The sequence below is a fragment of the Streptomyces adustus genome, from assembly GCF_009377175.1.
GTDB classification, from domain to species: Bacteria; Actinomycetota; Actinomycetes; order Streptomycetales; family Streptomycetaceae; genus Streptomyces; species Streptomyces adustus.
Window position 1 is genome coordinate 1 of the sequence record NZ_VJZD01000018.1, and the last position, 56801, is coordinate 56801.

At 72.5% G+C, this 56801-nt stretch carries 49 protein-coding genes (1 of these 49 running past the window's edge); 13 read left to right on the forward strand and 36 right to left on the reverse strand.

The features are described 5' to 3' along the window. Positions 1 to 67: 67 nt before the first annotated feature. From FNH09_RS06785 to FNH09_RS06795, 3 genes are all read right to left on the reverse strand, one after another. Positions 68 to 859, reverse strand: a complete 792-nt coding sequence (locus tag FNH09_RS06785) for an ABC transporter permease (protein WP_152885847.1) — start codon at positions 857 to 859, stop codon at positions 68 to 70. Next, positions 856 to 1827 carry an ATP-binding cassette domain-containing protein gene (locus FNH09_RS06790; RefSeq protein WP_152885848.1) on the reverse strand — a complete coding sequence of 324 codons (972 nt, stop codon included), beginning with the start codon at positions 1825 to 1827 and terminating at the stop codon, positions 856 to 858. Before FNH09_RS06790 ends, FNH09_RS06785 begins: the two co-directional genes overlap by 4 nt. An 84-nt stretch (positions 1828 to 1911) precedes the next feature. Further along, entirely contained in the window at positions 1912 to 2574 is a 663-nt protein-coding gene (locus FNH09_RS06795) for a DUF4097 family beta strand repeat-containing protein (protein ID WP_152885849.1), read from the reverse strand. A 225-nt stretch (positions 2575 to 2799) separates the two neighbouring features. Here FNH09_RS06795 and FNH09_RS06800 point away from each other — a divergent pair, with 225 nt between their 5' ends. Next, positions 2800 to 3582, forward strand: a complete 783-nt coding sequence (locus tag FNH09_RS06800; protein WP_152885850.1) for a helix-turn-helix domain-containing protein — start codon at positions 2800 to 2802, stop codon at positions 3580 to 3582. A gap of 12 nt (positions 3583 to 3594) precedes the next feature. Here FNH09_RS06800 and FNH09_RS06805 read toward each other — a convergent pair whose 3' ends face one another. The 3 genes from FNH09_RS06805 to FNH09_RS06815 all read right to left on the reverse strand — a co-directional run bounded on the left by FNH09_RS06805 (position 3595) and on the right by FNH09_RS06815 (position 7493). After that, a complete protein-coding gene (locus tag FNH09_RS06805; RefSeq protein ID WP_338017492.1) occupies positions 3595 to 4116 on the reverse strand; it encodes a hypothetical protein in 522 nt (173 codons plus the stop codon). Positions 4117 to 4389: 273 nt separating this feature from the next. After that, positions 4390 to 6804, reverse strand: a complete 2415-nt coding sequence (locus FNH09_RS06810; RefSeq protein WP_152885851.1) for an ABC transporter permease — start codon at positions 6802 to 6804, stop codon at positions 4390 to 4392. After that, positions 6801 to 7493, reverse strand: coding sequence for an ABC transporter ATP-binding protein (locus FNH09_RS06815; RefSeq protein ID WP_152885852.1), 693 nt, complete (start codon positions 7491 to 7493; stop codon positions 6801 to 6803). The genes FNH09_RS06810 and FNH09_RS06815 overlap by 4 nt, the downstream gene beginning before the upstream one ends. Before the next feature lie 221 nt (positions 7494 to 7714). Between FNH09_RS06815 and FNH09_RS06820 the strand changes: the two genes are divergently transcribed. Both FNH09_RS06820 and FNH09_RS06825 read left to right on the forward strand, forming a co-directional pair. Further along, positions 7715 to 9103: a sensor histidine kinase gene (locus tag FNH09_RS06820; RefSeq protein ID WP_152885853.1), complete on the forward strand. Its 1389-nt coding sequence runs from the start codon at positions 7715 to 7717 to the stop codon at positions 9101 to 9103. Beyond that, complete coding sequence (locus FNH09_RS06825) at positions 9100 to 9795, forward strand: response regulator (RefSeq protein WP_338017493.1); 696 nt, start codon at positions 9100 to 9102, stop codon at positions 9793 to 9795. Before FNH09_RS06820 ends, FNH09_RS06825 begins: the two co-directional genes overlap by 4 nt. 17 nt (positions 9796 to 9812) lie before the next feature. On the opposite strand, the gene FNH09_RS06830 is transcribed toward FNH09_RS06825, so the two are convergent. The 4 genes from FNH09_RS06830 to FNH09_RS06845 all read right to left on the reverse strand — a co-directional run bounded on the left by FNH09_RS06830 (position 9813) and on the right by FNH09_RS06845 (position 12168). After that, positions 9813 to 10547: a VOC family protein gene (locus FNH09_RS06830; protein ID WP_152885854.1), complete on the reverse strand. Its 735-nt coding sequence runs from the start codon at positions 10545 to 10547 to the stop codon at positions 9813 to 9815. 49 nt (positions 10548 to 10596) lie between these two features. Further along, positions 10597 to 10977 carry a VOC family protein gene (locus tag FNH09_RS06835; protein WP_152885890.1) on the reverse strand — a complete coding sequence of 127 codons (381 nt, stop codon included), beginning with the start codon at positions 10975 to 10977 and terminating at the stop codon, positions 10597 to 10599. Positions 10978 to 11320: 343 nt separating this feature from the next. After that, the gene (locus tag FNH09_RS06840) at positions 11321 to 11770 is read right to left on the reverse strand and encodes a hypothetical protein (protein ID WP_152885855.1); all 450 of its coding nucleotides are present in this window, start codon (positions 11768 to 11770) and stop codon (positions 11321 to 11323) included. 80 nt (positions 11771 to 11850) lie between these two features. After that, positions 11851 to 12168, reverse strand: a complete 318-nt coding sequence (locus FNH09_RS06845) for a hypothetical protein (protein WP_152885856.1) — start codon at positions 12166 to 12168, stop codon at positions 11851 to 11853. 337 nt (positions 12169 to 12505) lie between these two features. Between FNH09_RS06845 and FNH09_RS06850 the strand changes: the two genes are divergently transcribed. After that, a complete protein-coding gene (locus FNH09_RS06850; protein WP_152885857.1) occupies positions 12506 to 12949 on the forward strand; it encodes a hypothetical protein in 444 nt (147 codons plus the stop codon). A 112-nt stretch (positions 12950 to 13061) separates the two neighbouring features. After that, on the forward strand, positions 13062 to 13385 hold the full coding sequence (locus tag FNH09_RS06855) for a DUF6191 domain-containing protein (RefSeq protein ID WP_152885858.1): 324 nt from the start codon (positions 13062 to 13064) through the stop codon (positions 13383 to 13385). Between the two features lie 23 nt (positions 13386 to 13408). Here FNH09_RS06855 and FNH09_RS06860 read toward each other — a convergent pair whose 3' ends face one another. Next, the gene (locus FNH09_RS06860) at positions 13409 to 14302 is read right to left on the reverse strand and encodes an NAD-dependent protein deacetylase (RefSeq protein WP_152885859.1); all 894 of its coding nucleotides are present in this window, start codon (positions 14300 to 14302) and stop codon (positions 13409 to 13411) included. 165 nt (positions 14303 to 14467) lie between these two features. After that, positions 14468 to 15088 carry a TetR/AcrR family transcriptional regulator gene (locus FNH09_RS06865; protein ID WP_238426494.1) on the reverse strand — a complete coding sequence of 207 codons (621 nt, stop codon included), beginning with the start codon at positions 15086 to 15088 and terminating at the stop codon, positions 14468 to 14470. Between the two features lie 65 nt (positions 15089 to 15153). On the opposite strand from FNH09_RS06865, the gene FNH09_RS06870 reads away from it, so the two are divergent. After that, positions 15154 to 16761: an FAD-binding oxidoreductase gene (locus FNH09_RS06870; protein WP_152885860.1), complete on the forward strand. Its 1608-nt coding sequence runs from the start codon at positions 15154 to 15156 to the stop codon at positions 16759 to 16761. Positions 16762 to 16803: 42 nt separating this feature from the next. Here FNH09_RS06870 and FNH09_RS06875 read toward each other — a convergent pair whose 3' ends face one another. After that, a complete protein-coding gene (locus tag FNH09_RS06875) occupies positions 16804 to 18159 on the reverse strand; it encodes a beta-1,3-glucanase family protein (protein ID WP_152885861.1) in 1356 nt (451 codons plus the stop codon). Positions 18160 to 18607: 448 nt separating this feature from the next. Between FNH09_RS06875 and FNH09_RS06880 the strand changes: the two genes are divergently transcribed. Continuing rightward, positions 18608 to 19684 (forward strand): glycoside hydrolase family 19 protein, encoded by a 1077-nt coding sequence (locus FNH09_RS06880; RefSeq protein WP_162468208.1) that lies wholly within the window; start codon positions 18608 to 18610, stop codon positions 19682 to 19684. Positions 19685 to 19714: 30 nt separating this feature from the next. On the opposite strand, the gene FNH09_RS06885 is transcribed toward FNH09_RS06880, so the two are convergent. Continuing rightward, positions 19715 to 19960: a hypothetical protein gene (locus tag FNH09_RS06885; protein ID WP_152885862.1), complete on the reverse strand. Its 246-nt coding sequence runs from the start codon at positions 19958 to 19960 to the stop codon at positions 19715 to 19717. A 12-nt stretch (positions 19961 to 19972) separates the two neighbouring features. Between FNH09_RS06885 and FNH09_RS06890 the strand changes: the two genes are divergently transcribed. From FNH09_RS06890 to FNH09_RS06900, 3 genes are all read left to right on the forward strand, one after another. After that, positions 19973 to 20614, forward strand: coding sequence for a PadR family transcriptional regulator (locus tag FNH09_RS06890; RefSeq protein ID WP_152885863.1), 642 nt, complete (start codon positions 19973 to 19975; stop codon positions 20612 to 20614). Positions 20615 to 20692: 78 nt separating this feature from the next. Continuing rightward, positions 20693 to 21667 (forward strand): ATP-binding cassette domain-containing protein, encoded by a 975-nt coding sequence (locus FNH09_RS06895; RefSeq protein WP_162468209.1) that lies wholly within the window; start codon positions 20693 to 20695, stop codon positions 21665 to 21667. Next, on the forward strand, positions 21664 to 22425 hold the full coding sequence (locus FNH09_RS06900) for an ABC transporter permease (RefSeq protein ID WP_152885865.1): 762 nt from the start codon (positions 21664 to 21666) through the stop codon (positions 22423 to 22425). Before FNH09_RS06895 ends, FNH09_RS06900 begins: the two co-directional genes overlap by 4 nt. A 45-nt stretch (positions 22426 to 22470) precedes the next feature. On the opposite strand, the gene FNH09_RS46615 is transcribed toward FNH09_RS06900, so the two are convergent. From FNH09_RS46615 to FNH09_RS46620, 3 genes are read right to left on the reverse strand one after another with little or no spacing between them, the layout of a single operon-like run. Then, positions 22471 to 22644 (reverse strand): hypothetical protein, encoded by a 174-nt coding sequence (locus tag FNH09_RS46615; RefSeq protein ID WP_156110802.1) that lies wholly within the window; start codon positions 22642 to 22644, stop codon positions 22471 to 22473. After that, positions 22644 to 22952 carry a hypothetical protein gene (locus FNH09_RS06905; RefSeq protein ID WP_152885866.1) on the reverse strand — a complete coding sequence of 103 codons (309 nt, stop codon included), beginning with the start codon at positions 22950 to 22952 and terminating at the stop codon, positions 22644 to 22646. The genes FNH09_RS46615 and FNH09_RS06905 overlap by 1 nt, the downstream gene beginning before the upstream one ends. A gap of 6 nt (positions 22953 to 22958) precedes the next feature. Further along, the gene (locus FNH09_RS46620) at positions 22959 to 23099 is read right to left on the reverse strand and encodes a hypothetical protein (protein WP_156110803.1); all 141 of its coding nucleotides are present in this window, start codon (positions 23097 to 23099) and stop codon (positions 22959 to 22961) included. A gap of 270 nt (positions 23100 to 23369) precedes the next feature. Here FNH09_RS46620 and FNH09_RS49740 point away from each other — a divergent pair, with 270 nt between their 5' ends. Next, positions 23370 to 26432: an amidohydrolase family protein gene (locus FNH09_RS49740; RefSeq protein WP_202919606.1), complete on the forward strand. Its 3063-nt coding sequence runs from the start codon at positions 23370 to 23372 to the stop codon at positions 26430 to 26432. Positions 26433 to 26535: 103 nt separating this feature from the next. On the opposite strand, the gene FNH09_RS06915 is transcribed toward FNH09_RS49740, so the two are convergent. The 4 genes from FNH09_RS06915 to FNH09_RS06930 all read right to left on the reverse strand — a co-directional run bounded on the left by FNH09_RS06915 (position 26536) and on the right by FNH09_RS06930 (position 36882). Continuing rightward, complete coding sequence (locus FNH09_RS06915; protein ID WP_152885868.1) at positions 26536 to 28107, reverse strand: fatty acid--CoA ligase; 1572 nt, start codon at positions 28105 to 28107, stop codon at positions 26536 to 26538. A gap of 90 nt (positions 28108 to 28197) precedes the next feature. Beyond that, complete coding sequence (locus FNH09_RS06920) at positions 28198 to 30075, reverse strand: beta-ketoacyl synthase N-terminal-like domain-containing protein (RefSeq protein WP_152885869.1); 1878 nt, start codon at positions 30073 to 30075, stop codon at positions 28198 to 28200. Between the two features lie 16 nt (positions 30076 to 30091). Continuing rightward, entirely contained in the window at positions 30092 to 36559 is a 6468-nt protein-coding gene (locus tag FNH09_RS06925) for an SDR family NAD(P)-dependent oxidoreductase (protein WP_202919607.1), read from the reverse strand. Beyond that, entirely contained in the window at positions 36556 to 36882 is a 327-nt protein-coding gene (locus tag FNH09_RS06930; RefSeq protein WP_338017494.1) for an acyl carrier protein, read from the reverse strand. The genes FNH09_RS06925 and FNH09_RS06930 overlap by 4 nt, the downstream gene beginning before the upstream one ends. Before the next feature lie 116 nt (positions 36883 to 36998). Here FNH09_RS06930 and paaI point away from each other — a divergent pair, with 116 nt between their 5' ends. Then, positions 36999 to 37460 carry a hydroxyphenylacetyl-CoA thioesterase PaaI gene (paaI, locus tag FNH09_RS06935; RefSeq protein WP_202919608.1) on the forward strand — a complete coding sequence of 154 codons (462 nt, stop codon included), beginning with the start codon at positions 36999 to 37001 and terminating at the stop codon, positions 37458 to 37460. A gap of 5 nt (positions 37461 to 37465) precedes the next feature. Here the strand turns inward: paaI and FNH09_RS06940 are convergent, their stop codons facing one another. The 8 genes from FNH09_RS06940 to FNH09_RS06975 all read right to left on the reverse strand — a co-directional run bounded on the left by FNH09_RS06940 (position 37466) and on the right by FNH09_RS06975 (position 48108). Next, a complete protein-coding gene (locus FNH09_RS06940) occupies positions 37466 to 38071 on the reverse strand; it encodes a TIGR03086 family metal-binding protein (protein ID WP_152885872.1) in 606 nt (201 codons plus the stop codon). 2 nt (positions 38072 to 38073) lie between these two features. Next, positions 38074 to 39474, reverse strand: a complete 1401-nt coding sequence (locus FNH09_RS06945) for a KamA family radical SAM protein (RefSeq protein WP_152885873.1) — start codon at positions 39472 to 39474, stop codon at positions 38074 to 38076. Between the two features lies 1 nt (position 39475). Then, positions 39476 to 40915, reverse strand: a complete 1440-nt coding sequence (locus tag FNH09_RS06950; protein WP_152885874.1) for a class-II fumarase/aspartase family protein — start codon at positions 40913 to 40915, stop codon at positions 39476 to 39478. A 2-nt stretch (positions 40916 to 40917) separates the two neighbouring features. Continuing rightward, positions 40918 to 42924 (reverse strand): FAD/NAD(P)-binding protein, encoded by a 2007-nt coding sequence (locus FNH09_RS06955; RefSeq protein ID WP_152885875.1) that lies wholly within the window; start codon positions 42922 to 42924, stop codon positions 40918 to 40920. A 74-nt stretch (positions 42925 to 42998) separates the two neighbouring features. Continuing rightward, positions 42999 to 44729, reverse strand: coding sequence for an AMP-binding protein (locus FNH09_RS06960; RefSeq protein ID WP_152885876.1), 1731 nt, complete (start codon positions 44727 to 44729; stop codon positions 42999 to 43001). Then, positions 44726 to 46081 (reverse strand): FAD-dependent oxidoreductase, encoded by a 1356-nt coding sequence (locus FNH09_RS06965; protein WP_162468210.1) that lies wholly within the window; start codon positions 46079 to 46081, stop codon positions 44726 to 44728. The genes FNH09_RS06960 and FNH09_RS06965 overlap by 4 nt, the downstream gene beginning before the upstream one ends. After that, positions 46078 to 46299: an acyl carrier protein gene (locus FNH09_RS06970; RefSeq protein WP_152885877.1), complete on the reverse strand. Its 222-nt coding sequence runs from the start codon at positions 46297 to 46299 to the stop codon at positions 46078 to 46080. The genes FNH09_RS06965 and FNH09_RS06970 overlap by 4 nt, the downstream gene beginning before the upstream one ends. Positions 46300 to 46521: 222 nt before the next feature. Beyond that, the gene (locus FNH09_RS06975; RefSeq protein ID WP_162468211.1) at positions 46522 to 48108 is read right to left on the reverse strand and encodes an amino acid adenylation domain-containing protein; all 1587 of its coding nucleotides are present in this window, start codon (positions 48106 to 48108) and stop codon (positions 46522 to 46524) included. Positions 48109 to 48443: 335 nt separating this feature from the next. Here FNH09_RS06975 and FNH09_RS06980 point away from each other — a divergent pair, with 335 nt between their 5' ends. Beyond that, positions 48444 to 48866, forward strand: coding sequence for an acyl-CoA thioesterase (locus tag FNH09_RS06980; RefSeq protein ID WP_152885879.1), 423 nt, complete (start codon positions 48444 to 48446; stop codon positions 48864 to 48866). A 105-nt stretch (positions 48867 to 48971) separates the two neighbouring features. Here the strand turns inward: FNH09_RS06980 and FNH09_RS06985 are convergent, their stop codons facing one another. The 7 genes in view from FNH09_RS06985 to FNH09_RS07015 are tightly spaced (at most 59 nt apart) and all read right to left on the reverse strand, a layout consistent with a single transcriptional unit that may run on beyond the window. Continuing rightward, on the reverse strand, positions 48972 to 49283 hold the full coding sequence (locus tag FNH09_RS06985) for a chorismate mutase family protein (protein WP_152885880.1): 312 nt from the start codon (positions 49281 to 49283) through the stop codon (positions 48972 to 48974). A gap of 59 nt (positions 49284 to 49342) precedes the next feature. Beyond that, positions 49343 to 50608 carry an ATP-grasp domain-containing protein gene (locus FNH09_RS06990; protein ID WP_152885881.1) on the reverse strand — a complete coding sequence of 422 codons (1266 nt, stop codon included), beginning with the start codon at positions 50606 to 50608 and terminating at the stop codon, positions 49343 to 49345. Between the two features lie 13 nt (positions 50609 to 50621). Then, a complete protein-coding gene (locus tag FNH09_RS06995) occupies positions 50622 to 51935 on the reverse strand; it encodes an MFS transporter (protein WP_152885882.1) in 1314 nt (437 codons plus the stop codon). Positions 51936 to 51993: 58 nt separating this feature from the next. Then, positions 51994 to 53241, reverse strand: a complete 1248-nt coding sequence (locus tag FNH09_RS07000) for an aminotransferase class I/II-fold pyridoxal phosphate-dependent enzyme (RefSeq protein ID WP_338017495.1) — start codon at positions 53239 to 53241, stop codon at positions 51994 to 51996. Further along, complete coding sequence (locus tag FNH09_RS48235; protein ID WP_152885883.1) at positions 53238 to 54182, reverse strand: prephenate dehydrogenase/arogenate dehydrogenase family protein; 945 nt, start codon at positions 54180 to 54182, stop codon at positions 53238 to 53240. The genes FNH09_RS07000 and FNH09_RS48235 overlap by 4 nt, the downstream gene beginning before the upstream one ends. Then, complete coding sequence (pabB, locus tag FNH09_RS07010; RefSeq protein WP_152885884.1) at positions 54179 to 56251, reverse strand: aminodeoxychorismate synthase component I; 2073 nt, start codon at positions 56249 to 56251, stop codon at positions 54179 to 54181. Before pabB ends, FNH09_RS48235 begins: the two co-directional genes overlap by 4 nt. Beyond that, positions 56248 to 56801, reverse strand: the final stretch of a protein-coding gene (locus FNH09_RS07015; RefSeq protein WP_152885885.1) for a HemK family protein methyltransferase. The gene runs 703 nt beyond the window's last position; only the last 554 of its 1257 coding nucleotides appear in the window; its start codon lies beyond the right edge, outside the window; the stop codon is at positions 56248 to 56250. Before FNH09_RS07015 ends, pabB begins: the two co-directional genes overlap by 4 nt.

Consider the following 56801-nt stretch of genomic DNA (forward strand, 5'->3'; position numbering starts at 1 on the left):
GCGCCACCCGAGCCCGGACGGCTCGGGTGGCGCGGTCCGTCGCGGGCGGTGCGGGTGGCGCGGACGGTTACTTCGGGTCGCGTCTGAAGGAGGCGGTCGACCAGCGGTAGCCGAGTGCCGCGAGCACCAGGCACCAGGCGACGGCGAGCCATCCGTTGTGGCCGATCTCGGTGCCGAGCAGCAGGCCGCGGAGGGTTTCGATGGCAGGGGTGAAGGGCTGGTACTCGGCGATGGGCTGGAACCAGCCGGGCATCGCGTCGATCGGGGTGAAGGCGCTGGAGATGAGCGGCAGCAGGATCAGCGGCATGGCGCTGTTGCTGGCGGCCTCGGCGTTGGGGCTGGCCATGCCCATGCCGACGGCGATCCAGGTAAGTGCCAGGGCGAACAGTGTGAGCAGTCCGAACGCCGCCAGCCACTCCAGGGCGGTGGCGTCGGTGGAGCGGAAACCTATGGCCACGGCGACGGCGCCGACGAGGACGACGCTGGCCACCGATTGCAGGACACTGCCGACGACGTGCCCGATGAGGACGGAGCCGCGGTGGATGGCCATGGTGCGGAAGCGGGCGATGATCCCCTCGGACATGTCGGTGGCGACGGACACGGCGGCGCCGATGACCGTGCTGCCGATGGTCATCAGCAGGATGCCCGGGACGATGTAGGCGATGTAGGCGGAGCGGCCCGAACCGCCGCCGGCCAGCCCCGCGCTCATCGTGTTGCCGAAGATGTAGACGAACAGCAGGAGCAGCATCACCGGGGTGAGCAGGAGGTTCAGGGTGAGCGAGGGATAGCGCCGGGCGTGCAGGAGGTTGCGGCGCAGCATGGTGGCGGAGTCGCGCACGGCGAGGGATACGGCGCTCATCGGGCAGTCTCCTTGGACTTGTCGGTCTGGGTGGGCACGCCGGGCTTGCCGGTGAGGGCGAAGAAGACGTCGTCGAGGTCGGGGGTGTGCACGGTCAGTTCGTCCGCCTCGATGCCGGCGTCGTCCAACCGGTCGAGGATCGCGCGCAGTTCGCGCTGGCTGCCGTCGCTGGGGAGCTGAAGCGCCAGGGCCTCGTCGGCGCGGGTGACGTCCCGCAGGGCGGTGGCGGCCGCCTGGTAGACGGCCGGGTCGGTGAAGCGGAGCCGGACGTGCCCGCCGGGGACGATCCGCTTCAGCTCGTCGGCGCTCCCCTCGGCGGCGATCCTGCCGTTGCTCAGGACGGCTATGCGGTCGGCGAGTTCGTCGGCCTCCTCCAGGTACTGGGTGGTGAGGAGGACGGTGATGCCGTCGGTGACCAGCTCGCGGATGATCTGCCACATGTTGTGGCGGGCCCGCGGGTCCAGGCCGGTGGTCGGCTCGTCGAGGAAGATGATCCGCGGGCTGCCGACCAGGGTCATGGCGATGTCGAGGCGGCGCCTCATGCCGCCGGAGTAGGTGGAGGCGGGCTTTCCGGCCGCCTCCACCAGGTCGAAGCGTTCGAGGAGTTCGGCCGTGACGCGGCGTCCGTCGCGCCGGGACAGGTGGTGCAGGTCGGCCATGAGGAGCATGTTCTCCTCGCCGGTGATCAGTCCGTCGACGGCGGAGAACTGTCCGGTGACGCCGATCGCGGCACGTACGGCCTGCGGATCGGCGGCCAGGTCGTGGCCGCCGACCCGGATCTCCCCGGAGCCGGGGCCGGGGGAGATGAGGGTGGAGAGGATGTTGACGGTGGTGGTCTTGCCGGCGCCGTTCGGGCCGAGCAGGGAGAAGACCGTTCCTTCGGGGACGCTCAGGTCGATGCCGTCGAGGACGGTCTTGTCTCCGTAAGCCTTGCGCAGCCCGTGCGCCGCGATGGCCAAGCCGGTCATGAGTGGGTGCTCCTTCTGGGGCTGCGAATCGGTGGTCGAGAGGCAGCGGCTGCGGGTCGGCCGCTGCGGGTCGGCGGTCGAGGGTCAGAGGCTGCGGGCGGTGATGTCGCCCTGGGAGGTGGTCGCGTGGATGTGGAGCTCGGTGGTGCCGTCGTTCTTGAGGTCGTTGCTGACGCGGCCCTGCGAGGTGCCGGCGTCCAGGGCGGCCGAGACCCCCGAGGCGGCGCCGACCGAGATGTCGCCCTGCTGGGTGCGGAGTTCGACCTTGCCGCGGACGGCCTCGGTGATCCGGATGTCGCCCCGCATGGTGGTGATCCGGGCGGGGCCGCCCAGCCGGCCGACCTCGACGTCGCCGTCGGTCGCGGTGAGGTCGAGGCTCGCGGCCTCGTCGATCTTGATCTGCTGGTAGGCGCCGTCGAAGACGATCTCGCCGAGGCGTCCCACCACCCGGAACTCGGTGGCGGCCGCCTTGGCCTCCACGTGGGAGCCGGCGGGCACTTGGACGGTCGCCTCGATGGCACCGGAAGAGCCGAGGAGCTGGTTCCCCGTCGGGACCTCGATCCGCAGGACTCCGTCGGCGTAGCCGACCGTGGTCTGCTCCGCCGCCTTCACGTCGCGGCTCTTCGAGGCGTTCGCGGGCCGGATCTCGACCGTGGTGTCGGTCCGGTCGGCGGCGATGACCTGGATGCGGCCCGCGGGGATGTCGAACACGGCGGAGATCGGGGCGGGGGTGTCGAAGTTCTGCATTGTTCTCTCCTTGCGAGTCCTTGTTTCTGACATTGGAAAAGCTACGTTGCGTTCATGGGTCTGGCAACAGTGACGTTGCATCAAATCGCTGTTATAGCCGGTAGATGGAGCGATTTTGTTGCAACGGCCCTGAACGTAATGCAACAGCGCTCTCTCATGGTTGTTGCAATGGGTTGAGCGTGAACGCTATGCTGGCGGCATCACGGGAACATGAAGGAGATGGCGATGCCGGGAGGCAGACTCACCCAGAAGGACCGTCAGCAGATCGCGCTGGGGCTGGCCGACAACCTTCCCTACGCGGAGATCGCCCGCCGTCTGGAGCGTCCGACCTCGACGATCACGCGCGAGGTGATGCGCAACGGCGGCCCCACCGGCTACCGCGCGGACCTGGCCCACCGTGCCACCGAACGCCGAACCGCCCGGCGCAGGCCCGCCGCCGCCCAGGGGTCGCGGCAGGCGGCCCTGCCGCACGGACGCGACCCCGTGGCCGTGGCCGAGTACGAGGAGCAGTTCACCACCGTCATGATGCAGTCGGGCCTGACCAAGATGATGGCGCGGGTGATGGTCAGCCTCCTGACCGCCGACACCGGCAGCCTGACCGCGGCCGAACTGGTCCAACGCCTCCAGGTCAGCCCGGCGTCCGTCTCCAAGTCGATCGCCTTCCTGGAGGGTCAGGCCCTCGTCCGCAGGGAGCGCGACGAACGCCGTCGCGAGCGTTACGTCGTCGACGAGGACCTCTGGTACCAGTCGATGATCGCCAGCGTCCGCTCCCTCACCCAGCAGGTCGAGCTCGCGCGGCAGGGCGTGGGCGTCCTCGGCCCTGGCACCCCGGCCGCCGTCCGGCTGGAGAACGTCGCCCGCTTCCTCGACTTCGTCGCCGAGAGTCTCGCCCGCGCCGCGGAACAGGCCCGCGACATCCTCTCCACGAAGGCCGAAGCGACCGCGGACGAGCCGACCGCGGACGAGCCGACCGAGGACGAGCCGACCGAGGACGACACCGGTTCCTGACGCGGCTCGGCGTCACATGTCCTGGCAGGCCCTGGCCTTGAACTCCGCCGTGGGCACGGTCACGGTGGATTCCTCGCCGCTGTCCGAGACGGCTTCGTAGCGGACCTCTCCTGGGGTGAGCCGGTCCCGGTCGGCCAGGGTGAAGGTGACGCTCCTCGACGACGACGTGTTGTCCTCGGTCCAGCCGTAGAGGGTGTACGAGGTCCCGGCGACGAGCGGGGTCAGGGGCTCCGTCGCGGTCCAGCCCGGGGCGGGAGCGTCGAGGGACCAGGTGGTCAGACCGGCGGTGAGGCGGCGGTCGGCGGTCCATTCGCCCACCGTCACCTCTTTGTCGGTGTCGGCGCTGTCCACGTAGAGGGTGGCGCCGTCGAGGTGATACCCGCAGACCATCAGCACGCCGAGGAGACGGCCGTCGGCCGTGACGGAGACACCGGCGACGGCATCGACGGGGAGCCCGCATCCCGATGTCGCGGCGAGGGCCAGACCGACCGTGACGGCACCGGCGAGGCGCCGGAACACCGGCCGTGAGAACACCGACCACATGCTGAACCCCCCTGCTCAGGGGCGCGCAGGGCCCCTGTCCCTGGAGGGTAGGGGCGAGCGGTGTCGGTCGGCGGCCCTGCCGCCCACCCGTTGCGCGCTCGTTGTCGCCTTGTGGCCGCGTGGCCGCCCGGCCGGGTCGGTCCGGCAAGTGCCCGGGCCGGGCAGGCGCCTTCTGCCGACAAGGCCCCGCCACCGGCGCCGTGCGGCTGAGCCCGCCGTGTTCTCGCGGGCAGCGCACGACGCCGGTGGCGGTCGGTCGGTGGGTCACTCCGTGCGCAACGCCGTGGCCGTACGGACCCTGGCCGCCCAGCCCGCCGGAGCCGAGGCGCCCACCAGGGCGACGACCACCCCGGCCAGGCCCAGCAGCACCAGTTGCGGGGTGTCGTACACGTCGAGGACCGAAGGCGGCAGGCGGGTGCCCGCGGACTCTCCCATGACCGGCAGCACATAGCCGTGCAGCGCGAACCCGGCCGGCACGCCGATCAGTCCGCCGACCACACCGATCCCGGCCACCGAGGCGAGCACGAGACCCACGGTCTGCCGCGGGGACATGCCGAGCGCCTTGCACACCCCCAGGTCGTGGACGCGCTCGCGGGTGTCGAGGACGACGGAGTTGAGCACTCCGAGGCCCGCCACGGAGACCAGCATCAAGGTGAGCAGCGCGGCCATCGCCTCCAGCAGGACGATCATGTTCTCGCCCTCCGGGGCGGATTCGGCGAAGGCGTCGCCGCCCAGCGGCTTGACCACCCCGGCGAGCTTCTGCGCGTAATCGGCCGGAGAGACACCCGACTTGACCTCGATATGGAAGGCCTCCGGCTTCGCCTTGGTGAAGCTGTCGAGATCCGCGTGGACCCGCATGCCGTCGTTCGCGGTGTCGAAGGCCTCGCCGACGATCCGCAGGCTCACCGTCTCCTTCTCGAAGGTCACCCGGACGGTGTCGCCGATCCGGTCGCCCGTCCGCTCCAGGAAACCGGTGGGCACCACGACCTGGCCCCGCCCGGAGAGCCAGTGCCCGGCGATCATCTCGTAACTTCCGGAGCGGGAATCACCCTGGTAGAGGGTGGCCCGGACGGTGCCGGGGACCCCGGACACCGTGGCGTCGCCCGTCGCCGTGCCGAAGTACGCGGCGGTGCCGGGCTGCTTCGCGATCGCGGCCCGCACCGCGGCCGGATCGGCCGACGGCTGCTGCTCGTTCGACCCCGAAGCGGCGGGCCCGCGCTCGGCACCGGCCGCGGGCGCCTTCTGCACCCGGCCGGTGCCGGGGCCCGGCCCGGCTGCCCCGGTGACGGCGGTGACATCGGCGCGGTCCTCGGGATCCTGGGCGCTCGCCACCGCGTCGAGGGACTGTGTCAGTCCCACCGCGAACGTCGCGGCCACGGTCCCGAAGGTCACCGCCAGCACCATGGCGATCGCACGCACGGGATGTGCGAAGGGACTCGCGAGGCCGTACGTCACCGGGCGCGGCAGCGGGAGCCGTCCCGCGGCCCGATGCGCCCACTGTCCGCGCGTGGTGCGTGGCGCCCTGCCGACGGCGATGGCCTCGACCGTACGCAGCCTGCCCGCCCGCAGCGCGGGCACCAGCGCCGCGACCGCCACCACGAGCAACGCGCCGGCCGGCACCACGACGTCCACCCACCAGGCCACGGAGAGCGACACGGTGCCGTACACGGACTCGGTGTCGCTCAGCAGCGGCACGGCCAGCAGGTTGCCGAGGACGACCCCGAGCGCGATGCCGGCCGCTGCGGGGATCAACGCCTGGGCCACATAAGCCTGTACGACCTCACGCGGGGTGAATCCGACGGCCTTGAGGATGCCGATCCTGCGCAGACTCGTGCCGACGGCGCCGCTGATCACGCTGCCGACGATGATCACCGACATGACGATGCCGAGCACGCCGAAGGCGAACAGGAAGGGGATCGTCGCCGCCGCGCCCCGATCGGTGGCGTGCTTGGTGTCCAGCCACGACTGGGTGCCGACCAGCGCCCCCGAGGGCAGGGCGGCCGCGAGCTTCTTCCGGTCGGCGGTGATCTGTGCCTTCGTGGCCGCGGAGTCGAAGCGGTAGAGCATCTGGTCCGTGAGGACGCTCTCCCCGGTGGCGAGGGACCTGACCTGAGCGGGGGTCGCCCACATCTCGGCGCTCCCACTTGCCGACAGCGCGAAGCCGACGACGGTCAGCGTCTGCGCGTCCGCGGAGTCGGAACTCTTCAGAGTCTCACCGAGCGGGAGGAACTGGCCGGCGAACGAGGCGGACAGGACGATCTCGCCGGACTTCCGTGCCCACCGGCCCGACTTCAGGTCCAGCGCGTCCACGTCCTTCCCCGGCCCCGACCGTCCCACCAGCGTCAGCGCGGGCAGGTGTCCGCCGTCCGGGCCCACGGGATTGATCGTCGTGGTCGGGAACGGTCCCGCGCTCGCCGTGACCCCCTTCAGGCTTCTGGTGCCGGCCAGTTGGGCCGCGCTCACCCGACGCGGGTCGAACTCCGCGGTGAGGTGGGCCCCGTGCTGCCTCGCGAAGGCATGGTCGAAGGGAGCGTTCGTGGCGACCATCAGGGACCCGGCGACCACGGCCGAGGCCACCGCCATCATCGTGGCCACGGCGATCACCAGTGTCTGGACGCGTCGTCTGCCGACCCCGGAGCGCACGACCCGCCCGAGGGCACCGCTGCCGAACCGGATCATCGGACGGCCTCCGCGTGCGTGTCGACGGCGACGTGACCGTCGACCAGATGGATCGTGCGGGTCGCACACGCCCGGGCCAGCTCCAGATCGTGCGTGACCAGGACGACGGTCTGCCCGCCGCGGTGCAGATCCACGAGCAGTTCCCGTACGTCCTGCCCCGACGCGGTGTCCAGCGCGCCGGTCGGCTCGTCGGCGAGCAGCAGGGCGGGCTTGTTCACCAAGGCCCTTGCCACGGCGACCCGTTGGCGCTCGCCACCGGACAGCCGCCCCGGGTAGGCGCGCGCGTGCTTCTGGATCCCCAGCACCTCCATCAGCTCTCCGGCACGGGACGCCGCCGCCCGCCGGGCGGTCCCGGTCAGCTGGGCGGGAAGCCGGATGTTGTCGGCCACGGTGAGGTCGTCGAGCAGATTGAAGAACTGGAAGACCATGCCGATCCGCTCGCGGCGGAACCGGGCCAGCGCGTGCTCGCTCAGCCGGTCGATGCGCTGTCCGGCCACGGTCACCGTGCCCTCGCTCGGCCGGTCGAGACCGGCGATGAGATTGAGCAGCGTGGACTTGCCGCTGCCGGACGGGCCCGTCACGGCCAGGGCCTCGCCCTGGGCCACGCCGAGATCGACCGGTCCGAGCGCCGGGGCGTCGGCGCCGTCGTACCGCTTCGCCACGCCCTCCAGTTCGATCACGTGAGTCATGGGTGTGTCCGTCCTTCGTGGTCGGGGAGCCGATGCCCTGTGCGGGCCCGGTGAACGTACGGGCGGGCGCCGCGGCGGCGCGTCGGCCGTGGCACCGACATACGGCCCTCCCCGCGGAGGATCCGGCAGCGGGGTCATCCTCGAGGAGTACGCCTGGCGGACAGATGGGCTGGTCACGCAGGTGGACGTCGACCCGTGCCGCGGGACCGCACAATGTGCGGATGGAGAAGGAGGACCCGTACGGGCGGCCGCGCGACACGTCGTGGGCGGGCACATGGCGAGAGAGGGCCGGCGACGTACTGCGGCCGGCGACGTGGTGGGCGCATGTCCGCGACGCGATGCGGCCGGAGGGCGAGCCCGCCCCGCTGTCCCGGCGGGCGGTGCTCCTGGACGTGGCGCTGGCCCTCGTGCTGACCGTCGTCGCGCTGGTCGTGGCGACGCGCTATCCCGGCGACGGGCCGGTACGGATCAGCTCCAGGGCCGTCGTCGAGGGCCGGGCGGTGCTTCCGTCCCCACCGGCCGTGCCCGGGCCCGGCTACCGGCCCGAGGCCGGGTACGTGTCGGAGCCCACGGCGCCGCCCTGGGGCCTGGTCGTGCTCTCGGCGCTGCCGCTCGTTGCCAGGCGCAGGTTTCCGCTGCTCGCGTTCGGTGTGATCGCCGCCGCCGCGCTGGCCCTGGGTGACGCCGTCTCCTGGATCAACGTGCTGACGTGCAGCATCGCGGCGTACGGAGCCGTCGCGCACAGCCGGTACCGAACCCGGGCCCTGGCCGCGCTGATCGCCGCCGCCGTGCTGGCGGGTGTCGCGTTCCGGGACACGGACCCCATCCTCCCCGGCTGGTCCAGCCCCGCCGTCGTACTCCTGGTCGTCGGCGTGCTGGCCAGTCTCGTGCGCCTCGGACGGCTGCGGCTGGAGGCCAGCCGGAAACGCTTCACCGACCTCCAGCAGGCCCAGGAGAAGGCCACGCGCAGGGCCGTCGAGGAGGAACGCGCCCGAATAGCCGCCGAACTCCACGACGTCGTCACCCACAATGTGAGCGTGATGGTCATTCAGGCGGGCGCGGCGCGCAAGGTGATGGACGCGGCCCCCGAGCGGTCCAAGCAGGCACTGCTGGCGGTGGAGGCCGGCGGCCGCGCCGCCATGGCCGAACTCCGCCATGTGATGGGCCTGCTCGCGGGACCGGCCGCGGGCGCCGACACCCCCGCCGACGGCCTGGAGCCGCAGCCCGGCCTCGGCCAGCTCGACGCCCTCGCCGACCGGGTGCGGGCCGCCGGGACACCGGTGGACCTGACGGTGTCGTTGCCACCCGGGCCGCTGCCGCCGGGAGTGGAGCTCACGGCGTACCGCGTCGTCCAGGAGGCGCTCACCAACACGATCAAGCACGCGGCGGGCGCCGACGCGACGGTGACGATCGGCTTCGCCGGTTCCTGGCTGGAGATCGAGGTCACCGACACGGGAGCGGTACGGGACTCGCCGCCGGTGGACGGCAACGGCCGGGGCCTGATCGGGCTGCGCGAGCGACTCGCGCTCTACGGCGGCGAGCTCAGCGCCGGACCGACGCCCGGCGGCGGATACCGGGTCGCGGCCCGCATCCCGTGGGAGGCGTCGTGAGCGGGCCCGCCCTGCGCGCGGTCATCGCGGACGACCAGGCCCTGGTGCGCACCGGCTTCGGGATGATCCTCGCCGCCGACGGCATCGAGGTGACGGCCGAGGCGGCGGACGGGGCCGAGGCGGTCGAGGCCGTCCGGCGCACCCGGCCCGACGTCGTCCTCATGGACATCCGGATGCCGCGGATGGACGGCATCGAGGCCACCCGGCGCATCCTCGGCGACGGCTCCGACGGCACCGACGGCACCCGGGTCATCATCCTCACGACGTACGACCTCGACCACTACGTGTACGCGGCGCTCACCGCCGGGGCGAGCGGCTTCCTGCTCAAGGACGTCACCCCCGAACACCTCGTGGCGGCCGTGCGCCTGGTGCGCTCCGGTGACGCGCTGCTCGCGCCCACGATCACCCGCAGGCTGATCGAGCGGTTCGCGCACCAGGAGGAGTCCCCGCGGACCGCCCTGCACCGCGACCTGTCCGGGCTCACCCCGCGCGAACTGGAGGTGCTCCGCCTGCTGGCGACCGGCCTCAGCAACGCCGAACTCGCGGACCGCCTCTTCCTCAGCCCGACCACGGTCAAGACGCATGTCGGCCGCATCCTGTCGAAGCTCGACCTGCGGGACCGCGTCCAGGCCGTCGTACTCGCCTACGAGAGCGGCCTGATCTCCCCGCAGGGCCCGTCCGGCACGGGGTGACCCGGACCCCGGGGCCCCTACCGGCGCGTCAGGACGGTGAACTCGTTGCCGTCGGGATCGAGCAGCAGGACGCGGCCGGTGTGGTCGCCGCCGTGGTCCTCGCCGGCGGGTGTACGCGTCGCGCCGAGCGAGACCAGGCGGTCGAGCTCGGCCTCCGGGTCGGCGTCGGCGGGCAGCGCCAGTTCGAGGTACAGCCTGTTCGTGCCCGTCTTCGGGGCCACCGGGGGACCGCCCCAGGTGATCTTCGTACCGCCGCTCGGTGACTGGATCGCGGTCTCCTCGTCCTGGTCCCAGACCAGCGGCCAGCCCAGCGCCGCGCTCCAGAAGTAACCGACCTCCCGCGTACCGTCGCAGGCGAGCGCTCCGATGAAGCCGGTGTCGGCGAGGAACTTGTTGCCCGCCCCGATGACGCAGAACTCGTTGCCGTCCGGATCGGCGAGCACCACGTGGTCCTCTTCCGGGAGCTGGCCCACGTCGGTGTGCTCGCCGCCGAGTTCCAGGACCCTGGCCACCGTCTGCCGCTGCTCCTCCGGAGTGGCGCTCGTGAGGTCGAAGTGCGCCCGGTTCCGGCCGGTCCTGGGTTCCTGGCTCGGCAGGAAACGTATGCGGAATCCGGTGGTGTCGGGCGGCAGGATCGCGACGTCGCCGTCCGGACCGTCGGCGGGCTTCCAGCCCAGGACTCCGGACCAGAACCGGGCCAGGTCCGATGGATGGGTCGCGTTGAAACAGATCGCGAACAGTTGACTCGTCATACCTGGTACATCTCCGATCCGCTGACGGTGGCTCCGGCGCCGATAGCCGTCAGAGCGGGTTGAGGCGGGCTTTGAGCAGGCAGAACTCATTGCCTTCGGGGTCGGTCAGGACATGCCACGACTCCTGCCCCGTCTGGCCGATGTCGGCCGGGCGCGCACCGAGCTTCAGCAGACGTGCCAGCTCGGCGTCCTGATCGCGGTCGGTGGCGTTGACGTCGATGTGCAGCCGGGACTTCCCCGGCTCCGGCTCGTCCCTGCGGCTGAGGATGATCGTCGGCTGCGGACCACCGAACCCTTCGCGCGGCCCGATCTCCAGCGTGCCGTCGTCCTCGCGGCCGAGCACGACGAAGTCCAGGACCTCGCACCAGAACCGCGCCAGCACCTCGGGTTCGCGGCAACCGAGCACGAGCTCACTGATCCGACACGCCATGGAAGAAACCCACTCTCGGCCCGAGTTCTGCCGGAGGTCGTACGTGAACCTCGCCGGCACCAGCAGCGCTGGCAGCCCCGCGAGCCTAGCGAAGGGGTCGAGCACGGGCGAAGTGATTTTCGGCGGCTGCCACCCTTTCCGGGCAGCGGGGACAGACCAGTTGGTCAGGGTTCATCGCCGCAGGCCCGAGGGGCACTCACGTCCTGCGGTGGTGCCGTAGGGCACCGGTACCGGGAACTCCGTGGTGCTCGGCAGGGCTGCCACGACGTGCGGCCGTGAGCCAGTATCCGAACGTGCGTGGAGTCTCCCGCGGGGAGCGGGGGCTCTTCCGGTCCGGTCGGGCTCACCTCCGGATTCTCATGCCCTCGGGTGAGACGAGACCCTTGTCGGGGTGGACGCGGAAGGCCGCCGTCCAGGCGGTCGGCGGACACGAGACGCCGTTGGGGTTCCACCGCGTCAGTCTGGCCCGGGTGCTGTCCTCGACGACCGTGTCACCGCTCATCGCGGAGGTCACGGTGAGCCGCACCGGCAGGGCGGACGCGCCGACATCGTCGGGGAGCCGCACGAACAGCGAGGCGAACGGGTCGTCGGGACCGCCCGAGGTCCGCTCCTTGCACGTGCTGTTCACGCACAGCCTGATCCGCGCCGCGTCCTGGCCGCCGAAGTCGGCGGGCACCCACACCGCGGAGACCCCCGACTCCGCGCCCACGAGGGTGCACGATGTGTTCCGGCCGAGGAACGAGCAGCCGGTCAGGGCCACGGCCAGCAGCGGTATGACGAGGGTTCGGCGCATGGCGGCAGACACTACCTCGCCCCTCGATTCCCGGCCGCAGGTCAGCGCCTTGTGACGTGCTCCGTCCGCCTCCCCGAGGACTACGCGGACCGGGCGAGCGCCCGGAACGCCGCCCACTGGACGCGGGGGCGCGGCAGATCGCGCGGCGCCAGATACCGGGCAGTGGCCCGCTTCGTACCGCGGATCACCCGCGGCGCGTCCCCGGGGCGCCCGGAGCCCATCGGCTCCACCACCGACGTGGGCACCAGCAGCCGGCCGTCGTCGGTCTCCCGCGGTCGGCCGCGGACCAGGGCGTTGCGCATGTGCCGGGCGATGTGATTCGCCTCCCGCCGCCAGGCCGGCAGCCGGTCGCTCACGACGGCGGGGCCGCGGTCGATGTCCTGATGCTGCTGCTCCATGCGGCCGACCAGTTCGGCGTCCGGGGCGCGTTCGCGCAGCAGCGGCCAGATCAGTTCGTCCTCGCCGGCTCGGCGACGGCTTGGCGCCGCCCGGCCCGGTGCTGCGCCCGCGGTGCGCCACCCGCCGGCGCTTCCGCGTATGTGTGGCAGCTTGACTCTGCGGTGAATGATCTTGGCCTGTTCATGACTCGAACTTGAGTTCTCTTTGTGAGGACCTGTCACCCTGCTTTGTCCTGGCTTGGAACAATCCTCGGACGGATGACGGGGAGTCGGGGTCTCCACTGACCGCTCCCGACGTCCTCACCCACACCCGCCCCGTCATCAGGAGCTTCCTCTCATGGCCATGAACGCCCGTCGCACCGGACAACTGCTGGAGACCTCGGCCCCCTTGCTGTTCCCGGGCGAGCAGGTCGAACTCACCAGCCTGGCCTCCGTCGGCACGGTCTCGGTGCGCAAGCAGGCACTCACCGCGATCGTGGTCGGGGTGCTCACCCTGGGCATGGTGATGGCCACCGTCCGCCCGCGTGCGGTCTATGTCGTCCTGACGGACCAGCGGATCCTGTTCTTCGACGCCAACCGGGGCGGCAGACCGGGCAAACTGCTGATGAACATGGCCCGCGCGTACGTCACCGCGACCGCGGCGGAGACCACCTTCCTCGGTCTGAAGGTGGCCACCCGGCTGACCGTCCATGGCCAGGAGGGCGCGCTCAAGGTCGAATTCCCGGTCCAGACCCGCGCCGACGGCCACCTGTTCGCCGGGGCCCTGCCGGTCACGCACTGAACCCCGCTTCGAGGTCACTGCCGCAACCGTTCCGCGGCCGCTGTCGCAGGGGCCGCTCGGCTCGCCCCCGGCCCGACGGAGACACCGCCGCCTCCCGTGGGGATACTGGGGCATGGGATTCCTCGTCTTCATGACCCTGCCGGGGCTGGTCATGCTGCTGACCGCGCTGGCCTTCGTCGATCAGCTGCTGCTGCGCGCGGGCCGGGCCGGGCTGCTGCCCTGGCGCAATGGAGGACGACAGGGCCAGATCTCGGCGACCGGGTTCGAGCAGCTGCACGCGAGTCTCTCGCCGGGCAAGCAGACCGAGCTCAAGGAGCGGCAGTCGGCGCTGCTGCTGCGCGACGACGAAGAGGACGGGGCACCGCCGAACCGGACGACGGTGGATCTGGACGGGGGAACCGCGATCGTCCGGATGCCGCAGGGCCGCCTGACCTGACCTGACCCGACCCGGGCGGGAGATCAGGAACAGGCCTGGGCCACGAGGGCGGGGAGCGCCTGGCCCAGCGGGAGATCGACGCGCTGGGCGGCCCATCGGTCCCCGCGGGTCGGGCCCTGGTTGACGATGAGGACGGGGATCCCGGACCGGTCGGCCTGACGTACGAAGCGCAGCCCGGACATGACGGTCAGGGAGGAGCCGAGCACCAGGAGGGTCGCGGCCCGCGCGACAAGACGCCCGCACGCCTCGACCCGCTCGGGCGGCACGTTCTCGCCGAAGAAGACGACATCGGGTTTGAGCACCCCGGTGCCGCAGGCCGCACACGCCACCACCCGGAACGCGCGGACCGCCTCCTCCGGCAGTTCCACGTCGCCGTCCGGATTGACGCGCGCGGCACGATGGTCCTCGGCGGCCTCCTCGAACCCCGGATTCGCCTCCCGCAGCCGGTGGTCCAGCTCCGTGCGAGCGCTGAGGTGACCGCAGTCCAGACAGACCACGCGGCTCAGGCTTCCGTGCAGCTCGACGATGTCGGCCGCCCCGGCCGACCGGTGCAGTCCGTCGACATTCTGTGTGATCACACCGGTGACCAGACCTGCCTCGCCCAGCGCGGTGACGGCCCGATGGCCGGCGTTCGGGCGGGCTCTCGTCATGGCCCGCCAGCCCAGCTGACCGCGCGCCCAGTAGCGGCGGCGCGCGGGTTCACCGCCGACGAATTCCTGGTACGTCATCGGAGTGTGCCGACGCAGTGAGCCGTGCTCCCCGCGGTAGTCGGGGATGCCGGAGTCGGTGGACAGCCCCGCCCCGCTCAGCACCGTGATCCCGCCCGCGCGTACGGCCTCGACGACACCGCTGAGGTCGGTCGAGGCCGGAGGCAGGCCGCCGGTGGGCTCCCAGGCCAGAGTGGGTCGCGTCCGCATGACTGCCAGGATACGTATCCGCTGCCGGGCGTCTCGGTCTCGTCGCCACACGGCTCTGCCCGCAGGACGGGCCCGCACGGCACAGGCGGCCCGACGTTTCGGCCGCCCCCGCACACCGGCTGGGACGGCCGCGACGGGCGATGCTCCGGCCGTGCCGGGCATCGCTCACAGGTCCGGGCCGAGCGCCGCGACGATGCGCCGGAATCGTGCGGTCATCTCGTCGGCCGTCTGCTCGGGGTGATGCCGCCACCAGGCGACGGCGGCGCTCACCGTCCCGTACCAGAGGTGCGTGACGAGGTCGGCGTCGAGGGGTTCGGTGGCCGGGGAGGCGCGCAGGAACTCCGCCACTCCCACCGCTCCCATCCGGTTGAGTTCTCTCCGGTACGCGGCCGCGGCCGTGTGCAGCGGGCCGTCCACCGGGAGGGTCCCGTCGTAGACGAGTTCCCAGTCGTGCAGGCACGACGCGAGGGCGTGGAAGACCGCCTCCAGGGTGCGCACGGCGCGCGTGAGGTCGGACGGTCCTTCCTGGGCGGACGAGACGGCCGCGACGAGGCGGGTGCCCGCCTGTTCGAGGCAGGCCAGATAGAGGCCGTCCTTGGACCCGAAGTACTCGTAGATCATGGGCTTGGTGATCCCGGCCCGAGCCGCCATGCGCGCGGTCGACCCGAGCGCGTAGCCCCTCGTGCCGAACTCCTCGGCGGCCGCGTCCAAGATCAGCCGCTCCCGGTCCCTGCGGGGCATCCCCTTGGTGCCCACGCCGCGCGTGGCCTTCTCCTGCTTGCTCATGTCCCCACCCTATGCCAAAGTGACCGTCCGGTAATTTACCCGGCGTTCAGATACCTGGAGGGGCGATGAGCGGCAAGACTCGATCATGGTGGGGCTGGGGCAACGTCGAGGACGCGGTGACCGGCCCGGAGCGGGCGGTACTCACCCGGCGCACCGCCGAACTGCTGCCGGACGCGGACCTGACCGTCCACGAGGCTCCGCCGGTCGAGTCGTTCGGCGTGGCCCCGAGTCGGGTGACGGCTCCGCCCGCGCTGGCCCGGCTCGCGTCGTACGACCCGCGCGACCGGCTGGCGCACAGCCATGGCCAGGCGTTCCGTGACGTCGTGCGCGCACTGCTCGGGAATCTGCCCCACGTGCCGGATGCCGTCCTGCGTCCCACGTCGGAGGCCGAGGTGGTGCACACGCTGGAGTGGTGCGACGGCGCGGGCATCGCGGTCGTCCCGTTCGGCGGCGGCACCTCCGTCGTGGGCGGCGTCGAGGTCCGTACGGGTGCGGAGTACGCCGGAGTGGTGAGTCTGGATCTCGGCTCGATGGACCGGGTCCTGGAGGTCGACACCACCAGCAGGGCCGCGCTCGTCCAGGCCGGAGTGCTCGGCCCTCGGCTGGAGGAGCAGCTCCGGCCGCACGGCTGCACCCTGCGCTTCTTCCCCCAGTCCTTCGAGTTCTCCACTCTCGGCGGGTGGCTGGCCACTCGGGCGGGCGGTCACTTCGCGACCCGCCTCACGCACATCGACGACCTCACCGAGTCCCTGCGCGTGGTCACCCCCGCCGGTGTGGTCGAGAGCCGCCGCCTGCCGGGTTCGGGTGCCGGACCCTCGCCCGACCGGCTGTTCCTCGGTTCCGAGGGAACGCTCGGTGTCATCACCCAGGCGTGGGTACGCCTTCAGGACCGGCCGCGTTGGCGGGCGGGAGCCTCGGTGGCGTTCCAGGACTACGAGGCGGGCGTCCGGGCCGTACGAGCGCTGGCCCAGTCCGGACTCGACCCGGCCAACTGCCGGCTGCTGGACCCGATGGAGGCACTGATCAACGCGGGCAGCCCGACGGCCGTGCTCGTGCTCGGCTTCGAGTCCGCCGACCACCCCGTCACCGCTCCCCTGGAGCGGGCCCTGGAGCTCTGCCGCGACCATGGCGGCAGCCTGCCGGAGACCCCGCGTTCCACCGATTCCGCGGCCGCGGCCGCGCGTACGGCGGCCGCCGACACCTGGCGTTCCGCCTTCCTGCGGATGCCGTACCAGCGGGACGCCCTCGCCGCTCAGGGCATGATCGTGGAGACGTTCGAGACCGCCTGCACCTGGGACCGCTTCGCGGGGCTGCGCGCGGCCGTCGACACGGCGGCCCGGGACGCCCTGCGTCAGGTGGGCGCCACGGGCGTGCTGACCTGCCGGTTCACCCATGTCTACCCCGACGGCCCCGCCCCGTACTTCGGGATCTACGCGGCCGGCGCGTGGGGCAGGACCGTGGAGCAGTGGGACGAGATCAAGCAGGCGGTCTCCGAGGCGCTGGTGGCGCAGGGCGCCACCATCACCCATCACCACGCGGTGGGCCGGGATCACCGGCCGTGGTACGACCGGCAGCGCCCCGACCTCTTCGCCGCCGCCCTGCGGGCGGGCAAGGCCGTGCTGGACCCGTCCGCGATCCTCAATCCCGGCGTCGTGATCGACCCTCTGCGCTGACACGACGATGACGGGCGGGCACGGCCCCGGTGGCGGCCTCGGCTACCAGCCGACGGCGACCAGCAGCCACTGCGGACTGCCGTGGGAGATGAACGAGGACTGGCCCGCCACGTCGTCATAGGGGAAGCCGTAGGCGAGGTGGTTGATGGCGTTGTCGTGCCAGAACCTGGCGTAGTAGTTCGCGGGCGCCGCCTTGTAGTACTGGGCCGGGTCGCCCTGCTGGGCGGCCGGCAGGGTCGCCACATGCCGGTTGAGGGCGGCGCACATGGTGGGGTTGTTCGCCAGCGCCGCCGCGCAGCCGAAGATGTCGGAGGTGGCGGCGTTCACGCCCACGGACTGGGCGTAGGCGGTGAAGTAGTTCGCGTTGGCGCCACCCGCCCGGAAGCTCGGGTCGCTGCCAGGCGCGATGATCCGATACGGCGCCTGGCTCTGCGCCAGCACCTTGAACTGGTCGGGCACGGCGGCCGTGAACCGCTGGAAGGTGGTGGCGCGGTCCTCGGCGAAGGTCTGCCGGTTCTCGCCGACCTCGACGTCGTAGCCGTCCTTGGTGTGCAGGCGCATGGCCAGTTTGAGACCGAAGGCGTCGACCCGGGTGGTGTTGCCGTTGAAGACGTTGTCGCCGACGGTGAACTCGATGAAGTCGTAGTACGGACCGTTCGGCGAGCCGAGGTAGAAGTACATGCGGCCCGCTGAGTTGGCCGGCATGTCGAGGTAGGGCTGCTCGGCGATGGAGTGGACCTGTCCGTTGAAGCTCCAGTACACCTGGCTGTCGGGGTACTTGCCGTTGGTGCGGTTGAGGATCTTCACCTCGACGGCGTTGTGCGCGGCCGGTATGTCGCTGGTGGTGCCCCAGAAGGCGTCGGGCGGGGTGGTGCTGCCGGGCCCGTACACCTGGAACTCCCACAGGGAGTATCCGTAGGGGGTGGCTCGTGCGGTACCGAGGACGCGCACGTATCTGGCACTGCCTGTGACGTCGATGTTCTGGGTGCCACCGGTGCCGGTCGTCGTGGAGTACGCGGTGGCCCAGGTGCTCGCGTCGGTGGAGGTCTGGATCTGGAAGGCCGTGGCGTAGGCGGCCTCCCAGTTCAGGGTGACGCGGGTGAGCTGCTGGACGGATCCGAGATCGACCCGCAGCCACTGCGGGTCGGAGAAGGCCGAGGACCACCGGGTGCCGGTGTCGCCGTCGACCGCGGCCCCGGCCGGGAAGGAGCCGTTCTCGACCGAGGACGCCGTGGCGGGCCGCCCCTGGGAGAGCAGCTGGTCGGCGGCGTGCGCGGGTGACGGGGTCAGGACGGCGACGCAGGCGGCGAGCAGGACGACCACCAGAGCGAGAGCGGTACGGGCCCGTGCGGCCAGGTCCGGCGGTCTGTGCGGGAGGGCGCTGGTCAGGAACTGCATGCGAATTCTCCTCATGCCGGGTCGGCGTGTGTGGGGGCGGAGCAACAGCAGACGGAGAGCGCTCTCTCGGGTTGTATCCCCGCATGTTCCGGGCGTCAACAACTGAAGCCAAAGTAAGGGAAGTTCGGCTGTCGGGTGCGGCGGAGGGCCGAATGTCGCCGCCTGCGCCGGGTCCGGCGCGTGGCGCCTTCGGGCCCCGACGACTTCAACTTCCCTTGTGGGGGCGTGCGTTCAAGACTTGTCGCCGTCCCGCCCGCGGCGGTTTCCCGCCACCTCGGGAACCCTGACTGGTCTACACCCTTGACTGGTACAGACCAAAGCGGTTGAGTGTGGCCCCACACCCCCCACCACAGCCGCCCGGACTCTGCGACGTCGGCCTTCCCTCGGCGTACGCGCACGGCTCAGCCCTGCCTCCGGTGCGGCCTCGGCTCCGCAAAGGACTGATCCTGTGTCACACCGCCGCGCCGCGTCCCTCCTGGCCGCGATCCTGATCGGCGCCTCGGCGCCGACGCTGCTGCCGGCCACGAGCGCTTCCGCCGCATCCTGTTCGAGCTACCCGGACTGGGTGGCGGGCAGGTCGTACGTCACCGGCAACATCGTCCGGTACACCGACGGCAAGGCCTACATCGCCGAGCACGACAACCCGGGTTACGACCCCGTCATCAGCACCTGGTACTGGGAGCCCTACGGCTGCGACAGCGGCTCGGGCAACCCCTCCGGCGGATCCTGTTCGAGCTACCCGGACTGGGTGGCGGGCAGGTCGTACGTCACCGGCAACATCGTCCGGTACACCGACGGCAAGGCCTACATCGCCGAGCACGACAACCCGGGCTACGACCCCACGATCAGCACCTGGTTCTGGGACCCCTACACCTGCGACGGCGGCGGCTCGACCAACCCCTCCGACGGATTCGTCGTGAGCGAGGCGCAGTTCAACCAGATGTTCCCGAGCCGGAACTCCTTCTACACCTACAACGGCCTCAAGGCCGCCCTGAGTTCGTTCCCCGCCTTCGCCAACACCGGCAGCGACACCGTCCGGAAGCAGGAGGCCGCCGCGTTCCTCGCCAACGTCAACCACGAGACCGGCGGCCTGGTCTACGTGGTGGAGCAGAACACCGCGAACTACTCGCACTACTGCGACTGGAGCCAGCCCTACGGCTGCCCGGCCGGCCAGTCGGCCTACTACGGGCGCGGCCCGATCCAGCTCAGCTGGAACTTCAACTACAAGGCCGCGGGTGACGCGCTCGGCATCGACCTGCTCGGCAACCCGAACCTCGTCCAGACCGACTCGGCGGTGGCCTGGAAGACCGGCCTCTGGTACTGGAACACCCAGTCGGGCCCCGGCACCATGACCCCGCACAACGCGATGGTCAACAGCGCGGGCTTCGGGCAGACCATCCGCAGCATCAACGGCTCGCTGGAGTGCGACGGCCGCAACCCCGCGCAGGTGCAGAGCCGGGTGGACGCCTACCAGCGCTTCACCTCGATCCTGGGTGTCACGCCCGGAGCCAACCTCTCCTGCTGACCGGCCCGGTGCCGCTCCCGGACAGGCCTGTCACGGCCTCGCCCGGGAGCGGCGCCGCCCCGGCCACTCCTCGCGCGCGGCGCACAGGGCGTGGTCCACGAGGTCGGTGACCTCGCGAATCGGCAGCTCGCCGTCCGACAGCCCCTCGAAGAACGTGTTGGTGTCGTCCGCCGCAGTCTCTCCCCGGGGCGGACCGGGCCGCCCGACGCCGCGTCGGCGCGGGAATCGCGGGGCGGTTCCGCGTACCGCGGCGGAACCCGGCGAAGCGCTGCCCATAGGCTGAACCCCATGTCAGTGATCCGACTCCTGGTGCTCGGCGCGGTCCGTCAACACGGGCGGGCGCACGGGTACCAGGTGCGCAACGACCTGGAGTACTGGGGCGCGCACGAATGGTCCAACGCCCAGCCCGGGTCGATCTACCACGCGCTGAAGCAGATGGCGAAGCAAGGCCTTCTGCACGCGCACGAGGTCGCGCCGTCCACCGCGGGCGGCCCGCCGCGCACCGAGTACGAGATCACCGACAAGGGCGCCGAGGAGTACTTCCGCCTGCTCCGCGAATCCCTCACCGCCTACGACCAGAAACCCGACGTCCTGTCCGCCGGACTCGGCTTCATGGTCGACCTGAGCCGTGCGGAGGTGCTTGCGCTCCTTCGGGAGCGGGTCACGGCCATCGAGACCTGGCGTGAGACCGTCACGACCTCCTACACGCCCGGCGGCGACCCCGGACAGTTCGGCCACATCGGCGAGCTCATGAACCTGTGGGTGCACAGCGCCGACTCCGGCGCCGAGTGGACCCGCGGGCTCATCGACCGCATCCAGGGCGGCGCCTACGTCTTCGCCGGTGAGGGTGAGCCGTTCGTCGGCGTCCTCGGCGAGGGCGAGGAGAACCCGTACGCGACCGGGGTCCGGCACCCCCGGGACGATCACTAATCAAGTTTGACTAGAGATGCGATCCGAGTTACCTTCGGCCGCCTTCGAGTAGTCAAGTTTGATTAGTGGGGAGCCCTGGTGGCCGAAACGGCGATCGTCATCGAAGGACTGCGCAAGCGATACGGCGGTCGCCGAACCGGCGCCGCGAAGAACGCCCTCGACGGACTCGACCTGACGGTTGCGCGCGCCTCGGTGCACGCGCTGCTGGGTCCGAACGGGGCGGGCAAGACCACCCTGGTGCGCATCCTGTCCACCCTGCTGCGCCCCGACGCGGGCCGGGTCGAAGTGGCCGGTCACGACGTCGTCACCGAGCCCGGTGCCGTTCGGCGCGACATCGGCCTGCTCGGCCAGCACGCGGCCCTCGACGAGGACCTCGGCGGCCGGCAGAACCTGGAGATGTTCGGCCGGCTGCATCACCTCGGCGCGCGCCGGGCCAGGGCGCGCGCCGACGAACTCCTGGCGCGCTTCGAACTCGCCCAGGCGGGCCACAAGCCGGTCAAGGCTTACAGCGGCGGTATGCGTCGCCGCCTGGACCTCGCCGCGTCCCTGATCACCGAGCCGGAAGTGCTCTTCCTGGACGAGCCCACCACCGGCCTCGACCCCCGCGGTCGCGCCGAGGTGTGGGGCGCCGTCCGGTGCCTGGTCGGCGGCGGTACCACGGTCCTGCTGACCACCCAGTACCTGGAGGAGGCCGATCAGCTCGCCGACCGCGTCTCGGTCGTCGACGCCGGCCGGGTCGTCGCCGACGGCACCGCCGACGAGCTGAAGGCGGCGACCGGCGGCGACCGCATCGACGTGGTGCTCCGCGACGCGAGCCGACTGGACGCCGCCGTCGCCCGGCTGCCCCTGTCCGGAGTGAGCGTCGACCCCCACCGGCGGCTGCTCAGCGCTCCGGTCACCGACCGGATGGCGGCTCTCTCCGCCGTCGTGGCGGCCCTTGGGGAAGCGGGCATCGAGGCGGAGGACATCACCGTGCGCCGACCCACGCTCGACGAGGTGTTCCTCCACCTCACCGACACCGCGCAGCACCTGAAGGAAGAGGCCACGGCATGACCGCCTACGTACTCGGCGACTCCTGGACGATGACCCGCCGCGAGCTGGCCCGCTGGGCCCGGCAGCCGGCCACCGTCGTCGTCGACGTGGCCTTCCCCGTGATGCTGCTGCTGATGTTCGGCTACCTCGTCGGCGGTGGGCGGGGCGTGGAAGGCGCGTACGTCGACTACCTGGTCCCCGGAATGCTCGCGCTCACCATGGCCTTCGGCCTGGAAGGCACGATGATCGCCGTCACCCAGGACCTGAACAAGGGCGTCATCGACCGCTTCCGGTCGTTGCCGATGGCCGACGGAGCGGTCCTGGTCGGCCGTTCGGCCGCCGACATGCTCCAGTCGGCACTCAGCCTGATGTTGCTGGGCGGCGTCGGCTACGCCCTCGGCTGGCGGCCCCACGGCGGCCCGCAAGGCCTCCTCGCCGCGGCCGCCCTGCTGCTCCTGTTCCGGTTCGCGATGCTCTGGATCGGCATCCACCTGGCCCTGGTGGCCGGCAAGCCCGAGATGGTGCAGGCGGTGCAGATCCTCGTCTGGCCGGTCGGTTTCCTGTCCAACGCCTTCGCCGGCCCGGACTCCATGCCCGACTGGCTCGGCATCTTCGTCCAGTGGAACCCGCTGTCCCAGACCACGACGGCGGTGCGCGACCTGTCCGGCGGACCGGGCGGCGAGTCCGGACACGTATGGGCGGCCGTCCTGTGGCCGCTGGCGCTGCTCGCGGTGTTCCTCCCCCTGGCCGTGACCCGCTTCGCCCGCCCGCGCGACTGACGCGGCTCCAGAACGCGTCCGGGGTGTCCATGTTCTCCCGACGGCTCAGCCCCGTCTCCGCTCCTCCTCGTGGCAGACGCTCCTGCGCAGCCGGTCGCGCCGACCGGCGTCGAGCACCGCCGGTGCGGGAGGCCGCGGCAGCCGGGCGCAGTGTTCACGGAAGGGGTCGCGGCGGCCGGGCCGGAATCTGAGCACGAACCAGGCCGTGGGTATGCACATCACTCCAGGCGGTCCTTGCGGCGGCTGGACCGGCCGGGCACCTCGGCGTCCCGGCCGCGCAGACAGGCCGTCCGGACCCGGCTCAGGTCGGGGTCGTCGACAAGTCTGCGCAGGGGCGCGCTGCCGCCGTACCGGTCGAGGGCGTCCAGGAGAGCGGCGGGGAGCGAGTGCTCCGGCCGGGGGCGGTCCTCGATCGGAGCACCGGTGACGGTGACGAACCCGTCGCGGTCGACGTGTGCCGTGCCGGACGTGTTCAGCGCGGCGGCCGCGGCCTCGTCGACGTCCTCCGGGCGGCCCGCCGTGGCCACGGCGGGCTACGGGTCGATGCCCAGCGAGGCGAGACGTGCCGCCGTCCTGCGGTCGCCGAAGGCACGCAGGGACCACGCGATGCCCAGCGCCACGTGGACGACCACGGCGATCGCCGACGCCGGTCCCGCCAAGGTGAGTCGGGTCATGAAGCCGATCGTGGCACCGGGATCCGGCAGTGGCCGGTCCTTCACCCCGCCATTCGATTTCCGGTCATGCCGAGAACGCCGGACCGTTCATGGGTTCGAGATATTCCCCCCTCGGTCGCAGTTCCCCGGGATAAAGTTCTGGCGCCGAATCACGACAGGGGGAACTCCGTGACATCGAACGACTCGAAGCCGAATTCCTCGCACCAGGAGACAACCGGACGGATTTCACGGCGTGCGGTGCTGAGAACCGGAGGTGCAGCGGGTCTCGGGGTGTTCATACCGGTCGCCGGAAAAGCAGATCCGGCCGCAGCGGCCGACGCCGAAGAGGCGTCCGTCCCGCACGTCGTCGCCCGCGAGAGCGCCAATCTCGCCGTCTCCCTCGCGCCCGACGGCCGCACCATCGCCCTCGACGCGCTCAACGCGATCTGGCTGCTGCCGGCGACCGGCGGGACGGCCCGCCGGCTCACCGAGGACGGCCAGGACGCCACCCAGCCGCACTGGGCGCCCGACGGGCAGAGCCTGGTGTTCCAGTCGTTCCGCGAGGGGGCGTACGACCTGTGGCGGATCGGTGCCGACGGCTCGGGGCTGCGCCGGCTGACCGACGGGCCGGGGTACGACCAGGAGCCGAAGTTCTCCCCGGACGGGCGACTGGTGGCCTTCGCCTCCGACCGCGGCAACGCGGGGCGCATCTGGGTGCTGGACACGCGCACCGGCGAGACGCGCCCGCTGACCCGGGGCGACCGCAACGTCGCCATGCCCACCTGGTCACCCGACGGAAGCCGGGTGGCCTACATCGCCGACGGCGCGGCGGTCGAGGCCGTCGGCGTCGACTCGGGGACGGTGGAGACCTTACTGACCGGGCCCGCGGACGCGGCCCTGTACGCGCCCTCGTTCGGCCCCGACGGCCGCCGCCTGGCCCATGTGCAGGTCACCGGCGCGCGCGCCCGGCTCATGCTGGACGACCGGGCACTGACCGACGGGGAGGACGTCTTCCCGCTGGCGCCCTGCTGGATCGGCGCCGACGAACTCCTCTACACCGCCGACGGACACATCCGCCGCCGCACGCTCGACGGCGCGCGGACGGACATCCCGTTCAGCGCCGGAGTGAGCCTCGCGCGACCGGCCCCCTACCGCCGCCGCGGCCCCGACCTCACCTCGGCCCGCCCGCAGGACGTCCTCGGCATCGCCGACCCCGCGCTGTCGCCCGACGGACACACCGTCGCCTTCCGGGCGCTCAACGCGCTGTGGCTGCTGCGCGAAGGCGAACGGCCCCGGCGGATCGTCGGCGACGGCTACTGGAACGCCTGCCCCGACTTCTCGCCCGACGGGTGTTCCCTGGTCTACGCGAGCGACCGCGCCGGCACCGCGAACCTCTGGCGCCACGACCTCGCCACCGGTGCCCGAGAGCGGCTCACCGACCTGCCGAACGCCCAGCTCTCGCCGCGCTGGTCGCCCGACGGTACCCGGATCGCGTACCAGGACGAGGGCGGCGCCACCTGGGTGCTGACCCTCGCCGACGGCTCGGTGACCAAGGTCGTGGGCGAGCTCTACCAGCCCGGTCCCCCCGCCTGGTCGCCGGACGGCAGACTGATCGCGCTGGCCGCGGTCGCCCCGTACTCCCGCCGCAGCAGCAACGGACACAACCAGATCCTCACCGTCGACCTGGACACCCACGAGGTGCGCTACCAGGCCCCGGCGCCGGGGCGCTCCCTGTCCACCCGCAGCGGCGACGGCCCGCTGTGGACGCCGGACGGCAGGCATCTGATCGTCGGCATGGAGAGCCTCGCCTGGCGGGTCCCGGTGGACGCCGACGGGCGGATCACCGGCGGACCCGAGCAGCTCACCGACGAGACCACCGACTCCCTGTCCCTCGACGCCCGCGGCACCACCCTGCTCTACCTGTCCGACGGGCGGCTGCGCGCCCTCGGCCTCGACGGCTCCGGCACCCGCACCGTCCCCACGCGGCTGACCTGGACCCGCCGCCCCGCACCCGCCGGGCGGACCGTCGTACGGGCCGGGGCCCTGTGGGACGGCACCGGCGCCGAGCTGCGCCACGACGTGGACGTCGTCGTCGAGGACGGCCGCGTCGCCGAGGTCGTGCGGCGCGGTGCCGCCCGGGGCGGGCGGACCGTCGACGCGACCGGGCTGACGGTCCTGCCCGGACTGATCGACACACACAACCACTGGCACTGGCACGGCCCCCAGTGGGGCGACCGGCAGGGGCGGGCCTGGCTGGCGTACGGCGTGACCACCAGCCGGACCCCGGGCGACCCCGCGTACCAGATGGTGGAGAACCGGGAGGCACTGGCGGCGGGCACCCGGGTGGGGCCGCGCTACTTCGGCTCCGGAGAGGGGTTCGAGGGGACCCGCGGCCGGCACCGCGTGATGCGTCCGGTCTTCACCCGCGCCCAGCTCGACCGCGACCTGCGGCGGGCCCTCGCGCTCCGCTACGACCTGCTGAAGTCGTACATCCGGCTGCCGCTCGACCTCGAACGCGAGGTGGTGGAGCGCGGCCACGCGGCCGGAGTGCCGGTCACCTCGCACTACCTCTACCCGGCGGCCGCCACCGGCCTCGACGGGATGGAGCACACCGGCGGCGGCAACCGGCTCGGCTACTCGCGCACGCTCAGCTTCGCCGCCGGCCGCACCTTCCAGGACTCCGTGGACCTGCTCGCCGCGAGCGGAATGTGGATCTCCACCACCACCCTGTTCGCGACGGAACTGTTCGCCGACGACCGGTCGCTGGTCGACGACGAACGCACCCGGACCCTGTTCCCGGACTGGGAGTACGAGCGGCTGCGGCAGAAGGCCGACAGCGCCGCGTCGGGCCCGGACGCCGAGCTCGACCACGCCTGGACGGTCGGCGACTGTGACATGCTGCTGCGGGTGCACCGCGCCGGCGGGCTGGTCGTGGCGGGCACGGACGCGGCGCTGGACGACATCGGCATCAGCATCCACCAGAACCTGCGGGCCCTGGTCAAGTACGGGTTCGCGCCCTGGGAGGCGCTCACCACCGCGACCGGGAACGCTGCCCGCTGCCTGGGACTGGCCGACCGCCTCGGCGCCGTCGCCCCCGGTCACCTCGCCGACCTGGCGTTCGTCGAGGGCGATCCGCTGCACGACATCGCCGCCGCGGCAGCCGTACGGCAGGTCATGTCCGGAGGCCGGCTGCACACCGTACCGGAGCTGCTGGAGCCGTTCCGCGGGCCCGCGGCGGCCGCCGAGCGCACCGCGCACCCCCATCGCGTACGGACCGCGGCACCCTCCGCCCGCCACGACACCGACCACTACTGGCACGAGGCCGAGTGGCGCCACCAAGGGTGCTGCCGTTAGCGGCGGGCATACCTCGCCGGCGTAGGGCAGGCAAAAGCGTCCGGGCGGGTTCTTCCCGCCCGGACGGACAAAGACGGCCTGTTGTCCTCCGGCCCGGGCCGGATCAGTTGACCTGACGTTCCCGGCCCGCCCAGAAACGCTCGCGCAATTCCCTGCGGAGGATTTTCCCGCTCGGATTACGGGGAATCCGCTCGATGAATTCGTAGCCGCTCGGGGACTTGAAATCGGCTATGCGATCCTGGAGGAAGAGTTTCAGTTCCCGCGGTTTCACCGTTGTTCCGGGGCGCAGGACGATGAAAGCGCGCACGGCCTCGCCCCAGCGTTCGTCCGGTACCCCGATCACCGCCGCCTCGGCCACCGCCGGATGGCCGCACAGGGCGTTCTCCACCTCGGCCGGGTAGACGTTCTCGCCGGCCACGATGACGGTGTCCTTGATGCGGTCACGGATGTGGACGTAGCCGTCCTCGTCGAGGTAGCCGGCGTCGCCGGTGCGCAGCCAGCCGTCCACGAGGGTCTCGGCGGTCGCCTCCTTCAGCCCCCAGTACTCCAGCATCACCGCAGGCGTGCGCAGCCGGATCTCCCCGACCTCGCCCGCCGCCAGGACCCGGCCGTCGTCGCCGGTCACCGCGACCTCCACACCCGGGTAGGGCCGACCCGCCGCGCGCAGCCTGGGGTTGCCCGGCACATGGTCCGCGGGCGGCAGGCACAGGGCGGTGTTGCCGCTCTCGGTGAGCCCGTACAGCTGCGCCAGATCGCAGCGCAGGGTCTCGATGCACTGGAGCAGCAGCGTCTCGGAGATGGGGGAGCCGCCGTAGGTGACCTTGCGCAGGGAGGCGAAGTCCGCCGGGCCGACGCCGGGTTCGCTCAGCATCATCTGGAGCATCGCGGGTACGGCCAGGGTCGTGGTGACACCGAGCTCGCGGATCAGCCGTACCGCGTCGTGCGCCGAGAACATCCGCAGGGACACGCTCTTCACACCGGCGTTGAAGCCCTGCATGGCCCACCAGATACCGGCGACGTGGAAGCCGGGGATGCTGATGAGGCTGACGTCCTGCGGGTGCCAGTCGATCCAGTCGAGGCCGTGCTCGGCCAGCAGGTCACGGATGGCGAAGAAGCTGCGGTGGGGGAGGACGACCCCCTTCGGCAGCCCGGTGGTGCCGCTGGTGTAGAGCTGCACCACCGGGTCCTCGGGGGCCGCGTCGACCGCGAGGTCGTCCGGAGGGAACTCCGCCCGCCACTCCCGGAAGCCGACGCCGCCGCCCCGGCAGCCGTCCATGCCCACCACCTCGGGCCGGGACGGCAGCCGGTCCCGGGACCGCTCGGCCACCTCGGTGAACTCGCGCTCCGCGAAGATCAGTTCGGCCTCGGAGTCGCCCAGGATGTGGTCGACCTCGCCCGGTGTGAGCCGCCAGTTGACCGGGACGAGGACGGCGCCGGTCTTGGCGCAGGCGAAGAAGATCTCGTAGTAGTGCTCGGACTCCTTGCCGAGGTAAGCGACGCGCGAGCCCCGGCCGATCCCGGCGGCGGCGAGGGCACGGGCCGTGCGGTTGCTGTCGTGGTGCAGCCGCTCGTAGGTGACCTCCCGGCCCTCGCACACCAGGGCCACCTGCCGCGGCTGCCGCGCCGCGTGGAACGCCACGGTGTCCACGGCGGTCCGGAGATTCGGATAGTGCATAGGGGCGTCCAATCCGTGGACGGTCAGGTCCGGTTGTGGTGGTCGGCCGGTCCGGCCGGGTGTGGTGGTCGCGTGCGAACTGTCGTCCGGTCAGGTCCAGTTGTGGTGGTCGGGCCAGAAGCGGCGGCCGGTCAGTGCGGGTCCGGGCAGCCGCAGCAGCGGCGGCCGCGGGCCGTCCTCGGGCCACAGCGCGGTGAGGTCGGGCGGGTCCCCGGCGAGGTGACGCCGGGCGAGCCGGGACAGCAGCAGGGTGCGCTCCGACCCGTCCGCGGGTGCCGGGGCGCCGGCCGGGGCGCCGTCCGCGGCCCGGGCCAGTTCCGCCAGCAGACCGGCCCGGTCGTGCACCACCGACGCGTACCGCACCGCCAGATGGTCCCGTGCCTCGGCGAGGGTGCGGCAGACCGCGGCCGGACTCCAGTCCGTGCTCTCGCGCAGCCGCTCGTGCAGCCGCCGGGCCGTGCCCGCGAGGGTCGGCGCGTTGTGCCCGGAGAGCAGCAGCAGCCACGGCCCGGGCAGGTCCGGTTCCCCGGCGGCGCGCTCGGGAGCACTCTCCAGGACGACGTGGGCGTTGGTGCCGCAGAAGCCGAAGCCGCTCACCCCGGCCCGCCGGACGCCCGGCGCGGGCCAGGCCAGGGGCTTGGCGGCGACCCGCAGCCCGGTGCGCCGCCAGGGGATGTCCGGGTCGAGGTCGTCCTCGCCCGGCTGGGGCGGCAGTTCGGCGTGCGCGAGGGCGAGCGCGGTCTTCATCAGCCCGGGGCCGCCCGAGGCGGTCTCCAGGTAGCCGATGTTCGCCTTGACCGACCCGATGTGCAGCGGCGGCGCGTCGGGGGAGAGCCGCCCGTACGCCTCGGCTATCGACTCGGCCTCGATCTGGCCGCCCAGCCGGGAGCCGTTCGCCTGCGCCTCGACGTACTGCACGTCGGCGGGTGCCACCCCGGCGTCGCGCAGCGCGCGTTCGATCACCGCCCGCTGGCCGCGGGCCGAGGCGACGGACATGCTCGGCCGGTCGCCCTGCGCGTGCACCGCGCTGCCCCGCACCAGCGCGTACGGCAGGCGGCCCGCGGCGACGGCGTCGGCGTGCCGTTCGAGGACGACGACACTGCATCCCTCGCCGCGCGCGTGCCCGTCGGCCCGGCGGGTGAAGGGCCGGCTGCGGCCGCTCGGCGACAGCATCCCGGCCCGGTCGAGGATGCCGGTGCTGAACGGCGACAGCAGCAGGTTGGCGGTGCCCACCAGCGCGATGTCGCACTCCCGCCGCCGCAGCGCCTGCGCGGCCAGGTGCACCGCGGTCAGCATGGACGAGGAGGCCGTGTCCACGGTGATCGCCGGACCGGCCACCCCCAGCGCCAGGGCGATCCGGCCGGAGAAGGCGCTGGGGGAACTGCCGGTGCTCATGTGCGGGGACAGCCCGCCGTCCGGGAGCCCGCCGCGCAGCCAGGCGTACGGGTACTCCACCGGTCCGGCGCCCGCGAAGACGCCGACGACCGAGCGGCGCAGCCGCTCCCGGGACAGGCCCGCGTCCGCGAGGGCCTGCACGGTGACCTCCAGCAGCAGCCGCTGCTGCGGGTCCATGTGCAGCGCCTCCTGCTCGGGGATGCCGAAGTACGCGGCGTCGAACAGGTCCACGTCGTCCAGGTACGCGCCCTGGCGCAGCCGGCCGGCCAGCGGCGCCAGGTCGGGTGCGCCGAGGTGCCAGCGCGGCCGGCCGAGGCTGTCGGTCGGCACACCGGCGGTCTCGGTGGCGAGGACGTGCCCCTCGCGCAGGGCGGTCCACAGGGACCGGGCGTCGTCCGTGCCGCCGGGGAGCCGGCAGCCCATGCCGACGACGGCGATCTTCTGGGACTGCTCCTGGCGCTGCCGGGCGAGCATCACCATGAGCTGCTTCTTGGACAGCGATTCCAGATAGTCGATGTAGCCGGTCGCGTTGTTGCCCGTCACGTTCTCGTTGGTCACGTCGTTGCTCGTCACGTTCCCTCGCACCGCCCTACAGCATGCTCTCGCGCAGGGCGGCCAGTTCCTCGTCCGCCTCGGCCTCGGACAGGTCCCGTACGTCGGTGTCGCCGGGCGTCTGCTCGCCCGCCGTGTCCGCGGGATCGGCCGTGTCCGGCGTGTCCGGCACGAGCCGGCCGTCGACGAACGCGGCCAGCGGCCGTACGGCCGGGTGGTCGAAGAGCGTGGAGGCGGGCAACGGGATGCGGAACACCGCCTCCAGCGCGTTCTTCAACTCGACCGAGGCCAGCGAGTCCAGGCCGAGACTCACGAACGGGGTGTCGGGGTCGACGTCCTGCGCGCTGTCGTACCGCAGCACCTCCGCGACCTTGGCGCGCAGCAGTTCCCGCAGCGCCGCCTCGCGCTCCGGCTTCGGCCGGGACAGTACGGCGTCCAGGTCGATCTCGGGCGCACGGGTCCTGCCGTCACCGGACAGCAGATCCTTGAACAGCGCGTTGGTGAACGGCTGGAGGGCGGTGTAGGCGTCCCAGTCGAAGGTGCCGACGACCGTCTGGGCGTGCGGCCGGGCGAGCGCGGTGAACAGGGCGCGCAGCGCGGCGCGGGGCCTGACGAACTTCAGTCCCCGGTCCTCGATGCCCTTGATCTGCTGGGCGTTGAGCGAGGCCGCCATGCCGATCTCGGCCCACGGACCCCAGTTGACGCTCAGGCCCGGCAGCCCGGCGGCGGCCCGCCCCTGGAGCAGGACGTCCATGTAGGCGTTGCCCGCCGCGTAGTTGGCCTGGCCGGCGGCGCCCAGCACCGAGGCGATCGAGGAGTAGCCGACGAAGAAGCGCACCGACGGCACGGCCGCGGCCGCCCGGTGCAGCAGCCAGGTCCCGTACACCTTGGCCCGCAGGACGCTCTCCATGCTGTCCCAGGTCTGGCCGGTCAGCGGTGCGTCGGCGAGGACGCCCGCCGCGTGCACCACGCCGCCCAGCGGGGCGGGCCCGTCGGCGAGGGCGGCGAAGATCCGCTCGACGTCGGCGGGGTCGGCGATGTCGCCGTGATGGACGCTGACCTCGGTGTCGTCGCCGAGTTCGGCGGAGAGGTCGAGCAGCTCGGGCAGCGTCGTCTCCCGTCGGCTGACGAGCGCGAGGCGGCGGGCGCCCTGCTCCACCAGCTTGCGGGCGGTGGCCAGGCCGAGCGCGCCGAGACCGCCGGTGATCAGATAGGTCTCGTCGGGGCTGAGGCGGACGGGTGCGGCCGGCCGTTCGTGCTCGTCGCGGAAGGCGATGACGACCTTGCCGACGTTGGCACCCCGGCTGAGCGTCCCGAACGCCTCCTCCAGCTCGTCGAGCGCGTACCCGACGGTCGGCAGCGCGCCGAGCCGGCCGGCCTCGACGTGCCCGGCCACCGTGCGCAGGATGTCGCTGTTGAGCCGGTCGAGCTCGTGCGGCGGCAGCTCGCTGAGGTCGAAGTTGTGGCTTTCGACGTCGGGCCGTTCGGCCCGCATCTCCTCGGCCGACCAGATGCCGATCTTGCCGAGCTCGACGAACCTGCCGCCGTGCCCGAGAGCGCGCAGTCCGGCCGGGATGTAGTCCTTGTTGAGGCTGTTGAGCACGATGTCGACGCCCTCGCCGCCGGTGGCTTCGAGCACCTCGTCGGCGAAGTCGAGGGTGCGCGAGTTCATGATGTGGCGCACGCCCTGGGAGCGCAGCAGCGGCCACTTGCGGGGGCTCGCGGTGGCGTACACCTCGGCGCCCGCGAGCCGGGCGAGCTGCACGGCCGCCTGTCCGACACCGCCCGCGGCGGCGTGGATCAGCACCCGGTCACCGGCCTTGATCCCGGCGAGGTGGTGCAGGGCGTGGTACGCGGTGACGTACGCGGCGGGCAGTCCGGCCGCCTCGGTGAAGGTGAGGCTCGTGGGCTTGCGCACCACGACGGTGGACGGCACCGTGACCCGGCGCCGCATGCAGCCGATCCGGCTGAGCACGACCTCGTCGCCGGGCCGGAACCCGGCGTCGGGCCCGGCCGCGACGACCGTGCCCGCGGCCTCGAAGCCGAGCGGCAGCGGCTCGTGCGGCAGCCCGTTGTCGAGGGCGTACTGGCGCAGCATCCCGAGGGCGTTGAGGACGTCCTTGAAGTTCAGGCCCGCGGCGTGGACCTGGACGGTGACCTCGTCCCCGGCCGGCTCCCGGTCCTCGACCGGTACCGGGCGGACCGCGGAGAACTGCCCGTACTCGGTGACGGACAGTTCGAAGTTGCCGTCGGTGTCCTCCGCGGCGGCGGGCAGCAGGCGTTTGACGTGGCGGATGCCGTCCCGGTAGGCGAGCTGGAAGTCGCCGCCCGCGCCGTCACCGGCCAGCAGTTCGTCGACCAGCGGCTGCGGGTCCGTGCCGGTCAGGTCGAGCAGGGTGGTGCGCAGCGCCGGGTACTCGTTGAGGAGTACGGCCCCGAAGCCCCACAGCGACGCGGCGGCCAGGGGGTCCGAGTCCAGGGTGTCGGTGCGGTCGCCCGGCAGCCACTGCGCCCGCTCGGTCACCAGCACCATGCGCAGGTCACGGCCGGTGCCGAGACGCTCTGCGGCGTCGGTCAGGGTGAGCAGGTCGCGGTAGTTGCGCTCGGTCTCGGCGCGCAGCCGTTTCTCCCCGTCCGCGCCGGGCTCCGGGGTCCAGAACCAGCACAGGTCGGTGACCGCGGGGTGCTCGTCGAGCAGCCGCAGCGCGCCGGCCGCGTCCGGGGCGTGCAGCAGACGCACACCCGCCTCGGCCAGCCGCCGCGCCGTCGCGGCGAGCGCGGCCGGATCGTGGTGGACGGCCAGGACCTCGCGGCCCTGCGCGGCGGGGCCGGCCGGAGGCAGGGAGCGCTTGAGCCAGCGGGGCCGCAGCAGCATCCGCGCGTCGGGGTCGGCGGCCGCGCCCGCGACGCGCTTGAGCCGTACCCCCTCGACGACGAGGACCGGACGGTTGCCCTCCAGGGCCGCGATGTCGGCGGTGAGTTCGCCCGCCGTCTCGTCGAGCGTCACCTGGATGAGGACGCGCAGGTCCGCCTTGGGCCGCTTGAGGAGTTCGACGCGGTCGAAGCCGACGGGCAGATACGTGCCGTCGAGGTCCACGGCCGCGCCGAGGGTCTGCATCGCGCAGTCCAGCAGCGAGGCGCGCAGCTGCTCGGGGGCCGGGGTGTCCAGGCCGCGCAGCTCACCGACCGCGAAGCCGTCCGGGAAGCGGTCGACGCCGAGGACACGCCGGAACTCGGGTCCGTAGGGCAGACCGAGGTCCGCGTAGCGCTCGTACAGGTCCTCGCCCCGGTGCCGCACCTGGCGGGTGCCGGGCTGCTCGACCGCGGCGCGCAGCCGCTGGAGCACGGTGTCCGGCGTCGCGCCGGGGCGGCCCTCGGGCGCGGCGCCCAGGGTCGCGGTGGCGTGGACGCGCTCGATGACGCCGTCGCGGCCGTCGACACGGCTGGCGATCTCGACCGCGGCCGGGCCGCCGGCCGGGTCCCCGCCGGGTTCGGTGCGCAGCCGGACGCGGACCTCGACCGGCTCGCCCTCCTTGAGGAACAGCGGCTCCAGGATGCGTACGTCCCGGACGGGCCGGGCGGTCTCGCCGTGCACCGCGTCCTGGAGGGCGAGGACCATCTCGACGTAGCCGGCTCCCGGGAAGACGACCTGGTCCATGACGACGTGGTCGGCCAGGTACGCCGGGGCGCCCGGGTCCAGACGCGTGGCGAACTCGCGCTCCCCGGCGGCGCGCTGGTCGGCGGTGGACACCTCCAGGCCCAGCAGCGGGTGGTGCGCCGGGCCCGTGCCGGGGGCGGCCAGGGCCGTGCGGGGCCGCGCTCCGGGCAGGCGGTAGCGCTTCTTGGCGAACACATAGCCAGGCAGCGGTACGAGGCGGCCGGGCCGCTCCTGGTGGTAGCCGGCCCAGGAGACGTCCAGACCCGCCTCGTAGGCCTGGGCGAGTGCGGTGCGGATCGGGTCGGCACCGGTGTCGGAGCGGGCGGCGCTGGTCAGCCACAGGTGCGCGGCCGGGTCGCCGGTCTGCCGGCCCATGCCGGTGAGCGCCGCGGAGGGCCCGACCTCGACGAAGACGTGCCGCCCACGGGCCTGCACACAGCTCATCCCGGCGGCGAAGTCGACGGGTTCGGCGATGTGCCGCACCCAGTAGTCCGGGGTGCCGACCTGGTCGAGGCCGGCGACCTGCCCGGAGAGGTTGGACACGAAGCTCAGCCGCGGCTCGTGGAAGTCGATGTCGGCGATCGCCTCCCGGAAGGCGTCGAAGACCTCCGTCATCAGCGGGGAGTGGAAGGCGTGCGAGACCGGCAGGTCCTTGGTGCGCACGCCCCGCTCCGCCAGCTTCCCGGCGATCGCGGCGAGGGAGTCCCGGCCGCCGGAGACGACGCACTGCCGCGGGGAGTTGACCGCGCCGAAGCTGACGTCGGTGTAGCCCTCCAGCAGCGGTGCCACCTCCTCGGCCGGGGCGAGCACGGCGGTCATGCCGCCGGGGGTCCGCACCGACTGCATCAGCCGGGCCCGTACGGCGACCAGCCCGACCGCGTCCTGGAGCGTGAACAGGCCCGCGAGGGCGGCCGCGGTGATCTCGCCGACGCTGTGGCCGAGCAGCACCGTGGGCCGCACACCCCAGGACATCCACAGCCGTGCGGTCGCGTACTCCAGGCTGAACAGCGCGGGCTGGGTGTAGAGGGTCTGGTCGATCGCCTCCGCGCTGTCCGGCGCCCGACCGAACATGATCTCCTTGACCGAGCGGCCGAGCCGGTCGGCGAAGAGCCGGTCGCACTCGTCGAGGTGGTCGCGGAAGACCGGGTAGCGGTCGTACAGCGTGCGCCCCATGCCGATGTACTGCGAGCCCTGGCCGGTGAACAGGAACGCCACCTGCGCGTCCCGGAACCCGCCGTCCGTGGCCGTGTCCTCGTCGCCGCGCTCCAGGTAGCGGGCGAGCAGCCCGTCCAGGTCCTCGCGCGAGGAGACCGGGGCCGCGAGCCGGGCGCCGAGGTGGGTACGGCCGACGTTCGTGCTGTAGCACAGGTCCGCCACGGCGACGTCCGGGTGGGCCGCGAGGAACGCGCGGTGGCTCTCGGCCTGCGCCCGCAGCGCGGGGCGGTCCTTGGCGGAGAGGGTGAAGACGTCCCGGCCGTCGGCCGGTGCGGCGGGCCGCTCGGGCGCGGGCGGCGCCTGCTCAAGGACGACCGAGGCGATCGTGCCCGCGAAGCCGAAGGAGTTGACCAGGGCGCGCCGGGGGCCCCGCGCCTCCCAGGGGCGCGGCCCGCCGGTCGGCACGGTCACCCGGTAGCGGTCCCACGGGATGTGACGGGAGGGCGTCTCGAAGTTGATGTGCGGGTAGATCGCCCCCTCCTGGAGCTGGCACACCACCTTGGCGACACCGCCGACGCCCGCCGCGGCCTCCATGTGACCGATGTTCGTCTTCACCGAGCCGACGACCAGCGGGGAGTCCTGCTCACGCGAATCGGCGAACACGCTGTTGATGGAGCCCATTTCGATGGGGTCGCCGAGGGAGGTGCCGGTGCCGTGGGCCTCCACGTACTGGATGTCCTCGGGGCCGAGCGCCGCGCTCTCCAGCGCGGCCCGCATCAGCGCGATCTGCGCCGTGCCGTTGGGGACGGTCAGGCCGCCGCTCTCGCCGTCCTGCCGGACCGCGGAGCCGCGGACCAGCGCCAGCACGGTGTCGCCGTCGCGGCGGGCGTCCGTCAGACGCTTCAGGACGAGCATGCCGGAGCCCTCGCTGCGCGCGTAGCCGTCGGCCGAGTCGTCGAAGGTCTTGCACCTGCCGTCCGGCGACAGCATGTTGGCGCGCGAGTAGACGACGTGGTTGCGCGGGTGGTGGTTGACGTTCACACCGCCCGCCAGGGCGACGTCGCACTCGCGGCGGCGCAGCCCCTGCACCGCCAGGTGCAGCGCCACCAGTGACGACGAACAGGCCGTGTCGACGCTCATGCACGGGCCGCGCCACCCCAGGAAGTACGACAGCCGCCCGGCCGCCGCGCTGTGCGCCGTGCCGGCGGCGACGTGCGCGTCGAGCTCCGCGAGGTCCAGCGCCTCGACCTCGATCGCGAAGTCCATCTGCCCGACGCCGAGGTACACCCCGCCGTTCCCGCCGCGCAGGGTGTCGGGGTCGAGGTGCGCGGACTCCAGCGCACGCCATGCCGACTCCAGCGCCCAGCGGTGCTGCGGATCGATGAACTCGGCTTCCTTCGGGGAAATGTTGAAGAACTTGGGGTCGAATTCGTCAAAGCCGGAGACAAAACCCCCGCCGGCCGCGAGGGGGCGTTTTCCGGCCGATTCCTCGGCGGCCTGAAGAGCGGCCAGGTCCCATCGATCCGGCGGTACGGGTCCCGTTCCCGAGCGGCCTTCGCGAAGGAACTCGGAGAACTGGTCGAGGGTTTCGCTGCCACCCGGTAAACGAAGACCCATTCCGATGACGGCTATGGGCTCGTACTTCTCCAGGAGCAGCTCTTTGACCAGGTTGTCAGTGCGGTTCTCGGTCACCGGTACAGCTCCTTGAGCATGTCGTCTACCAGGTCCTTCGTGGACGGTCCTGCCTGCTCGGGGGCGGTCTGGGCGACCGGCCCCGCGGCCGTGGCCGACACGAAGTACTCGGGGACGACCTCGGCGACGAGAAAGTCGACCAGGTGTCCCACCGTCGGATGGTTGAAGAGATGGGCGGAGTCGATCGGACGGCCGATCGCCCTTTCCAGACGCTGTCTGACGTCCGTGGCACCCAACGAGTTCAGACCGAGTTCGAAATAGCTCTGGTCGTAGGGAAGCGCATCCGTCTCGTCCATCATCAGTTCACGCTTGAACTCCGGCACGACGAGCGACTCGAGTAACGCCCTGCGCTCGGACGGCGGGATTTCACTCAATTTCTGGAGCCATGGTCCGGACGATGTCATGCTGCTCCTCGACGCCGAAAGACAAGGGGAATTCGATGACGGGGACGGAAACCACCGGAACGCGCACGGTCGACGCGGAACGCGCCGCGCGGCAGCGGGCCGAGGAGCTGTACGCCACCGACCGGACGTGCGCGTTGCTGGGCATCGCCCTGAAGGATGCCGGGCCGGGCCGGGCGACCGTGCGGATGCGGGTCGCCGAGACCATGGTCAACGGCCACGGAACGGCCCACGGGGGCTTCCTGTTCCTGCTGGCCGACGCGGCCTTCGCCTTCGCCTGCAACACCCACGGCCCGGCGACCGTGGCGCAGGGCGCCCAGGTCACCTTCCTGCGGCCGGCCGAGCCCGGCGACGAGCTGACCGCCGAGGCGGTCGAGCGCAGCCGGTTCGGCCGCAGCGGTGTGTACGACGCCACCGTGCGCCGGTCGGACGGCACGGTCATAGCGGAGTTCCGGGGCCAGAGCCACATGCTGGGCCGACCGGTCCGGCAGACGGACTGAGCAGGTCACTTCGGCGACCACTGCGGGTCACGGCCGAGGACCAGCAGCAGCCGGTCCTCGGCGCTCTCCCGCCCGCTCAGGGCGAGCGCCGGCCGGAACGCCGCACCCGGGCGCTCCCGCGAGGGCCCCTCGGGCACCTCGGTGCGGGCCACCTCCGCCGCGGCGTCGAGGAGGTCGGCGTCGTACGCCGCCGGGATCCCGAGGGACGCGGCCACGTCCCAGCCGTGCACCACGTAGTCGAGGAAGTGGAAGCCGATGGCGCGGGCGCCGGGGAAGCGCATCTTCGGGTGGATCTCCGGCAGCCAGAACTCCTGCTCCGACACACCGTCGGCGGCGAACGCGGTCAGCACCGCGTCGACGGCCTCGGCGTAGGCGCGCCCCGGGTCCGCCAGCGGCTTCTCCTCCCACACCGACGCGTCGGAGGTCTCGCCCCCGGCGGCCGCGGCGAACCCCAGGTGCTGCGCAGTCATATGGTCCAGCAGCCGGCGCAGCGTCCAGCCCGCGCAGGGCGTGGGGGCGTCCCACTGGTCGCCCCGTACCTCCGCGACGATCTCCGCGCTGCGCAGCACCGCGCGGCGGTCGAGGTCACGGATGCTCTCCTGGATGGTCATCGTCAGCCTTCTTTCCTGTGTCCGTTCTCGCGCCACCAGCGCCGCCCCGACTCGCCCAGCGTGGAGATCGGGTCGTAGAACGGGTAGCGGCGCGTGAGCGCGTCCGGGTCGTCGAGCTCGATCCCGGTGCGGTAGTTCTTGGTCCAGTGGGAGATACCCAACTCGCGGTCGTAGTCGGCGAGCTGGTGCACCCAGCGCTTGCCGACGTAGGGCACGTCGCAGACGATCCGCGGGGTGGCGTAGCCCGGCAGGTAGCCCATGATGCGGTGCTGGAGGTCCTGCGCCTCCCACACCGCGACCCGCCAGTGCTCGGCGTTGGGGATCATGTCGCACATGTAGAAGTAGTAGGGCAGGATGTTCGCCTCGCCCTGGAGGGCCATGCTCAGGTCGAGCAGCGCCTTGGGCGTGGTGTTGACGCCGCGCATCAGCACGCCCTGGTTGCGGATGTCCCGGACGCCGACGTCCAGGGCCGTCCGGGCGGCCTCGGCCACCAGCGGGGTGACCGACTGGACATGGTTGACGTGGGTGTGCACGGCGAGGTTGACCGACCGCCGGGCGGCGGTGCGCGCCACCCGCTCCAGGCCCTCGATCACCTGCCGCTGGAGCCAGTGCTGGGGCAGCCCGGCCAGCGCCTTCGTGGCCAGCCGGATGTCCCGGACGCTCTCCAGGTCCAGCAGCCGCATCAGGAACGACTCCAGGCGCGGCCAGGGGACGTTGGCCACGTCCCCGCCCGAGACGACGACGTCGCGCACCCCGGGCGTGCGCTTGAGGTAGTCGATGATCTGGTCCTGGCGGTCGGCCGGCGCCAGGGTGAGCTTGAGCTTGTCCACCTGCGGGGTGGAACCGCCCACCAGATCCATGCGGGTGCAGTGGCCGCAGTACTGGGGGCAGGTGGAGACCAGCTCGGCGAGGACCTTGGTCGGATAGCGGTGGGTCAGGCCCTCCACCACCCACATCTCGGACTCGTGCAGCGAGTCGCGCTCGGCGTAGGGATGGCTGGGCCACTCGGGGTCGCGGTCGCTCGCCACCGGCAGCATGTAGCGGCGCACCGGGTCGGCGAGGAAGGTCTCGGTGAACGCCACCGGCTCGGTCGGCCCGTGCGGCGCCATGGTGTTGAGCATCTGCGGCGTCAGCAGCATGGACATCGTGGCGAAGCGACGGCGGTCGTCCTCCAGGTCCTCGTAGAAGCGGTCCTGGAGCAACGGGCCCATCACGGCGCGCAGTTGCCGGGGGGTCTTCACACAGTGGGCACGCTGCCACTGGGCGTCGCGCCACTGCTGCGGGGTGATGTCGCGCCAGCCGGGCAGCCGTTGCCAGTCGGGCTCCACGAGGAGTGGACGCTCGTACTCGTACGGCTGCTGGGCCTCCAGTGTGCCCGGCGCCGTGTCCCTCAGGGCTTCCATCTCAGTCCTCAGCGTTCGATGTGGGCCGGCTGCGATGGCGGTGGAGCACGCGCTCCACCAACTCCTCGGCCGCCCCTAGGTAGTTGGCGGGGTCGAGCAGGTCGGCGAGCTTCGTGCCGTCCGGGAGTTCGGAGGCGGAGGCCAGGTCGGGTGAGGCCGCCAGCACCTCCTCGAAGGAGCGGCGGGTGGTGACGGCCTCACGGGCGACATCGGCCAGCAGCCGTTTCGCGGCGGCCTTGCCGAGCAGCGGCGCCAGGACCGCGTTGAGCCGCTCGGAGACGACCGCGCCGCCGGTCAGGCGCAGATTGCGGAGCATGTGGTCGGGGAAGACGTCGAGCCCCTCGGCGAGTCGGGCCGCGGTGTGCGCGGCGCCCGTGGCCAGTCGCAGCGCCTCGCGCAGCGGCTGCCACTCCGACTGCCAGCCGCCCGGGGAGCGTTCGTCCTCGGCCAGCAGACTCTGCCCGAGGACCAGGGCCTGGGCGGGGGCCTGCCGGGTCGCGGACACGATCATCGTGGCGAGCACGGGGTTGCGCTTCTGCGGCATCGCGGAGGACGCCCCGCTGCCCTCGGCGCCCGGCTCCGCCACCTCGTCCACCTCGGTGCGGGCCATCCCCAGGACGTCGGTCGCGAACTTGCCGAGGCCGCCGGTGACGGCGACCACGGCCCAGCCGAGGTCGGCCAGCGGAGTGCGCACGGTGTGCCAGGGCGCCTCGGGCGCGCGCAGGCCCAGCTCCTCGGCGAACGCTGCGGTCAGCGCGGCCGCGTGACCCGCCGGGTCGGCACCGGCCAGCCGGGCGTACTCCCGGTAGGCGGCGAGAGTCCCGGCGGCGCCGCCGAGCTGGGCGGGCAGCGAAGCCCGCACCCGGCGGACCCGGTCGCTCGCGTCCAGCACCAGGGTGAGCCAGCCGGCCGCCTTCAGCCCGAAGGTGACCGGCACCGCGTGCTGGGTGAGGGTACGGCCGGCCATGGGCGTCGCGGCGTGCCCTGCGGCCAGCCGCGCCAGCGCGTCGGCGGTCCGGCCGAGGTCGGCGTCGATCCGGGTCAGGGTCCGGGCCGCGAGCAGCATGGCCGCGGAGTCGAGGATGTCCTGGCTCGTGCCGCCCCGGTGCACGAACTCGGCGGCCCGCGGGTCCTGGGCGGCGACGGCCTCCATGAGGGTACGGACGAGTTCGACGACGGGATTGGCCGAGGCCCGGGCCCGGCGGGCGAGCCGGGTCACCTCGACGGGCCGGGACCGTACGACGGCCTCGATCGCGCCGACGGCTTGCTCGGGCACCACCCCGAGCCGCGCCTGGGCCCGGGCGAGCGCCACTTCTACGTCGAGCATGGCCGCCACCCACGCCTCGTCGGACAGCGACTCCCCGTGGCCCGCCCACACCGGGGACAGCACACCGGCGTCGAGGCCGGGGGCGTCCTCACCGGACAGGTGTTCCAGGTCCATGGTCAGTCTCCTTCGACGGTGGCGACGGGCCGGGCGAGGCGGACCGCCGGGCCCGCCGCCAGGCAGGCCCGGGCGATGGCGTCCGCGTCGCCGAGGATGACCGAGTCCGAGCCGGGCCTGATGCCCGCCGCGGTGGCCCAGTGGACCGACTCGGTGGGGATGCCGAAGGCGAACCGGCGCGGATGCACGGTCCCGGACCACTCCACCAGCCGGTACGGCTTCTGCGTGACCGCCAGCCCGCCCGTACGGTGGCTGTCGCCGTCCCGGGTGCGGCCGGCGATCGCGTAGGCGCGCGCGGCTCCCTGCGTCATGAGGTCCCGCAGCAGCGGATCCTCCGTCGTGCGCACGTCGACCTGCGGCAGCCGGGCCTCGACGAGCGTCGACACCTCCTGCTCGGAGCCGGGGACCCGGGGCGAGCTCACGACGAACGCCTTGCCCTCGGCGGACGGGCTCACCGTCATACCGGGTCCGACCACGCGCAGCACGCCGGCCTCGATCAGCGCGGCCATCTCCTCGATGCGGGCGAGCGGCGGCCCGATGGAGACGTACGCGTTGAGCGGCGTGTACCAGGACTCCAGGTCGTCGCGGTAGGAGGCGCCGGTGATGCCGGAGTGGTCGACGACGAGCCGTACCTCGTTGCGCAGGTCGCGCATCACGTCCAGGGCGGCCTTCAGCGGACCCCGGACGTTGCCGCGGTGCGCCTCCCGCACGTCCTCGCGCAGATGCCCCAGCAGCCAGTCGTGGAAGTCCGCCGGACCGGCGAACTCCCGGTCCCCGTAAGGACGGGAGACGCGCTCCCAGTCCCAGTGCCAGGCGTCGGCGACACCGAACCCGCGCAGCAGCCGCAGCTCGGCCTGCGACCCGGCCGCGCCGCCGTCCGCCCCCGCGGCGACGGCGGCGAAACCGGCCGGGTCCGCGCCGACCGCCGCGACGTACTCGCCGAGGAAGACATCCGCGTCGTACCGGCCGCGCTCCTGGGCGATCAGCGCGTGGTAGTAGACCGCCCGGACCTCCAGGTCGACCAGCGGCCACACGTCCCGGGCGAACTCCACCGGCTCGCCCGCCGCGCGCCGCGCCCGCAGCCGGGCGATGACCTGCTCGGTCAGGAACAGCGGGTGGTGGCGCCCGGTGGCTCCCTTCTGGTTCTCGCCACGGGCGTGGTACGGCACGCCCCGCCGGGAGCCGGCGACCAGCACGGGTTCGTCGCCGGACGGCCGGTAGCGCAGCGTCCCCCGCTCACGCACGAAGGAGCCGCCGCGCCCGGTGGTGAGCAGCGCCATGTGGTCGAAGAAGTTCAGCCCCATCCCCCGAAGGGCGACCCGTTCGCCCGGGGCGATCCGGTCCAGCGGGGCCTCGGACGGATTGCCGGGCGGGATGTAGCCGAGGCCGTGCCGCGCGGCGAAGGCGTCCAGTTCCTGCTCCGGCCCGGTCAGCGGCATGTCGACATGGCCCAGCGCCAGCACGACGGCGTCCAGGTCGGTCAGCCGGGTACCGTTGGCCAGGGTGACCGTCTGCGTTCCGCCCGCCTCGTCGCGGACCGCGACGGCGGGCGTGCCGTGCGGCTCGATCGCTATGTGGTCCGGGACGGTGCGCACCAGCCGGTCGAACACCCAGCCCAGATAGCGCCCGTACAGGGCCCGGGTCGGGTAGGAGTCCGGGCCGAGCCGGGCGGCCTCCTCGTACACGTGCGGCGGGTAGGGCACGAACGGTTCCAGCCGCTCCAGCAGCTTCGCCCACTCGTACAGGCTCGGGCCACGCGAGACGGGACCCTCGCAGGTCACGCTCTCGTCGGTGAACATCGTCACCTGCGAGGCGACGGTGTTCATCAGCAGCATCGGAGGCTGGTTCACCCGCCAGACCCGGCTGCCCAGCCGCAGGTACGGATCGACGAGGTGCAGCACCGTCCGCTGTCCGGTGACCGCGGCGTTGGCGCAGACGCGCTCCACGACGGACAGACCTCGCGGCCCGGCCCCGATCACACACAGGGTGGTGCCGTCGCTCTCCAGCATGCGGGAGTTCATCCTTCGCTCGATGGGACGACTTCGGAGACGGATGGGGACCGGGCCTGTGGCGGCTCGGGACCTCAGCCGTCGGTGGACGTGGAGCCCGGGTCGGTGAGGAGGGTGGCCCAGCGGGTCCGCAGCTCACGCTTGAGGGCCTTGCCGGTGACACCGGTGGGGTAGTCGGCGAGGTCGTGCGCGACGATCACCGCGGCGAGCGGCTCCAGTCCGGCCGCGGCGAGCGCCTTGCCGGTCTGCGCGAGCAGTTCGCCGGGGGAGGGCTCCGTCACCCCCGGCTGGAGCCGCACCACGGCGATCGGGCGCTGTCCCCGGCCGTCGGCCGCGGGCACGCCGACGACGGCGCAGTCCTGGACCACGTCGGCGCAGTCGGCGAGCAGCACCTCCTCGATCGGGAGGCTGTAGACCGGACCCTGCTCGGTGTCGATGACGTCCACGGTCCGGTCGAGGTGGTAGAAGTTGCCGTCCTCGTCCTTGCGGGCGACATCGCCGGTGAGCCAGTAGCCGTCGAGCTCGAAGCTGCGGGTCAGGGCGGGGTCGTTCCAGTAACCGGGGGTGCGCGAGGGCGTCTTGACGGCCAGCAGGCCGACCGTGCCGACGGGCACCTCGTTGCCCTCGGTGTCCAGGACCGCGGCCGCGGTGACGACCTCGGTGGGCTTGCCGACACAGCGGTCGTTGCGCTCCGACTCCGGCGTGGTGACCTGCCCGAACAGCGCCATGCCCATCTCGGACGAGCCGAGGCCGTCGATGAACTGCGAGCCGGGCAGGGGCTCTTCGCCGTCGTGGCCGCGGGGCAGCAGCCACGGCTTGATCAGGCCCGCGGGGCGCTCGCCGAGCTGCACCAGCCGCCTGATGTGGCCGTGGTGGGCACCGTCGCCGGTGTTGAACCAGCTGTGCACCCGGGCGGCGCCCTTGACCGGCAGCTCACCCGTCGCCAGCTCGACGAAGGTGCGCGGGAACGAGGCGACCATGGTCGGCCGGAAGGCCTCCATGACCGGCTCCACCGCCTGCCTGCGCCAGTCGCCCATGACGACGGTGGGCAGCCCGAGGAGGGTGGCGGTCAGGAAGTAGCTGAGCCCGCCCGCGTGGGTGTGCGGCATGAGGGACATCAGTCGGTCCTCGGGCTGGGCCGGGAACCGCTCCATGCGCGGCTGCTTGCCCTCCCAGAACTGCCGGTGGGCGAGCATCGTCGACTTCGGCGTGCCGGTCGTGCCGGAGGAGTGGATGAGCGCCACCACCTCGTCGGCGTCGTGCCGGTAGGGGTACACGTCCGGCAGCGCGCCGTCCTCGGGGTCGTACGCCCGGATCTCGGCGGTCGGTACGACGAACCGCGGCCGGCGCCGGTTGCCGTCGGCACGGTAGGCCGCCACCAGCCGGGTCGGGTCGTCGGCGACCAGGCCGACCGCGCCGACGTGGTCGATGTAGCGGACCGCGGTGCGCTCCGGCATGGCGTTGTTGATCATTGCCGGGATCGCGCCGAGGGCGGTCAGCGCCAGGAAGTGCAGCAGCGGTTCGAGACCCTCGGCGACGAACACCGCCACCGGCTCGCCCGGCTTGACGCCGTTGGCCCGGTACCAGCGGGCGTACCGGTCGCGCAGGGCGGCGAGGTCGGCGAGGCTGTGGCCGCGCAGGACGACCTGGCCCCGGTGGTCGGTGGAGTGGCTGTAGGCGTACGCGACGGTGTTATTGGGGTTGGCCTCCAGCGCCTTCTGGAGGAAGTTGCCCGCGCCCAGGGTGGGGTCGGTCATGAACTGCTGCCGCACGGACAGCGGGGCTATGGGGCTGAGGTCGGTCACAGTGCGCTCCCTGAGGTGGGGTGATCGTGGGCGGCCTCGGCGGCAGCCCGCCGGCCGGAGCGGATGGCGCCTTCCATCAGCCCGAAGAACTCGGTGCTCGTCTCGGTGCCGGCCCAGTGGACGCGACCGTGCGGGCGGGTCAGCCCGGGACCCTGTGCGATCCAGTCGCCGGGACCGAACAGGGCCGCGTAGCAACCGCGGCTGTAGGGCTCGTCCAGCCAGTTGGTGACGTGGAAGCCGATCGGCTCGGGCAGCCCGGGGAAGAGCAGGGCGGCCTGCGCGACGGCGGCGGCGCGCTGCTCGGCCAGGGGCAGGGCCGCGTACCGCTTGGCCTCCTCGCCGGTGACGAAGCCGGTCAGGACGCCCACGCCGCCGGGCGGCGAGTCGTCGACGGTGGACAGCAGCGGTCCGTCCGAGCTGACCGACCAGCCGGAAAGGCCCATCTCCCGCCACAGCGGCGAGGGGTGGATGAGGTGCACCTTCACCGCGCAGCCGGGCGCCGTGCGGTCGCTGGAGCGCGGCTCGGGCAGGGCGGGCCGGAAGCCGATCCGGTCGGCGAGGACCGGCGGTACGGCGACGATCACGGCGTCGCCCCGGTGGGCGCCGCCCGCGGTCCGTACCGTGACGCCGTCGCCGTCCTGCTCCACGGCCAGCACCGGTTCGCCGAGCCGGACGCGGTCGCCGAGCCGGGCGGCCAGCACCTCGCACAGCCGGTGCGCGCCGCCGTCGATCCGTGACTCCTGGGCACCGCCGGCGAAGGCGTTGAGGTAGCGCAGGCCGCCTCCGGAACGCAGGTAGAACGCCATGTGCAGGACGGAGACGTCGGCCGGGGCGGCCGCCATCATCTCGCCCAGGAACAGCGGGAAGAACAGCCGGGCGTCGGGGTGACGGAGGTTCTCCTCGGCCCATTCCGCGGCCGTGATCGAGTCCAGCCGTTCCGCGTCCGGGGTCAGCCAGGGCGCGTCGACGCGTACCGTGCGCGTCACCTCGTCCAGCAGGTCGAACAGTTCGCCCAGCGCGACCCCGCTCAGCGGCGGGAAGCGGCCCGGCACGCTCCGCGCGTCCGGGGCGGTCGCGTCCGGGGCGGTGAGGGCGAACCGGCTGGCGCCCTCCATGGCGGTGGGTACGGCCTTCAGGTCCGTCTCGGCCATCAGCGCCAGCAGTTCGGTGTGCCGCTCGCCCAGGTAGGCGGCGCCCGCGTCGGCCCAGTCGTCCTGTGCCACCTCGATGCCGTGCATCCGGCCGCCGACCCGGTCGCGGGCCTCCAGCACCTGGACGTCCACGCCGCGTGCCGCGAGGTCGGTGGCGGCGGTCAGGCCGGCCAGGCCCGCGCCGACGACGAGGACCTTCACCGGGTCACGCCCGCGATCTTCTTGGCCAGCGCGTCCGGGGTGGGTGCGTCGAGGAGGTCCTCGAATGACAGCTCCACGCCCCGCGTCCGGGCGACGGCGCTCAGGACGCGGGTGCCGAGCAGGGAGTCCCCGCCCAGCAGGAAGAAGTCGGAGTCCGCGGTGATGTCGTCCGTCTCCAGCACGCGTCGGAAGATCTCGACTATGTCGTCAGCGCTCATCGCCTGTCCTCTTCTGTGTCGCCGTTGATGCACGGGAGCCGTTGATGTCGTGGTGCGGGGCGCGGCCGGGGCCGTGCCCCGGGGCGGCGCCGACGGGCGCCGTGCTGCCGGTCGGTGTCCGTACGTGGATCGGTGTCCGTACGTGGATCGGTGTCCGTACGCGGGGCCGTGCACGTGCGTCGGGCCGAGCCCGTACGCCGGTCGGCGCCCGTGGGCCGCCGGTCAGTTCCGGGGGCGCGGCTGCGCGGCCGCGGGGGCGTGCCGGTGGTGGGTCGCGGCACGGTCGATCTTGCCGCTGGCGGTGTAGACGAGTTCGGGCACGACGGTGACCCGGTGCGGCACGAGGTGGTTGGGCACGGTCTCGTGCAGATACGCCAGGACGTCCCTGGCGAGGGTGTCGCTCGCGTGGTCGTACCCGGCCACGAGGTAGGCGGCCATGGTGGTGCGGCCCGCGGTCTGCGTGCCCACGACGGCGGCCGCGCCGACCGAGGGGTAGGCGGTCAGGTGCGCCTCGACCTCCGCGGGGTCCACGCGGATGCCGCGGACCTTGATCTCCGCGTCGAGCCGCCCCTGGTGGTCGAGGAGGCCGTCGGGGCGTCGGCCGACCCGGTCACCGGTGCGGAACCAGCGCTCGGGTCCGTCCGGGCCCTCGCGGGTGAGGAAGCGCTCGGCGGTGACCTCCGGCAGGTTGCGGTAGCCGAGGGCCAGTGCGGGGCCGGAGACCAGCAGTTCGCCGTCGTCGCCGATGTCGTCGAGGACATGCGGCAGCGGGGTGCCGATGGGCACCCGGCCGCCGTCCGTTCCCCAACGGGCGGCCTCGTCAGGGGCCTTGGGGCCGTGCAGGTCGACGGCGTGGGTGATCAGGGTGGTCTCGGTGCAGCCGTAGGTGTTGATCAGCCGGATTTGCCCGGTGTCCAGGGCCCGCCAGTCCGCCAGCCGGGCCGCGCCGACGGCCTCGCCGCCGATGACGACGGTACGGACGGAGTCGGGCAGTGCCGCCCCGTCCTCCGCGAGGTGCCGGACGAGTTCGTGCCAGAAGGCGGTGGGCAGGTCGAGCAGGGTGATGCGCTCGTCCGCGACGGTCTTCAGCAGCCGGGACAGCGAGCCGGTGTAGGCCTCGTCGTGGAAGACCAGGGTCGCGCCGGCGGTGAGGGCGGGGAGGATCTCCTCGAAGCAGGTGTCCCAGTTGAGCGACGCGAATTGCAGGACGCGGTCGGTGGACGCGAGCCCGAAGAGCTCGCGCAGCGAGGCGACCGAGGCGTCGATGGCGCGCCGGGGGGTCAGCACCGGCTTGGGCGCACCGGTGGAGCCGGAGGTGAAGAGGGTGTACGCCGGACTCCCGGGGTCGACCGATGCGGCGTCGTCCGGACCTCCGTCGACCGGTCCTGAGCCGGTGGCCGGGCCTCCGTCGGCCGGTCCTGAGCCGATGGCCGGGCCTCCGTCGGCCGGACCGCCCTCGGCCCCCGCGTCCGGACCGGCGGCCAGGACGCGCAGCACGCCCTCCGTGCCCTCGGGCACCGAGGCCCCGGGCCGGGCCGCGATCACGGTCGTGCAGCCTGCGGACTCCAGCAGTGCCCGCTGCCGGGCGGCGGGGAAGGCCGGATCGACGGGGCAGTAGGTGCCACCGGCGGCGAGCACGCCCAGCATGGCGACGACGGTCGCCGGCGACCGGTCGGTCAGTACGGCGACGACCCCGGGCGACGGGCCGAGCCGCGTCGCCGTCGCGCGGACCTGGAGCAGCAGTTGCGCGTAGCTCAGTTCACGTCCGTTGTGGGAGATCGCCGGCTCGTCGGGACGTTTACGGGACATCCTTGTCAGGATGCCGATTAAGTCCGCCATCAGATTCGCTTTCCATTAGGCGCCATGACGGCTGCTTCAGCCGGCCGGGGAATCCATGAATTACATTCTCGTCTCAGCCGGGTTACGGCATTGACGCTAACACTGGCGCACCCGTCGAAGTCAACCAAAACATTGGTGTGAGTCAGGTCACACGGGAATCTCTTACCAAAGGGTGTCGATTCTCATGAACGGAATTCATCGTTCCTTCTGTATTTGGTGATGTCCGCGGCCCGCCGAGGCGTGGTTGCACGGAGATCGCGACTGGGGTATGAAGTGAGGAAATAACCGGAGGAGGGCCGTCGAGTATGGCAGAACCGTTTCAGGTACGAATCGTCGTCCGCGGGTACGAGCTCGATACCCAGGGACACCTCAACCAGGCCATCTACCTGCAATATTGCGAGCATGCACGGTGGGAGAGCCTGCGCGCCGCGGGCATCTCCCAGGACAAGTTGCTTTCCACTCGAATTGGTCCGGCCGTGCTTGAGAACACCATGCGGTTCCGGAACGAACTGCGTGGCGGTGATGAAGTCGACGTTACGTGTAAGTGGGTGTGGGGCGAAGGTAAAATCTTCCACGTCGAGCAGCAGATCATCCGGACCGACGGCGTCGTGGCGGCCGAACTGTCGAGCGTCGCCGGTCTGATCGACCTGGACCGGAGGAAGCTGATCGACAATCCGGCCGAGCATTTCTACAAGCTGACCGAACACCCTGAATTCATGGGGTTCTGATCGCTGCGTGAAACCGCGGCACGGGCGCCCGCAGGAGAATTCAGTCGCTTATTGCGGCGGATCTCCTCGGGCGCTTTCCGTTGTTCGTGCGGATGGATTTTCCTGCTATGGCTTCCCTCCGTTCGTCTCGTCCGTCCCGGGCCGCGCGGGGGCGGCCTGGGACAGCGCCAGCACCGCCCGCCCGATGTCGGTGCCCCGGCCGCCCAACTGCTCGGCGTACCGGCGCAGTTCCTGGTTCTCCCAGGCGAGCTCCGACTGCGGCAGCCCCGCCGAGCGGCGCAGCGCGTGGTAGTGACGGGCGAGTTCGGTCCGTCGCAGCACCATCGCGACGATCTGCCCGTCGAGGTTCTCCAGCAGGGCGCGCAGCTCACCTCCGGCCGCGCGCACCGGTTCGTCCGCCTCCGGGTGCGACGGCACGCTCCGTGGCCGGCACGCACCGCGCGCCGCCGGCTGACGCCTGGACTCCACCGGTGCGCTCATGGGGCCGGCTCGGTGATCACGGTGATCTTCCCGGCGAGCTGCCGGGCGAGCGACTGGGCGGCCGCGGTGTCGGGGCCGGTGACCAGGACCTGACCGACCCGGTCCCAGCTCGCCTCGAGCGGGCGTACGGTGCCGCCCACGTCCACGGCGACGTCCAGCCCGAGGACGCCCTCGTGCGCCCGTGCCTCCTCGACGCCCTCGATGCCGGTGACCCGGCCGGGTCGGGCGGTGAGGAAACAGGTCGCGGCGGCGGCGCGGGCCTTCGGGGGCGTCTCGATCGCGGGCAGCACCCCGGCGGCCCAGCCGACCGTGTACGCCTCGATGTCGACGCCGTACGCCGCCTCGACCAGCTCCATGATCCGGTCGCCGCCCGGCCGCCCGTGCGACTCGATCACCCGGGGACCGCGGGAGGTGAGCTTCACCTCGGTGTGCGCGGGACCGTGGCGCAGCCCCACGGCGTCGAGGAAGGCGGCGACACAGTCTCGTACGGCCTGTTCGTCGGCGGCCGGCAGGCGGGCCGGCAGGGCGTGCCCGGACTCCACGAAGCCGTCGGCGACGCTCTTCTCGGTGACGGCGAGCAGCAGGTGCCGGCCGTCGAAGCTGAGCGACTCCACGCTGTACTCCGGGCCGTCCAGGTACTCCTCCATCAGGAAGCGCCCCACCGGGAAGTAGGCGGCGAACGGGTGCTCGGTGCTGCCGCGCAGCGCGGTGACCGCCTGCCAGGCGTCCTCGACCGCGTCCGGGCCCTCGACCAGGCGCACCCCGAAGCTGGCGGCCGCGTCCACCGGCTTCACGACGAAGGGGTGGCCGTGCCGGGCCCCGAACTCCGCCAGCGCCGCCCGGTCCTCCGCCACGGCGGCGGCGACCGCGCCGGGCCGACCGGCCAGGTGACGCCGCATCTCGGCCTTGTCGCGCAGCAGCCTGGCGCAGTGGTGGCCGTTGCCGCGGAGCCCGAGCGTGTCGCAGATCAGGCCGACGGGCTCCACCCCGGGTTCGGTGATGGTCGCCACCCCCGAGAAGCCGAACACCTGGTGCGCGGCGGTCACCAGGGGCCGCAGGACGGACCAGTCGGTGTAGTCGACCAGCAGGGCCGCGCGGACCAGGTCGGCGTGCTCGGGCCGGTACTCGTCGGGACGCTGGACGTTGACGACGTCCAGCCCGAGCCCCCGGGCCTTGCGGACCGTCTCCACCCGCCCGCCGATGAGCAGCACCGTACGGTCGCCGCCGTCCGCCCCCGCGGTCGTGCCCACGTCCGAGCCCATGCGTTCCTCCCCCTCAGTCCCTGGTCAGCTGGCGGTCGGCGGTGTCGGCGGTGTCTGTCGCGTCTGTCGCGTCCGCGATGCCGGCCGCGTCGGCGACATCCGGCACCGCCTCCCCCCGGCCGGCCAGGGTGCGCTCGCCCCAGCGCACGGCCGGCACCATGCCCAGGCCCGCCGCGACGAAGAGGGCGCCGAGCAGGATCCAGCCGGGCGCGCCCCAGTAGACGAGCAGCCCGGTCAGCGCGAGCGGGCCCACGATCTCGGCCACCGTCAGCCCGGACCCGAAGAACGCCTGGTACTGGCCGTGCTTGCCGTCGGGGGCGAGCCCGAAGCTGATCTCCCAGCTGCCGGCCATCGACAGCATCTCGCCCAGCGTCTGCACCCCCGCGGCGGCGACCAGCAGCAGTACCGCCGACCAGGCGGAGCCGCCGCTGCCGGAGAAGGCGAAGACGACACAGCCCGCGCCGAGCAACAGCGCGCCGCGCACCACGTAGCGCGCCGCGCTCGACAGGTCGGTCACCCCGCGAGCCACCCGCACCTGGAGGACCACCACGGCGAGCGTGTTGAGCATGAACATCACCGACAGCACCCACTTCGGGGCCTCGGTGTGTCCGACGATCCACAGCGGCAGCGCCACGTCGATCAGCGGCATGTGCAGCACGAGGACCAGGTTGAGCAGGCTGACGGCGACGTAGGGCCGGTCCCGGAACACCGATTTCGTCCGCTCGCCCTCGGCGGGCGCGGGGGCGGCCTCGACCGGCGGCACCCGCCAGAGCACCGCGGCCCCCACGGCGAACGCCACCGAGTTGAGCGCGAAGGCCGCGAGATACGCCCCGCGCGTGTCGAACAGCAGCACCACGCCGCCGAGCGCGGCACCCAGCGACAGACCGGCGTTGTAGCTGGCCTGGAGGACGGCGCGGACCTTGGTGAGGTTCTCCTTGGGTACCACCCCGGCGAGCAGCGCCTGCTGGGCCGCGGAGCCGGCGCGCTGCCCCACCGCGTACAGGCACGCGGCGAGCACGAACAGCGGGAAGGAGCGCACGAACAGGTACGAGCCGATGGCGACCGAGGCGCACAGGAAGAAGAACACCGCAGACCCGCGCGCCCCGCGCCGGTCGGTGACATGCCCCAGCGGCACGCCCAGGGCCAGGGCCACCGTCCAGGCGATGGTCAGCCCGAGGCCTAGCTGGGCCGCGGACAGCCCGACGACCTGGGTGAAGAACAGGGCCGCCGTCACGTAGTACGCGCCGTCACCGGTCCTGCTGATCAGCTGGGCCAGGGCGAGCGTACGTGCCGGTCCGGCCGGAGGGGCCAGGGTCCGCTTGTTCATGTGACTCCTTGGACGAGCCCGCCGGGGAGCGGGCTCGCTGTCGCGGTGGGGGAGACGGTCAGGGGGTGATCGGGCCGAGCGCTTCCACAGCGGCCGTCAGCTGGGCGGGTTCGTGCAGCGCGGAGAGCGCGAAGCGGATGAGCCCCGTGCCCTTCGCGACGGTCGGGAAGAAGGCGGGCAGCACCAGCACACCGGCCGAGCGAAGCCGCCGCGCGGCCTCGAACGCGGCCTGCTCGGTGGCGAAGTGGGCCCCGCGCACGGGCGAACGCTGCCCGGCGCTGACGAGCCGGCCGTCGGTCAGCTTGTCGAACAGGGCGGCGTTCGACCACAGTTGCTCCTGGAGCCGGGCCACCTCGCCGTTCAGGTGGAGCCTGGCCGAGGCCACGTCGGCGGCGAGCAGCGGCAGCATGATGGAGTGCCCGAAGACCAGCGGGTTGGCGAACTTGCGCAGCACCCGCACGTCGTCCTCGCCGGGCAGCACGACGAAGCCGCCCGCACCGCCGAAGGCCTTGGACAGCGAGCCCACCAGCACCACGTTGCCGGGCAGCCCGTCGGTGAAGGCCTCGTAGGCGTAACCGGCGCCGTGGGGGCCGTCGATGGAGACGCCGTGCGCGTCGTCGACGTACAGCAGCCCGCCGGCCTCCTCCAGCGATCGGGCGAGGGCGCGGACGTCGATCAGCCCGCCCATCGAGCCGACGCCGTCGACCAGCGCGACGGGGGTGCGGCCCTGCTTGCGCGCCTCGACGAGCCGTACCTCGAGGGATTGCGGGTCCGCGAGGTCGAACCGGCGTACGGGGCCGATCTGTTCCAGGAGCCCGCGCAGCACCTGCATCGAGGCGTGGGCGGTCTTCTCCATCAGGAACACCGGGCCGTCGCCCGCGATCGGATGGCCGGGCAGCGCGCCGCTGCCCAGCAGCGGCAGTACCCCGAGGTGCACGTTGCCGACGGAGGTGAACGGCACCACCGGGCGGCCGCCGTAGATCTCGCCCAGGAGTTCTTCGAGCTGCCCCAGGTAGACGGGGCGCATCCGGTTGCGCGAGGAGGAGAAGTGCACGCCGAAGCGGCCCAGCGCGTCCTGCGCGGCCGCTACCAGCTCCGGGTGTTCCTCCAGGCCCAGGTAGGAGCAGGAGACGAACTCGACGGCCCGGCTCCCGTCCGCGAGCTCGACCTCCTTGCCGGCGCGCCCGGTGATGACGTGTCCGGTGAGCTCCTCGTCGAAGGCGCGGTCCAGCGCGTCGGTGGTCCTGTCGATCCGGGCGGCGACCCAGTTGGCGGGCCTGGCGGTGCTCGGCTCGTCGGTGATCACGTGTTCTCCTCGGGATCGGCGGGGGAGAGGGCGGGCAGTGCCGTGAACAGCCCTGCGCACACGTCCCCGAAGTGGTCGCGTCGGTCGCCGAACACAGCGGCCAACCGGTGCAGTTGACGCTCGAAGTCCTGCTCGTCGCCGTCGCGGGCGAGATCGCGAAGCCCGTCCACACCGTGCGCGAGCGCCGCGCGGGCGTCCTCGGCGTACGGGTTGGCGGACTGGATGTCCCAGTAGACCTCCGGGGTGCCGGAGGCGATCCGGGCGAGCAGGGCCAGCAGCGTGGTGTGCGGCGGGGGCGCGACGGCGGCCAGTTCCCCGATGTCCGCGCCGAGTTCGGCCAGCGCGTGACCGAAGGCGAGCACGGTGGCGTGGGTGAGCGCCTGGGACGCGGCGGCCAGCCGGTCGTGCCGCTCGGCGTCCATCCGCACGACGCGCCCCCCGCCGCCGGAGACCAGGGCGAGCAGTTCCTCGACGAGCGGCCCGTCGCGCAGCACGACCGCGGCCACCGGACGCCCGGGCAGGCCGAGCGCCGGGGCGAACATCGGGTTGAGACCGACCGCCTGATGCTCCGGCAGCCGGGCCGTGACCGCCTCGGCGACCCGGGACTTCACCGACAGCGTGTCCGCGAGCAGCGCGCCCCGCGGCAGCACGCCGGCCAGGGCGCCCACCGCGTCCAGTGCCACCGGCTCGGGCACCGCGAGCACCAGCAGGTCGCACCCGGCCAGCTCGGCGCGCACCGCGTCGTCCGGTGCCGTGATGTCGCCCTTGAGCAGGCGGACGTCCGTCCGGCCGGAGACGGGTGCCTCGGGGTCGACGGCACAGACGTCGAGACCGGCGTCGGCGAGCATCGCGGTGAACAGGCGTCCCACCGCACCGGACCCGCCGGCCACGACGCAGCGCCGCAGCCCGGACCCGGCCGGTGCCGACGGATGCGTGCTCACGCGGCCCCCGTTCCGGTGCCGGGCGCGCTGCCGGCGATCGCCGCCGTCATCGTCCGCGACTTCACCAGCGTCTCCTCGTACTCCTCCACCGGGTCGGACAGGGCGATGACGGCTCCGCCGACCCCGAAGGACGCCCCCTCCGGGGAGGCCACGATGGTCCGGATGACGATGCTGAGATCGGCGGCGCCGCTCAGCGAGAACCAGCCCAGCGCCCCCGAGTAGACACCTCGCGGGCCCGCCTCCAGCCGGTCGATGATCTCCAGGGTGCGCAGCTTCGGCGCCCCCGTCATCGACCCGCCGGGGAAACAGGCCCGCACACAGTCCACCGCGGACGTGCCAGGGCGCAGCGTGCCGCGCACGGTGCTGACGAGCTGGTGCACGGGCGGGTACGTCTCGACGTCGAAGAGCGTGGGCACATGGACGGAACCGACCTCGCACACGGTGTTGAGGTCGTTGCGCAGCAGGTCCACGATCATCAGGTTCTCGGCGCGGTCCTTCGCGCTGGCGCGCAGATCCTCCGCCAGCGCGGCGTCCTCCTCGGGCGTGGCGCCGCGCGGCCGGGTCCCCTTGATCGGCTTGGACTCGGCGATCCCGTCGACCCCGATCGACAGGAACCGCTCGGGTGAGGCGCTGAGCACCGCCACACCGGGAAAGTCCAGCAGCGCGCCGTAGGGGACGGGGCTGATGCCGCGCATCAGCCGGTAGGTGTCCAGCGGGTCGAGCACCGCGGGCGAGGTGACCATGTTGGTGAGGCAGATCTCGTACGACTCTCCGTTGCGGATCTCCTCCAGGCACGCGTCGATGCGCGCCAGGTAGTCCTCCCGGCCGTGCCGCGGTACCAGGGACGCCGCGGCCAGCGGGACCGCGTCGGTCAGCGGGCGCCGCTGCCGCGGGACCTCCGCGGGCAGCACGTCGAGCCGGCCCGCGGTGCTGTCCAGCCACTTGACGGCGTCCGGGTCGTCCGGCGTGGTGCCCAGGCACAGCAGGTACGTGGCCTGCTCGGCGTGGTCGACGACGACCGCGCGGTCCGCGAACAGCAGCGCTGCGTCGGACGTGGGCGAGGTGTGCGCGGCCGCGGCCCCGGTCTCGGCCTTGAGCTCGTAGCCGAGGTAGCCGACGTAGCCCAGGTTGAAGGCGAACGGCAACGAGTCGTCGGCTGGCAGCGCGCGGCGGCGCAGCTGTTCGCCGAGGTAGCCGAAGAACCCCTGCGACAGCTCCTCGTCGGGCCGTCCGGCGCGCTCCACCCGCACCGTCCGGGCGGCGACCCGGTAGGTGACGTACTCGGCGAGCGGTCCTGTGCCGTCCCCCAGCGCGGAGAAGCGGGCGTTGCCGTCGGCGTGGGAGCCGCTGTCCAGCCAGAAGCTGTGCCGCTTGCCGGCGAACAGCTCCGCGTAGACGGTCGCCGTGTCGGGCGCCCCGGTCAGTCGGCGCACCAACAGGTGGTACGGCGTCGGGGGCGCCGTGGCCCGGACCCGCTCGCGGCGGCCGAGGGTCAGATCGCGGAAGTTGGCCAGCAGTTCGCGCCCGTACTCGGTGGAGATGGACTCGGGGTGGAACTGCACGCCCCACACCGGCTCGGTGCGGTGGCGCAGGCCCATCAGCACGCCGTCCTCGGTCCAGGCCAGGCCCTCCAGGTCGTCGGAGAGCGCGGTGACGGCCAGCGAGTGGTAGCGCACCACGGAGAAGGGCGACGGGAGCCCCGCGAAGATGTCCTGCCCCTCGTGGCGCACCGAGGAGACCCGGCCGTGCATCGGTTCGGGCGCGTGCTCGACCGTACCGCCGAACAGTCCGGCGATGCCCTGGTGGCCCAGGCACACACCGAGCACGGGCAGTCCGGCCTCGCGGATCGCGCGGGCGCTCACCCCGAAGTCCCGCTCCCGGTCGGGGCGTCCGGGCCCCGGCGAGACGACGATGTTGTCGTAGTCGCCCAGGTCCAGGCCGGACCAGTCGACGTCGTTGCGCACCACGGTCGGCGGCTGCCCGTTCACCTCGCCGAGCAGCTGGTAGAGGTTGTAGGTGAAGGAGTCGTAGTTGTCGATGAGGAGCGTGCGCACCGGGCGGGGGGTCATGAGACGTCCCCCGTGACCGGCTGCGGCGCGGCGGCGGGCTGCCCGTCGATGACGAGGTCCTCGACCCGGCAGGTCTCCTCGATGACCAGGTCGTACAGGCGGCGCAGGAACATCTGGTCGACGCCGTGCTCGGCGCCGTAGCGGGCGGCGCGCTCCTGGACGATGCCGATCCGGTGCGGCTGCATCATCGGCACCGCGTGCTCGCGCTTGTGCTCCGCGATCCGTACACAGCACTCGATCCGGGTCCTGAGGGTGTCCAGCAACCGGACGTCGATCCCGTCGAGTTCGGCGCGCAACCGCGCCAGACCGGCCTCGGGGGCCGAGTCCGCCGTCGTGCCGGTGTCCCGCCCGTCGTCCGCCGTGCGGTACGTCGTCGTGGTCCGGGGGCGGTCCTCCTGGTCACGGTGGCCCTCGCCGGGCGCGAACGCGCCGGTCGTGGCCAGCAGTTCGGGTACCACGTCGCTCTGCGCGTCCCCGTGCTCGATCGCCAGACCGCCGCCCTGACGCAGCAGCCGCGTCGCGCACTCGACGACGCCCCGGATGACGTCGA

Excerpts from the sequence above, each read along its gene's own strand:
- FNH09_RS06785 (WP_152885847.1), bottom strand. The coding sequence starts at position 859 with ATGAGCGCCGTATCCCTCGCCGTGCGCGACTCCGCCACCATGCTGCGC.
- FNH09_RS06790 (WP_152885848.1), bottom strand. The coding sequence starts at position 1,827 with ATGACCGGCTTGGCCATCGCGGCGCACGGGCTGCGCAAGGCTTACGGA.
- FNH09_RS06795 (WP_152885849.1), bottom strand. The coding sequence starts at position 2,574 with ATGCAGAACTTCGACACCCCCGCCCCGATCTCCGCCGTGTTCGACATC.
- FNH09_RS06800 (WP_152885850.1), top strand. The coding sequence starts at position 2,800 with ATGCCGGGAGGCAGACTCACCCAGAAGGACCGTCAGCAGATCGCGCTG.
- FNH09_RS06810 (WP_152885851.1), bottom strand. The coding sequence starts at position 6,804 with ATGATCCGGTTCGGCAGCGGTGCCCTCGGGCGGGTCGTGCGCTCCGGG.
- FNH09_RS06815 (WP_152885852.1), bottom strand. The coding sequence starts at position 7,493 with ATGACTCACGTGATCGAACTGGAGGGCGTGGCGAAGCGGTACGACGGC.
- FNH09_RS06820 (WP_152885853.1), top strand. The coding sequence starts at position 7,715 with ATGGAGAAGGAGGACCCGTACGGGCGGCCGCGCGACACGTCGTGGGCG.
- FNH09_RS06830 (WP_152885854.1), bottom strand. The coding sequence starts at position 10,547 with ATGACGAGTCAACTGTTCGCGATCTGTTTCAACGCGACCCATCCATCG.
- FNH09_RS06835 (WP_152885890.1), bottom strand. The coding sequence starts at position 10,977 with ATGGCGTGTCGGATCAGTGAGCTCGTGCTCGGTTGCCGCGAACCCGAG.
- FNH09_RS06840 (WP_152885855.1), bottom strand. The coding sequence starts at position 11,770 with ATGCGCCGAACCCTCGTCATACCGCTGCTGGCCGTGGCCCTGACCGGC.
- FNH09_RS06845 (WP_152885856.1), bottom strand. The coding sequence starts at position 12,168 with ATGGAGCAGCAGCATCAGGACATCGACCGCGGCCCCGCCGTCGTGAGC.
- FNH09_RS06850 (WP_152885857.1), top strand. The coding sequence starts at position 12,506 with ATGGCCATGAACGCCCGTCGCACCGGACAACTGCTGGAGACCTCGGCC.
- FNH09_RS06855 (WP_152885858.1), top strand. The coding sequence starts at position 13,062 with ATGGGATTCCTCGTCTTCATGACCCTGCCGGGGCTGGTCATGCTGCTG.
- FNH09_RS06860 (WP_152885859.1), bottom strand. The coding sequence starts at position 14,302 with ATGCGGACGCGACCCACTCTGGCCTGGGAGCCCACCGGCGGCCTGCCT.
- FNH09_RS06865 (WP_238426494.1), bottom strand. The coding sequence starts at position 15,088 with ATGAGCAAGCAGGAGAAGGCCACGCGCGGCGTGGGCACCAAGGGGATG.
- FNH09_RS06870 (WP_152885860.1), top strand. The coding sequence starts at position 15,154 with ATGAGCGGCAAGACTCGATCATGGTGGGGCTGGGGCAACGTCGAGGAC.
- FNH09_RS06875 (WP_152885861.1), bottom strand. The coding sequence starts at position 18,159 with ATGCAGTTCCTGACCAGCGCCCTCCCGCACAGACCGCCGGACCTGGCC.
- FNH09_RS06885 (WP_152885862.1), bottom strand. The coding sequence starts at position 19,960 with ATGGGCAGCGCTTCGCCGGGTTCCGCCGCGGTACGCGGAACCGCCCCG.
- FNH09_RS06890 (WP_152885863.1), top strand. The coding sequence starts at position 19,973 with ATGTCAGTGATCCGACTCCTGGTGCTCGGCGCGGTCCGTCAACACGGG.
- FNH09_RS06900 (WP_152885865.1), top strand. The coding sequence starts at position 21,664 with ATGACCGCCTACGTACTCGGCGACTCCTGGACGATGACCCGCCGCGAG.
- FNH09_RS46615 (WP_156110802.1), bottom strand. The coding sequence starts at position 22,644 with ATGTGCATACCCACGGCCTGGTTCGTGCTCAGATTCCGGCCCGGCCGC.
- FNH09_RS46620 (WP_156110803.1), bottom strand. The coding sequence starts at position 23,099 with ATGACCCGACTCACCTTGGCGGGACCGGCGTCGGCGATCGCCGTGGTC.
- FNH09_RS06915 (WP_152885868.1), bottom strand. The coding sequence starts at position 28,107 with ATGCACTATCCGAATCTCCGGACCGCCGTGGACACCGTGGCGTTCCAC.
- paaI (WP_202919608.1), top strand. The coding sequence starts at position 36,999 with ATGACGGGGACGGAAACCACCGGAACGCGCACGGTCGACGCGGAACGC.
- FNH09_RS06940 (WP_152885872.1), bottom strand. The coding sequence starts at position 38,071 with ATGACCATCCAGGAGAGCATCCGTGACCTCGACCGCCGCGCGGTGCTG.
- FNH09_RS06945 (WP_152885873.1), bottom strand. The coding sequence starts at position 39,474 with ATGGAAGCCCTGAGGGACACGGCGCCGGGCACACTGGAGGCCCAGCAG.
- FNH09_RS06950 (WP_152885874.1), bottom strand. The coding sequence starts at position 40,915 with ATGGACCTGGAACACCTGTCCGGTGAGGACGCCCCCGGCCTCGACGCC.
- FNH09_RS06955 (WP_152885875.1), bottom strand. The coding sequence starts at position 42,924 with ATGCTGGAGAGCGACGGCACCACCCTGTGTGTGATCGGGGCCGGGCCG.
- FNH09_RS06970 (WP_152885877.1), bottom strand. The coding sequence starts at position 46,299 with ATGAGCGCTGACGACATAGTCGAGATCTTCCGACGCGTGCTGGAGACG.
- FNH09_RS06975 (WP_162468211.1), bottom strand. The coding sequence starts at position 48,108 with ATGTCCCGTAAACGTCCCGACGAGCCGGCGATCTCCCACAACGGACGT.
- FNH09_RS06980 (WP_152885879.1), top strand. The coding sequence starts at position 48,444 with ATGGCAGAACCGTTTCAGGTACGAATCGTCGTCCGCGGGTACGAGCTC.
- FNH09_RS06990 (WP_152885881.1), bottom strand. The coding sequence starts at position 50,608 with ATGGGCTCGGACGTGGGCACGACCGCGGGGGCGGACGGCGGCGACCGT.
- FNH09_RS06995 (WP_152885882.1), bottom strand. The coding sequence starts at position 51,935 with ATGAACAAGCGGACCCTGGCCCCTCCGGCCGGACCGGCACGTACGCTC.
- pabB (WP_152885884.1), bottom strand. The coding sequence starts at position 56,251 with ATGACCCCCCGCCCGGTGCGCACGCTCCTCATCGACAACTACGACTCC.